50 protein-coding genes and 1 tRNA gene are annotated in these 56,018 nt (G+C 70.9%); 25 read left to right on the top strand and 26 right to left on the bottom strand.

Annotation, left to right across the window (positions count from 1 at the left end; genetic code table 11):
• The first annotated feature begins 30 nt into the window (after positions 1-30).
• Positions 31-1,194, top strand: a complete 1,164-nt coding sequence (locus ACIBAE_RS20165) for an acyltransferase family protein (protein WP_399287137.1) — start codon at positions 31-33, stop codon at positions 1,192-1,194.
• A 74-nt stretch (positions 1,195-1,268) separates the two neighbouring features.
• On the opposite strand, the gene ACIBAE_RS20160 is transcribed toward ACIBAE_RS20165, so the two are convergent.
• Positions 1,269-1,661 carry a GtrA family protein gene (locus ACIBAE_RS20160; RefSeq protein WP_399287134.1) on the bottom strand — a complete coding sequence of 131 codons (393 nt, stop codon included), beginning with the start codon at positions 1,659-1,661 and terminating at the stop codon, positions 1,269-1,271.
• Positions 1,662-1,913: 252 nt separating this feature from the next.
• On the opposite strand from ACIBAE_RS20160, the gene ACIBAE_RS20155 reads away from it, so the two are divergent.
• A complete protein-coding gene (locus ACIBAE_RS20155; protein ID WP_399287131.1) occupies positions 1,914-2,903 on the top strand; it encodes a class I SAM-dependent methyltransferase in 990 nt (329 codons plus the stop codon).
• An 84-nt stretch (positions 2,904-2,987) separates the two neighbouring features.
• Here ACIBAE_RS20155 and ACIBAE_RS20150 read toward each other — a convergent pair whose 3' ends face one another.
• The 3 genes from ACIBAE_RS20150 to ACIBAE_RS20140 form a co-directional block, all read right to left on the bottom strand.
• The gene (locus ACIBAE_RS20150; RefSeq protein ID WP_399287129.1) at positions 2,988-4,523 is read right to left on the bottom strand and encodes a protein kinase; all 1,536 of its coding nucleotides are present in this window, start codon (positions 4,521-4,523) and stop codon (positions 2,988-2,990) included.
• Complete coding sequence (locus ACIBAE_RS20145; RefSeq protein ID WP_399287404.1) at positions 4,520-5,095, bottom strand: hypothetical protein; 576 nt, start codon at positions 5,093-5,095, stop codon at positions 4,520-4,522. Before ACIBAE_RS20145 ends, ACIBAE_RS20150 begins: the two co-directional genes overlap by 4 nt.
• A gap of 178 nt (positions 5,096-5,273) precedes the next feature.
• Positions 5,274-7,349, bottom strand: a complete 2,076-nt coding sequence (locus ACIBAE_RS20140; RefSeq protein ID WP_399287126.1) for an N-6 DNA methylase — start codon at positions 7,347-7,349, stop codon at positions 5,274-5,276.
• A 219-nt stretch (positions 7,350-7,568) separates the two neighbouring features.
• Between ACIBAE_RS20140 and ACIBAE_RS20135 the strand changes: the two genes are divergently transcribed.
• The gene (locus ACIBAE_RS20135; RefSeq protein WP_399287123.1) at positions 7,569-8,369 is read left to right on the top strand and encodes a hypothetical protein; all 801 of its coding nucleotides are present in this window, start codon (positions 7,569-7,571) and stop codon (positions 8,367-8,369) included.
• A gap of 101 nt (positions 8,370-8,470) precedes the next feature.
• Here the strand turns inward: ACIBAE_RS20135 and ACIBAE_RS20130 are convergent, their stop codons facing one another.
• The 3 genes from ACIBAE_RS20130 to ACIBAE_RS20120 form a co-directional block, all read right to left on the bottom strand.
• On the bottom strand, positions 8,471-9,244 hold the full coding sequence (locus ACIBAE_RS20130) for an HNH endonuclease family protein (RefSeq protein ID WP_399287120.1): 774 nt from the start codon (positions 9,242-9,244) through the stop codon (positions 8,471-8,473).
• 53 nt (positions 9,245-9,297) lie between these two features.
• The gene (gene mfd / locus ACIBAE_RS20125; protein WP_399287117.1) at positions 9,298-12,858 is read right to left on the bottom strand and encodes a transcription-repair coupling factor; all 3,561 of its coding nucleotides are present in this window, start codon (positions 12,856-12,858) and stop codon (positions 9,298-9,300) included.
• 222 nt (positions 12,859-13,080) lie between these two features.
• Positions 13,081-13,263, bottom strand: coding sequence for a hypothetical protein (locus ACIBAE_RS20120; RefSeq protein WP_399287114.1), 183 nt, complete (start codon positions 13,261-13,263; stop codon positions 13,081-13,083).
• A gap of 382 nt (positions 13,264-13,645) precedes the next feature.
• On the opposite strand from ACIBAE_RS20120, the gene ACIBAE_RS20115 reads away from it, so the two are divergent.
• Positions 13,646-14,500 carry a helix-turn-helix domain-containing protein gene (locus ACIBAE_RS20115; RefSeq protein WP_399287112.1) on the top strand — a complete coding sequence of 285 codons (855 nt, stop codon included), beginning with the start codon at positions 13,646-13,648 and terminating at the stop codon, positions 14,498-14,500.
• Positions 14,501-14,513: 13 nt separating this feature from the next.
• Entirely contained in the window at positions 14,514-14,720 is a 207-nt protein-coding gene (locus ACIBAE_RS20110; protein ID WP_399287109.1) for a DUF397 domain-containing protein, read from the top strand.
• 71 nt (positions 14,721-14,791) lie between these two features.
• Here ACIBAE_RS20110 and ACIBAE_RS20105 read toward each other — a convergent pair whose 3' ends face one another.
• Entirely contained in the window at positions 14,792-15,244 is a 453-nt protein-coding gene (locus ACIBAE_RS20105) for a hypothetical protein (protein ID WP_399287106.1), read from the bottom strand.
• A gap of 424 nt (positions 15,245-15,668) precedes the next feature.
• Between ACIBAE_RS20105 and ACIBAE_RS20100 the strand changes: the two genes are divergently transcribed.
• The 8 genes from ACIBAE_RS20100 to ACIBAE_RS20065 all read left to right on the top strand — a co-directional run bounded on the left by ACIBAE_RS20100 (position 15,669) and on the right by ACIBAE_RS20065 (position 22,624).
• The gene (locus tag ACIBAE_RS20100; protein WP_399287103.1) at positions 15,669-15,980 is read left to right on the top strand and encodes a hypothetical protein; all 312 of its coding nucleotides are present in this window, start codon (positions 15,669-15,671) and stop codon (positions 15,978-15,980) included.
• Entirely contained in the window at positions 15,901-16,434 is a 534-nt protein-coding gene (locus ACIBAE_RS20095) for a DUF6879 family protein (protein ID WP_399287100.1), read from the top strand. Before ACIBAE_RS20100 ends, ACIBAE_RS20095 begins: the two co-directional genes overlap by 80 nt.
• A gap of 24 nt (positions 16,435-16,458) precedes the next feature.
• Positions 16,459-17,307, top strand: coding sequence for a helix-turn-helix domain-containing protein (locus ACIBAE_RS20090; RefSeq protein WP_399287098.1), 849 nt, complete (start codon positions 16,459-16,461; stop codon positions 17,305-17,307).
• A gap of 138 nt (positions 17,308-17,445) precedes the next feature.
• A complete protein-coding gene (locus ACIBAE_RS20085; RefSeq protein WP_399287095.1) occupies positions 17,446-17,928 on the top strand; it encodes a hypothetical protein in 483 nt (160 codons plus the stop codon).
• A gap of 77 nt (positions 17,929-18,005) precedes the next feature.
• Positions 18,006-18,668: a class I SAM-dependent DNA methyltransferase gene (locus tag ACIBAE_RS20080; protein WP_399287092.1), complete on the top strand. Its 663-nt coding sequence runs from the start codon at positions 18,006-18,008 to the stop codon at positions 18,666-18,668.
• A 33-nt stretch (positions 18,669-18,701) separates the two neighbouring features.
• On the top strand, positions 18,702-18,821 hold the full coding sequence (locus tag ACIBAE_RS20075) for a DUF6879 family protein (protein WP_399287089.1): 120 nt from the start codon (positions 18,702-18,704) through the stop codon (positions 18,819-18,821).
• A gap of 740 nt (positions 18,822-19,561) precedes the next feature.
• Positions 19,562-20,950, top strand: a complete 1,389-nt coding sequence (locus ACIBAE_RS20070) for an NAD(P)/FAD-dependent oxidoreductase (RefSeq protein ID WP_399287086.1) — start codon at positions 19,562-19,564, stop codon at positions 20,948-20,950.
• Between the two features lie 360 nt (positions 20,951-21,310).
• Complete coding sequence (locus ACIBAE_RS20065) at positions 21,311-22,624, top strand: class I SAM-dependent methyltransferase (protein WP_399287084.1); 1,314 nt, start codon at positions 21,311-21,313, stop codon at positions 22,622-22,624.
• 189 nt (positions 22,625-22,813) lie between these two features.
• On the opposite strand, the gene ACIBAE_RS20060 is transcribed toward ACIBAE_RS20065, so the two are convergent.
• Both ACIBAE_RS20060 and ACIBAE_RS20055 read right to left on the bottom strand, forming a co-directional pair.
• Positions 22,814-25,357 (bottom strand): ABC transporter permease, encoded by a 2,544-nt coding sequence (locus ACIBAE_RS20060; RefSeq protein WP_399287082.1) that lies wholly within the window; start codon positions 25,355-25,357, stop codon positions 22,814-22,816.
• Positions 25,358-25,411: 54 nt separating this feature from the next.
• A complete protein-coding gene (locus ACIBAE_RS20055) occupies positions 25,412-26,182 on the bottom strand; it encodes an ABC transporter ATP-binding protein (protein WP_399287079.1) in 771 nt (256 codons plus the stop codon).
• 499 nt (positions 26,183-26,681) lie between these two features.
• Between ACIBAE_RS20055 and ACIBAE_RS20050 the strand changes: the two genes are divergently transcribed.
• Positions 26,682-26,767 (top strand) — tRNA-Leu (locus tag ACIBAE_RS20050).
• Positions 26,768-26,773: 6 nt separating this feature from the next.
• On the opposite strand, the gene ACIBAE_RS20045 is transcribed toward ACIBAE_RS20050, so the two are convergent.
• Positions 26,774-27,130, bottom strand: coding sequence for a hypothetical protein (locus ACIBAE_RS20045; RefSeq protein WP_399287076.1), 357 nt, complete (start codon positions 27,128-27,130; stop codon positions 26,774-26,776).
• A gap of 179 nt (positions 27,131-27,309) precedes the next feature.
• Here ACIBAE_RS20045 and ACIBAE_RS20040 point away from each other — a divergent pair, with 179 nt between their 5' ends.
• Both ACIBAE_RS20040 and ACIBAE_RS20035 read left to right on the top strand, forming a co-directional pair.
• Positions 27,310-28,194 carry a Bax inhibitor-1/YccA family protein gene (locus tag ACIBAE_RS20040; RefSeq protein WP_399287073.1) on the top strand — a complete coding sequence of 295 codons (885 nt, stop codon included), beginning with the start codon at positions 27,310-27,312 and terminating at the stop codon, positions 28,192-28,194.
• 230 nt (positions 28,195-28,424) lie between these two features.
• A complete protein-coding gene (locus ACIBAE_RS20035) occupies positions 28,425-28,745 on the top strand; it encodes a hypothetical protein (RefSeq protein WP_399287070.1) in 321 nt (106 codons plus the stop codon).
• Here the strand turns inward: ACIBAE_RS20035 and ACIBAE_RS20030 are convergent.
• The 3 genes from ACIBAE_RS20030 to ACIBAE_RS20020 form a co-directional block, all read right to left on the bottom strand.
• The gene (locus ACIBAE_RS20030) at positions 28,729-29,724 is read right to left on the bottom strand and encodes a hypothetical protein (protein ID WP_399287402.1); all 996 of its coding nucleotides are present in this window, start codon (positions 29,722-29,724) and stop codon (positions 28,729-28,731) included. The genes ACIBAE_RS20035 and ACIBAE_RS20030 overlap by 17 nt on opposite strands.
• Before the next feature lie 264 nt (positions 29,725-29,988).
• On the bottom strand, positions 29,989-31,209 hold the full coding sequence (locus ACIBAE_RS20025; protein ID WP_399287067.1) for an acetyl-CoA C-acetyltransferase: 1,221 nt from the start codon (positions 31,207-31,209) through the stop codon (positions 29,989-29,991).
• Positions 31,210-31,510: 301 nt separating this feature from the next.
• Positions 31,511-32,494 (bottom strand): SGNH/GDSL hydrolase family protein, encoded by a 984-nt coding sequence (locus ACIBAE_RS20020; protein ID WP_399287399.1) that lies wholly within the window; start codon positions 32,492-32,494, stop codon positions 31,511-31,513.
• Between the two features lie 148 nt (positions 32,495-32,642).
• Here ACIBAE_RS20020 and ACIBAE_RS20015 point away from each other — a divergent pair, with 148 nt between their 5' ends.
• The gene (locus tag ACIBAE_RS20015; protein ID WP_399287064.1) at positions 32,643-34,037 is read left to right on the top strand and encodes a cystathionine beta-synthase; all 1,395 of its coding nucleotides are present in this window, start codon (positions 32,643-32,645) and stop codon (positions 34,035-34,037) included.
• Positions 34,038-34,436: 399 nt separating this feature from the next.
• On the opposite strand, the gene ACIBAE_RS20010 is transcribed toward ACIBAE_RS20015, so the two are convergent.
• Genes ACIBAE_RS20010 through ACIBAE_RS19995 form a run of 4 tightly spaced genes read right to left on the bottom strand, consistent with a single transcriptional unit; the run spans position 34,437 to position 37,916 of the window.
• Positions 34,437-35,387: an ABC transporter substrate-binding protein gene (locus tag ACIBAE_RS20010; RefSeq protein ID WP_399287062.1), complete on the bottom strand. Its 951-nt coding sequence runs from the start codon at positions 35,385-35,387 to the stop codon at positions 34,437-34,439.
• Between the two features lie 13 nt (positions 35,388-35,400).
• On the bottom strand, positions 35,401-36,066 hold the full coding sequence (locus ACIBAE_RS20005) for an ABC transporter permease (RefSeq protein ID WP_399287059.1): 666 nt from the start codon (positions 36,064-36,066) through the stop codon (positions 35,401-35,403).
• Positions 36,067-36,072: 6 nt separating this feature from the next.
• Positions 36,073-36,732 (bottom strand): ABC transporter permease, encoded by a 660-nt coding sequence (locus tag ACIBAE_RS20000; protein ID WP_399287056.1) that lies wholly within the window; start codon positions 36,730-36,732, stop codon positions 36,073-36,075.
• Positions 36,729-37,916: an ABC transporter ATP-binding protein gene (locus ACIBAE_RS19995; RefSeq protein WP_399287053.1), complete on the bottom strand. Its 1,188-nt coding sequence runs from the start codon at positions 37,914-37,916 to the stop codon at positions 36,729-36,731. The genes ACIBAE_RS20000 and ACIBAE_RS19995 overlap by 4 nt, the downstream gene beginning before the upstream one ends.
• Positions 37,917-38,094: 178 nt before the next feature.
• Between ACIBAE_RS19995 and ACIBAE_RS19990 the strand changes: the two genes are divergently transcribed.
• Positions 38,095-39,636 (top strand): aromatic amino acid ammonia-lyase, encoded by a 1,542-nt coding sequence (locus ACIBAE_RS19990; protein WP_399287396.1) that lies wholly within the window; start codon positions 38,095-38,097, stop codon positions 39,634-39,636.
• Positions 39,633-40,469: a MurR/RpiR family transcriptional regulator gene (locus tag ACIBAE_RS19985; protein ID WP_399287050.1), complete on the top strand. Its 837-nt coding sequence runs from the start codon at positions 39,633-39,635 to the stop codon at positions 40,467-40,469. Before ACIBAE_RS19990 ends, ACIBAE_RS19985 begins: the two co-directional genes overlap by 4 nt.
• Before the next feature lie 94 nt (positions 40,470-40,563).
• On the opposite strand, the gene ACIBAE_RS19980 is transcribed toward ACIBAE_RS19985, so the two are convergent.
• From ACIBAE_RS19980 to ACIBAE_RS19955, 6 genes are all read right to left on the bottom strand, one after another.
• Complete coding sequence (locus tag ACIBAE_RS19980; protein WP_399287046.1) at positions 40,564-41,121, bottom strand: GNAT family N-acetyltransferase; 558 nt, start codon at positions 41,119-41,121, stop codon at positions 40,564-40,566.
• 252 nt (positions 41,122-41,373) lie between these two features.
• A complete protein-coding gene (locus ACIBAE_RS19975; RefSeq protein ID WP_399287043.1) occupies positions 41,374-41,748 on the bottom strand; it encodes a hypothetical protein in 375 nt (124 codons plus the stop codon).
• A gap of 81 nt (positions 41,749-41,829) precedes the next feature.
• Positions 41,830-42,264, bottom strand: a complete 435-nt coding sequence (locus ACIBAE_RS19970; protein WP_399287040.1) for a roadblock/LC7 domain-containing protein — start codon at positions 42,262-42,264, stop codon at positions 41,830-41,832.
• 37 nt (positions 42,265-42,301) lie between these two features.
• Complete coding sequence (locus ACIBAE_RS19965) at positions 42,302-43,126, bottom strand: transcriptional regulator (RefSeq protein WP_399287037.1); 825 nt, start codon at positions 43,124-43,126, stop codon at positions 42,302-42,304.
• A complete protein-coding gene (locus ACIBAE_RS19960) occupies positions 43,123-43,626 on the bottom strand; it encodes a hypothetical protein (protein WP_399287034.1) in 504 nt (167 codons plus the stop codon). Before ACIBAE_RS19960 ends, ACIBAE_RS19965 begins: the two co-directional genes overlap by 4 nt.
• 250 nt (positions 43,627-43,876) lie before the next feature.
• Positions 43,877-45,403 (bottom strand): diaminopimelate decarboxylase, encoded by a 1,527-nt coding sequence (locus ACIBAE_RS19955; protein WP_399287031.1) that lies wholly within the window; start codon positions 45,401-45,403, stop codon positions 43,877-43,879.
• Between the two features lie 124 nt (positions 45,404-45,527).
• On the opposite strand from ACIBAE_RS19955, the gene hutU reads away from it, so the two are divergent.
• The 4 genes from hutU (at position 45,528) to hutI (ending at position 51,182) form a co-directional block, all read left to right on the top strand.
• Positions 45,528-47,186, top strand: coding sequence for a urocanate hydratase (hutU, locus tag ACIBAE_RS19950; RefSeq protein WP_399287028.1), 1,659 nt, complete (start codon positions 45,528-45,530; stop codon positions 47,184-47,186).
• Between the two features lie 104 nt (positions 47,187-47,290).
• Positions 47,291-48,547, top strand: a complete 1,257-nt coding sequence (locus ACIBAE_RS19945) for an allantoate amidohydrolase (RefSeq protein ID WP_399287025.1) — start codon at positions 47,291-47,293, stop codon at positions 48,545-48,547.
• The gene (locus tag ACIBAE_RS19940) at positions 48,544-49,935 is read left to right on the top strand and encodes a formimidoylglutamate deiminase (RefSeq protein WP_399287022.1); all 1,392 of its coding nucleotides are present in this window, start codon (positions 48,544-48,546) and stop codon (positions 49,933-49,935) included. Before ACIBAE_RS19945 ends, ACIBAE_RS19940 begins: the two co-directional genes overlap by 4 nt.
• Before the next feature lie 26 nt (positions 49,936-49,961).
• Complete coding sequence (gene hutI / locus ACIBAE_RS19935; RefSeq protein ID WP_399287019.1) at positions 49,962-51,182, top strand: imidazolonepropionase; 1,221 nt, start codon at positions 49,962-49,964, stop codon at positions 51,180-51,182.
• A 295-nt stretch (positions 51,183-51,477) separates the two neighbouring features.
• Here hutI and ACIBAE_RS19930 read toward each other — a convergent pair whose 3' ends face one another.
• Positions 51,478-52,419 carry an RNA polymerase sigma factor SigF gene (locus ACIBAE_RS19930; protein ID WP_399287016.1) on the bottom strand — a complete coding sequence of 314 codons (942 nt, stop codon included), beginning with the start codon at positions 52,417-52,419 and terminating at the stop codon, positions 51,478-51,480.
• A 318-nt stretch (positions 52,420-52,737) separates the two neighbouring features.
• Here ACIBAE_RS19930 and ACIBAE_RS19925 point away from each other — a divergent pair, with 318 nt between their 5' ends.
• On the top strand, positions 52,738-53,106 hold the full coding sequence (locus ACIBAE_RS19925) for an STAS domain-containing protein (RefSeq protein WP_399287013.1): 369 nt from the start codon (positions 52,738-52,740) through the stop codon (positions 53,104-53,106).
• A gap of 183 nt (positions 53,107-53,289) precedes the next feature.
• Positions 53,290-53,778, top strand: coding sequence for an ATP-binding protein (locus ACIBAE_RS19920; protein ID WP_399287010.1), 489 nt, complete (start codon positions 53,290-53,292; stop codon positions 53,776-53,778).
• A gap of 181 nt (positions 53,779-53,959) precedes the next feature.
• Here ACIBAE_RS19920 and ACIBAE_RS19915 read toward each other — a convergent pair whose 3' ends face one another.
• On the bottom strand, positions 53,960-55,483 hold the full coding sequence (locus ACIBAE_RS19915; protein WP_399287007.1) for a peptide MFS transporter: 1,524 nt from the start codon (positions 55,481-55,483) through the stop codon (positions 53,960-53,962).
• Positions 55,484-56,018 lie beyond the last annotated feature (535 nt).

The raw sequence follows: 56,018 nt of genomic DNA, 5'->3' as shown, positions 1-56,018 counted from the left end.
GCTCCGGAACCGACGAACGGAACGAACGGAATGACTCACGCGACCCTGGCCCGAACGCCGGAACCGGCACCCGGGCCGGAGAGCCTCCCGACACCCTCGGCGGCACCGGCCCCCCAGCACAACCGGATGCGCGCCCTCGACGGGCTGCGCATCCTGGCGGCGCTCATGGTCTGTGTCTTCCACTACGCGGGCAAGGGCCAGGCGAGCGAGGTCTGGAACGGGTCTCCGAAGGAGCTGTTCCCCGACCTGTCCGCCTTCGCCACCTACGGTTCCCTGGGTGTGCAGCTCTTCTTCGTCATCAGCGGCTTCGTCATCTGCATGAGCAGCTGGGGCCGTTCGCTCGGGGACTTCTTCCGCTCCCGTGTCTCGCGGCTCTACCCCGCCTACTGGGTGGCCATCGTGCTGACCACCGCCGCGTGCGTCGCGCTTCCCTGGGTCTCCAAGCCGCTGCGCCTCGACGAGGTGCTGGTCAACCTGACGATGCTCCAGCAGCCCGTGGGCGTGGGCCGGGTGCTGGGCGTGTGCTGGACCCTGTGGGTCGAGGCGCGTTTCTATCTGCTCTTCGCGCTCTTCGTGGTGTGGAAGGGCGTCACCTACCGCCGCGTCGTGATCTTCTGCTGTCTGTGGACCGTGGCCGGCGGACTGGCCCGGGTCGCCGACACCCCGCTCACCGACGAGATCGTGATGCGCGACCACGCGCCCTTCTTCATCGGTGGTCTGGCGCTGTACCTGATCCACCGGTACGGCAGCGACCTGTTGCTCTGGGGCATCGTCGCCACCAGCTGGCTCCTCGGCCAGCGCTACGCCACCACCGCCCTGTGGGACCCCAACGCGACCAACGTCTACCTGGAGCGTTCCCCGTACGTGATCCTGCTGATCGTCACCTTCGCGTTCGCGTCCGTGGCGGCGGTGGCCCTGGGCTGGCTGCGCTGGGCGAACTGGCGCTGGCTGTCGGTCGCCGGAGCGCTCACCTATCCGTTCTATCTCGTCCACGAACATCTCGGCTGGTTCACGATCGCCATCCTGCGCAGGTACTTCGGCCTGGAACCGAGGCTGACCTTCGTCACCACGATCGTCGCGATGCTGGTGCTGGCGTGGCTGATCCACCGGCTGGTGGAGAAGCCGTTCGGTCCGCGCCTCAAGCGCACGATGAAGCGGCAGGCGGAACGACTGGCGGTACGGCTGCGCACGTGAGGACGGGCCGGAGACGATCCGGTGACGGCCCCGACAGCCGCCGCGTGGTCCTGACGACCGCGCGGCGGCGGGGGTCAGCGTCCGGCTTCCGGCGCGTGGTCCGGGCGGAGCAGAATCGTCCGGGAGACGGCGAAGGTGATCGGGACGGCCGCCGCCGCGGTGATCAGCGGCGCGTAGCGGCTGCCCAGGTGCAGGACGTCCACCAGCAGGTACACGCCGCTCGTGGTGATGACGAAATTCGCGGCGTTGGTGAGCGGGAAGAGCAGGAACTTCCGCCACGTCGGGCGGCTCCGATAGGTGAACCGGCTGTTCAGGAAGAACGAGCCGGTCATGCTCAGCACGAACGCGACAACGTGCGCCGCGACATACGGCAGCAGGTGGAGCAGCAGGAGATAACAGCAGTAGTACGTGCCGGTGTTGACCACGCCGACCAGGGCGAACCTGATGATCTGCTCCCGGACCGTCATCTGCGTACGCGCTCTTCCCGGCTCCGCGGTGGCCCCGCCCGGTGCGGAAGCCCGTGCCGGGAGTGTGGCACAGGCCGGTGCCCCGCCCTCCCCACCTTCCCTCCTCCTCGCTTCGCCTCCCCACCCGCCCTCCCCACCCGCTCTCCCCACCTCCGCCCTTCCACCGGGCCGTTGATCTCCGAGCATCAACGGTTCATCTGTTCACCATCCGCTGGTGGTCCCCGGCCCGGTAGTGCGGCGTACGTTCCGCACATGTCATTCCTCCTCAGAAACCGGCTGACCAAGCGGATCGTGCGGCCCGCCGCCACCCATGTCGACAGGCGCGTGGACAAGCGGGTGGACAAGCGCATGGAGCAGCGCGTCGACCGGCGCGTGGACCAGCGCGTCGACCAGCGGGCGAAGCCCGCCGTGGACGCGCTGCGCACCGACCTCGAAACCCTGCGCCGCGAGGTGGCCGAGCTGCGCCGTCACCAGTACGCGACCAGCCTGCTGTTCGACCGTACGGGCCGCGTCAACGACCGGGTGCCGAACGCCGCCGAGGTCGACACCCTGGTGCGTGAGATCGCCGAGTTGACCGGGGAGGACAGTGCGTACGCCCGCCGCGATGTCACTGTCGCCTTCCGCAACGTGGTCGCGCTGGAGGCGCTCGGGGTCGGCCGGCTGGCCGGTACGACCTACAACGTGTGCGGCAAGCTCGCCGCCGTCCCGCTGCTCGCCCCGCCCAACGAGGACGTGCTGGAGATCGGCACCCTGCACGGGCTCTTCGCGGCGACGCTGACCCGGATGCTGCACCGCGCGGGCCTGGAGGCGCGGCTGACGATCGTCGATCCGCTGGCGGGCAGTCAGCTGCAGCCGGGCGCGAAGCAGGGGGCCGAGCCGACCGGTACGCCGGTACGGATGGATGTCGTCCGCGCCAACCTGGCTCTGGCCGGCCGCGCCGGCGCCGAGGCACGGATCCAGCGGGGGCTCTCGGGCGATCCTGAGGTGCGGGCCGCGGTCTCCGACCGCCGCTACGGCGTGATCGTGGTGGACGGCGACCACTCGAAGGAGGGCGTGCTGGCCGACCTGGAGTGGGTCGAGGAGATCATCGCGCCCGGCGGGATCGTCGTCGTCGACGACTACGGGGACAAGAGCTGGCCGGGTGTCCAGCAGGCCGCCGACCAGCATCTCGCCGGTGGCGCTTCGCGCCTGGAGATGCTGGGGCGGGCGGCCACCTCCGCCTTCCTGCGGGCCCGCGCCTGAGCACGGCCCCCCAGGGCCGGGCGATCCGGGACCGGCCTCTCCAGCACCGGCCTCTCCAGCACCGGTCTCTCCGGGACCGGTCCCTCAGCGGTCGCGGAACTGCTGCTGGCGGTCGAGGGCGCGGCGCAGCTCGGCGGGCAGGGCGTGGTGCGGGCCGTACGCGCGCTCCGTGTCCCACAGCAGGGACTGGAACTGCTGCCGCGCCGCCGTGTGATCGCCGACCGCGAGCAGCAGATGTCCGATGCGGTGCCGGATGTCGAAGGCACGGCCCGGGTCGTCGCCGGGCCGCTGCCCGCTCTGGTGGTACGGGAGCACCGCGCGGTACTCGGCCAGAGCGGCGGCCGCGTCGCCGAGTTGCTCCAGGCACTGCGCCGCGTCGTAGCGGTACTGGAGCGTCCCCGCGTCGCCGGGCCCGGCCTCCGCGGCCCGGTCGTCGGCGAGCCGGCGCAGCTCGGGCAGGGCCCGGCGGTACTGGCCGTCGTCCATCAGCGTCGCCGCGTACTGCTTGCGCAGGATGCGGACGACGGGGGAGCGCTCGCCGTGCTCGGCGGCGGCCGCCGGGAGGATGGCGCCGAGGATGTCCACGGCCTGCGTGATGCTGCCCTCGCCGAGGAGGCGCTTGACCTCGTCGACGGCGGCGGCGACGTCGGGGCGGTCCGCCGCGACAGGCGTGTGCCGCGGGGGTGCGGGCACGGACGGCGGGGTGGCGGCCCGGTCGGGCCAGGGGGCGTACGGGCGGCTGAAGGGGCGCGTCGGATCGAGCGGGCCGGCCCCGTGGCCGCCACGCGGGGGCAGGAGCGGGGCGAGCTGCTCGTACACCTCCTGGGCGCCGGCGGGGCGGTGCTGCGGGTCCTTGGCGAGCAGCCGCAGGACGAGCGCTTCCAGCGCCTCGGGGACTTCCGGCCGGAGGCCGCGGATCGGCCGTGGCGGTTCGTACAGGTGGCGGTGGAGCACGCCGAGCGCCGTGGAACCGGCGAACGGGACTTCGCCGCTGAGCAGTTCGTGCAGGAGCACGCCGACGGCGTACAGGTCGGTGTACGGGCCGACCGCGCCGCCCATCGCCTGCTCGGGAGCCATATAGGCGGGGCTGCCGATGGGGGAGCCGGTGTGGGTGAGGCGGGTGGTGTCGGTGTCGATGACGGAGGCGACGCCGAGGTCGAGGACGGTGACCGTGCCGTCGGGCCTGACCATCACGTTCCTCGGCTTGAGGTCGCGGTGGACGATGGGCACGGCGTGCACGGCGGCGAGGACCGCGCACAGCTGGGCGGCGATCGCGACGGCCCACGGCCACGGGTACGGGTCGTGTTCGGCGAGGTGGTCGGCGAGGTCCGCGCCCTCGACGTACTGCATGACGAGGTAGAGGTCCTCCTCGTCACCGCCCGCGTCGTGGACGGTGACCAGGCCGGGGTGGTCGACCTGGGCGGTGACCCGGCACTCGCGGACGAAGCGCCGGCGCATCTCGTCGGCGCCCGTGGCGGCCGCCATCCGGTCCGGGCGGAGCAGCTTCACGGCGACGCGGCGGTCGAGCCGCTGGTCGTACGCCGTCCAGACCTGGCCCATGCCGCCCTGGCCGATGACGGTGGACAGCTCGTAGCGCCCCCCGATGACACGCCCGTTCACCTGCCTTCCCGCTCCTTGTCTTCCCGGCCCTTGCGCAGGAGGTCACTGAGCTCGTCGAGCTCGGCGCGCACCTGGTCGATACGGGGCGCGCGCGGGTGCGGCGGCTGCGCGGGCGGCGGCTGCTGTGCGGGCGGGGGCGGGGTCGGCTGCATGGGCGGGAGCGGCTGCGCGCCCGGGGGTGGCTGCACGGGCGGGAGCGGCTGAAGGGGCCGCGTCGCCCCGGCGGCATACGACGGGTAGCCGTATCCGTACCCGGGTGACGGCGCGTACACGCCCCCCGGCCCCGGGCCGGCCGGGGAGAAGTGCTTGATGTCGGCGACGAGGAAGTGGGCCGTGACCCCGGCCGACATCAGGAAGAGGAGAGCCACCGCGACGACGTCCGGCCCGGTCGGCTCCTCGGAGGCGTCACCCTGGCCCATGAATATCAGCGCGGTCACGCACAGCAGGAGCACGACGCAGAACATCACCCAGTCGCCCGGGCGACGGCGCACGATCGCGATCCGCAGCATGGCCGCCCAGCCGAGGAATCCGATACTTCCCAGCGTCATGGCCACGAACAGCACCCGGAGCATGACGAGCACGGCGGAGCGCGGTCGCCGTGCCGGCGGTGGGGTGTGGCCGTGGCCCTGCAATGCTGCTCCTGGGAAGCGTGTACGGACGTATCGAGTGCGGATCCGAGCGTATACACCGACACCGACAACAGCCTCCGGGTTGTACCGAACTGTTGTCGGGCCGATCACATCGTGCTGATCACATCGTGACGCTGCCGTCCGTCAGACCGTCGTACATGCCCCGCACCAGCTGTTCGCCCAGCCGCCCCGCGAGCCGCAGCGCGTCCTCGAACGCGGCCAGTTCGCGGAAGCGCTGCCCGTACCGCCGTTGGTCGTCGAGCGGCAGCCGGGGCAGCTGGAGGCGGCGGACATCGAGCCGGGTCGCGGTGGAGGCGTAGCTGCTGGCCTGCCGGTTGTTGGCGGTTCCGCGCAGGAAACCGGCGAGGAACCACGGGTCGAGGGCGGCCGGATCGGCCCGCAGCAGCTGGAGGTTGCGACCGAGCGCGGCGCCTGCGGTGGCCGCGTCGACGACCCGGGCGACGGCCCCGCCGCCGAGGACGGGGACGACGACATCGCCCTCCGCGATCCGTACGGGTTGCTCCGCCATGCCCTCGGTCCCTCCTTCGGGCAGGGTGCCCGAGGGGGCTCGTCCCGCGAGCACGTCCTGTTCGGTGAGGACGGGAACGGGCTCCATCCCGGCGGTGCTGCCCGCGCCGCCGGTGTGCAGCACCAGCGCCCCGGCGCGGGCGAGTTCACCGACGGTGGTGGCGGGCCGGCGGGCCGGTTCCGGGTGCCCTTCGCGGGTGGCCGGAACGGCCGGCGGGGTGAGCTCGCCCGTCAGCCGCAGCGTGTCGGTCAGCCGCTCGCGTACGTGGGCGAGTTCGGCCGCTCCGCCGCCGCCGGCGGCGGGCGGGAGATGGCGGCCCGGGGCCAGATCCACGTCGTCGTCGAGGAGTTCGATGACGGGCACGGCGCGGCTGACGCCCGGCCGCTCCTCGACCGTGCCCTGCCGGTCGAAGGGCTCCCAGGCGTCGAGCACGGTGGTGTGGACGCTGCCCCAGTCGAGGTTCTCGCGGCCGCCGCCCGTGGAGAGTTCGGCGGTGTCCACGAGCAGCAGCTCGGCCGGGGGCCGGGCGCCCGCCGTGGGCTTGCGCAGGACCCAGAGGTGGAGCGGGATGCCGTACGGAGGGGCGGCTCCGGCGGGCAGGCCGACGACGGCGCGCAGGGCGCCCCGGCGCAGCAGGTCGGCGCGGATCCGGCGGCCCGAGCGGCGGGACGCGGCGGCGGGCGGCATCAGCAGGACGGCGGTGCCGCCGGGGCGCAGCCGGGCCAGCGCGTGCTGGACCCAGGCCAGTTCGGACTCCGTACGGGCCGGGAAGCCGTACTCCCAGCGCGGGTCGTACGCCAGCTCGTCGTGGCCCCAGTTGCGTTCGTTGAAGGGCGGGTGGCAGAGCACGGCGTCGGCCGCGAGCCCCGGGAAGGCGTCGGCGCGCAGGGTGTCGGCCGCCCGCGTCCGGACCTGGGCGTCGGTGTGCAGGGCGAGCCGCAGCCCGGTGAGTGCGGCCAGTTCCGGGGCGGCCTCCTGGGCGTACAGGGCCGCCGGGAAGGGGACGGCGCGCAGCAGGGTGCCGGTGCCGGAGGCGGGGTCGAGGACGGTCGCGTCCTGGGCGGCGGCGCCGGCCAGCGCCGCCATCAGCGCGGCGGCCTCGGGCGGGGTGAGGGTGTACTGCCGGGGGTTGGCGTTCAGATAGCGGCCGAGCAGGAACTCGAAGGTCTGGCAGGCGCCGAGCCCGGCGGCCAGCTCGGCGACGCCGCGCAGGAGTGGGACGGCGGGCAGCAGTTCGTGGGCCGGCGGGGTGTGAACGGCCCGCTCGCCCGCCGGGCCGAAGCGTGGGGCCAGCACCTGGTCGAGGGCGGCGGGCAGCCGTTCGGCGAGGAGCGCGTCCGGGGCGGCGGCCAGCTCCAGCCAGTCCGTCGGGCGTTCCCGTACGAGCAGCAGGGCGCAGCCCGCCCGGACCAGCGCGGCGGCGGCACCGGCGGGGTCGCCGGACAGCTCCTGCCAGACCCGCTCGCGCAGGGGTACCTCGGCGAGTTTCCCCTGGTCGCGGAGCCACTGCTCGATCTCGGTGAGCGCGAACGCCGGGCTCGTCTCGGTGCCGCCGACGGGCTTGGGGAAATCGGCGTGCCGGCGCCGCCAGTTGGAGACGGCGGCGCGGCCCACCCCCGCGAGCCTGGCGATACCGGCGGCTGTGACCTCTGCTGCGTTCTCGGGCATCTGGCTGCTGCCTCCCTCACCGCAGGGCCTGCCGTGCGACGTGTGTGTGACGCGGGGTGACGCGGGTGTGTGGCGCCGAGCATACCGGGTCGAGTATGCGACATCGATTCACGCCGTGGACTGATGCTAGTCGCCAATGCCATGTTGACTCGGTTCACAAGCTCTGATGTGATGGTCACGTCATCACTCAGCCCGCACTTCCGCCCGGAGGGCCCTCCCATGTCCCGTGTCACCGTCTCCCCCCGTATCCGTCGCGGAACGCTCGCCGGCGCTCTCTGCGCGGCCGTCCTGCTGACCCTCCCGGCCTGCGGAGCGGGGACCGACGAGGCGGTCAGGAACACCGGCGCCGAGGAGACCGTCGCCGCCAAGAAGCCCGCGCCGTTCGCGGACCTGTCGGGTCCCGAGATCGCCGAAAAGGCCCTGGCGGCCCTGCACGGCGCCTCCTCGGTCACCGTCCAGGCCGATGTGCACACCGCCGACGAGGGACATGTCGTCTTCGACCTGACCTTCGGCGGAAAGGGCGACTGCGCGGGCACGCTGTCGATGAACGACGAGGGCGCCATGGCCCTCACCAAGGTCGGCCGGACCGTCTACATGAAGTACGACGAGGAGTTCCTGCGGGCGCAGAACAAGGGCGAGCCGGCGGACGAGACCGACGCCATGGTGGAGATGATCGCCGACCGCTGGGTCAAGACCGACGTGTCCGCCCCGGACTCCAAGGATCTCGTCGCTTTCTGTGACCTCGACGAGGTCCTGGCCGACTTCAAGGACGTCGGCCACGCCGCCCGCCGGGGAGAGCTCGGCGAGGTGAACGGCCTGCCGTCGCTGATCCTCACCGAGGCCACCGTGGGCGGCAAGTACACCCTGCACGTCGCCACGGAGGGCGAGCCGTACCTCCTGAGCCTCACCGAGACGGGCAAGGAACCCGGCACGATGACCTTCAAGGACTTCGGCAAGCCGTTCGCCGCGAAGGCCCCCGCCACCAAGGACATCGTGGACCTGGACAAGCTCGGCGAATGACGCCGTCCCCCACATGAGCGGGTCAGGCCATCGGAGGGGGATGGCCCGACCCGCTCAGTCGTGTCCGGAGCCCCCGGCCGGAGCGGCTCACCGACGGGCGGTCAGCCGCCGCACTGGGCCAGCATCATCTTCTTGTCCGGCGCCGTCACCGGCAGGTCGTACTTCAGGGACACCTGCGCGAACCGCACCGAGTACGAGCAGCGGATCCGCTTGTCCGGCGGCAGCCAGGACGCCGGGCCGGAGTCACTCTTGGAGCTGTTGGCCGGGCCGTCCACCGGGAGGAGGTTGAGCGGATCGTTGGCGATCTGCTTCCGCTTGGACTCGTTCCAGCGCGCGGCGCCCATCTGCCAGTCGTACGACAGCGGCATCACATGGTCTATCTGCACCTTCGTGGCCGCCTCCTTGCGCCACTCGATCGCCTTGCCCGTGTACGGATCCCGCAAGGTCATCGAGATGACGACACAGTCGGACCCGGAGCGGTACTTCACCTGCCGGCCGTCCCGGGCGAGGACGTCGTTCCGCGTGTCACAACCGTTCCTCGCCAGCGGCACCCCGTCCGCCGAGTCCATCCAGGCGTAGCCGAACTTGTCCCGCGCGTAACCGGTCTTCGGGCCCCGGCCGGCGGTGCGCACCTTCCCGATGAGCTGCCGCGCGGCCTTCCTGTCGGCCTCGGAGCTGATCACCGCGAGCCCCGGCTTCGTCCCGTCCGGGTTGCCCAGCGGCCCGGCCCCGCTTCCGGCCCCCTGAGCGGCCGGCGCCGACTCGCCCGGGGCCGCGCCGAGTTGCTCCTTGCAGCCCGCGAGCAGGAGCAGGGAGAGGACCAAGGCCCCTCCCCGCAGACACGTTTCCGCTATCTGTTCCTCACGTATGCGCACGTCCGCACCTTACGTCTCCTGCCGGTGGCCCCGGCAGGAGACGTCTACCCGGACTACGAGCCGAGAATCGTCGTCAGGAATTCGCCCGTCCACGCCAGCAGTTCGCGGCCCACCACCGGCTTGCCGCCGATCTTCCCCGCAGTCGGGCGCGGGACCATGATCTGGTGCGCGGCCGGCTTGATGACCGTACGGGGGTGCAGCCGCTTCAGCCGCAGCTCCTGCGACTCCCGCAACTCCACCGGCGCGAAACGGATGTTGGAGCCCTGCAGCACGATCTCGCCCACACCGCACGCCCGGGCCAGCATCCGCAGGCCCGCCACCAGCAGCAGGTTCTCGACGGGCTCGGGGAGCTTGCCGTAGCGGTCGGTCAGTTCCTCGCGGACCGCCTTGATGTCCGCCTCCGTGTTCGCGGAGGCGATCGCGCGGTACGCCTGGAGGCGCAGCCGCTCGCCGGGCGCGTAGTCGTGCGGGACGTGCGCGTCGACGGGCAGCTCGATCTTGACCTCCAGCGGGGGTTCCTCCTCCACCCCGCCGTCGATCGCGGCGCGGTAGTCGGCGACCGCCTCGCCCACCATGCGGATGTACAGGTCGAAGCCGACGCCCGCGATGTGACCGGACTGCTCGCCGCCGAGCAGGTTGCCCGCGCCACGGATCTCCAGGTCCTTCATCGCCACGTACATGCCCGCGCCCATCTCCGTGTGCTGGGCGATCGTCGCGAGCCGCTCGTGCGCGGTCTCGGTCAGCGGCTTCTCCGGCGGGTACAGGAAGTACGCGTACCCCCGGTCCCGCCCCCGGCCGACCCGGCCGCGCAGCTGGTGCAGCTGCGAGAGGCCGAAATTGTCGCCGCGCTCCACGATCAGGGTGTTGGCGTTCGAGATGTCGATGCCGGACTCGACGATCGTCGTGGAGACCAGCACGTCGAACCGCTTCTCCCAGAAGTCGACGACGACCTGTTCCAGGGCGCCCTCCGACATCTGGCCGTGCGCCGTGGCGATCCGCGCCTCGGGGACGATCTCGCGGAGCCGGGCGGCGGCCCGGTCGATCGACTCGACGCGGTTGTGGATGTAGAAGACCTGGCCCTCGCGCAGCAGTTCACGGCGGACGGCCGCGCCGATCTGCTTCTCCTCGTAGGGGCCGACGAAGGTGAGCACCGGGTGGCGCTCCTCCGGCGGGGTGGTGATCGTCGACATCTCCCGGATGCCGGTGACCGCCATTTCGAGCGTACGGGGGATGGGCGTCGCGGACATGGTGAGGACGTCGACGTTGGCGCGGAGCTTCTTCAGCTGCTCCTTGTGCTCCACACCGAAGCGCTGCTCCTCGTCGACGATGACCAGGCCCAGGTCCTTGAACTTCGTCTCGGACGAGAACAGCCGGTGCGTACCGATGACGATGTCGACCGCGCCCTCCTTCAGCCCCTGGAGCGTCGCCTTCGCCTCGGTGTCCGACTGGAAGCGGGAGAGCGCCTTCACGGACACCGGGAACTGCGCGTACCGCTCGGAGAACGTGCCGAAGTGCTGCTGCACCAGCAGCGTCGTGGGGACGAGGACCGCGACCTGCTTGCCGTCCTGGACCGCCTTGAAGGCCGCCCGCACCGCGATCTCGGTCTTGCCGTAGCCGACGTCGCCGCAGACCAGCCGGTCCATCGGGACCGTCTTCTCCATGTCCTCCTTGACCTCGGCGATCGTCGAGAGCTGGTCGGGCGTCTCCACGTACGGGAAGGCGTCCTCCAGCTCCCGCTGCCACGGTGTGTCCGGGCCGAAGGCGTGGCCGGGCGCCGCCATGCGCGCCGAGTACAGCTTGATCAGGTCGGCGGCGATCTCCTTGACGGCCTTCTTGGCGCGCTGCTTGGTCTTCGTCCAGTCCGCGCCGCCGAGCCGGTGCAGCGTCGGGGCCTCGCCGCCCACGTATTTGGTGACCTGCTCCAGCTGGTCGGTGGGGATGTACAGCCGGTCGCCGGGCTGGCCGCGCTTGGCGGGGGCGTACTCGACGAGCAGGTACTCGCGGGTCGCGCCCTGCACGGTGCGCTGCACCATCTCGACGTAGCGGCCCACGCCGTGCTGCTCGTGGACGACGAAGTCGCCCGCCTCCAGCGTCAGCGGGTCGATGGTCTTGCGGCGCTTGGCCGGCATCCGGACGCCGTCCTTGCCGGCCGCCTTCTGGCCGGACAGGTCGGTCTCGGTCAGGACGGCCAGTTGCAGCGCCGGGTCGACGAACCCGTGGTCGATCGAGCCGCAGGCGACATGGACGACGGACGGGTCGATGTCGGCGAGCCCGCCGAGACCGGCCGCGCTGCGCGCGCCAGGGATGTCGAGCCGGGCCGCGATGCCCTCGCCGCCGAGCACCTCGACCGTACGGGAGGCGGTGCCCTGGCCCTCCGTGACGTAGACGGTGCGCCAGCCCTCGGCGAGCCAGCCCTTCGTGTCGGCGAGCGCGCGGGCGGTGTCGCCCCGGTACGCCTGCGGGGCGGTCATCCCGAGCGTGATGGACTCCGGTGAGATCTCCTCGTCCACGGCGAACGGGGACAGCGACCACCACAGCATGCCCAGCTCACGCGCCCGCTCCCGGATGTCCGCGATCGAGCGCAGCGAGGCCGCGCCCACGTCGATGGGTGCTTCACCGCCGGTCGCGCTCGCCGCCCAGGACGCCTGCAGGAACTCCTGGCTCGTCGCCACCAGGTCCGCCGCCCGGGTGCGTACCCGCTCCGGCTCGCAGACCAGGGCCATCGATCCCTTCGGCAGGACGTCCAGCAGCAGCTCCATGTCGTCGACGAGTACCGGAGCGAGCGACTCCATGCCCTCGACGGCGATCCCCTCGGCGATCTTGCCGAGCAGTTCGCCCAGCTCCGGATGGAGCTCGGCGAGCGCGGCGGCCCGCTCCCGTACCTGGTCCGTGAGCAGCAGCTCACGGCAGGGCGGCGCCCACAGACCGTGTTCGGCGACCTCCAGCGAGCGCTGGTCGGCGACCTTGAAGTACCGGATCTCCTCGACGTCGTCGCCCCAGAACTCCACCCGCAGGGGGTGTTCCTCGGTGGGCGGGAAGACGTCCAGGATGCCGCCGCGTACGGCGAACTCACCGCGCTTCTCGACCAGCTCGACCCGGGCGTACGCGGCTGCCGCCAGCGCCTCCGTGACCTCGTTCAGGTCGGCGCTCTGCCCGGAGCGCAACGCCACGGGCACCAGCTCGCCGAGGCCCTTGACCTGCGGCTGGAGTACGGAACGTACGGGTGCGACCACGACGCTGACGGGCCCGGCCGCCGGGTCGTCCGGCGAGGGGTGCGTGAGGCGGCGCAGCACGGCGAGGCGGCGGCCGACGGTGTCGGAACGGGGTGAGAGCCGCTCGTGCGGCAGGGTCTCCCACGACGGGTACTCGGCGACGGTCTCCGGGTCCAGCAGCGACCGCAGGGCCGCCGCCAGGTCCTCGGCCTCCCGGCCGGTCGCGGTCACCGCCAGCACCGGACGCCCGGACTCGCGCGCCAGCGCGGCCACGGCGAAGGGCCGCGCGGCCGGCGGTCCGACCAGGTCGACATGCGTGCGGTGACCGTCGGCGGCGGCCTTCACCGCTTCGGCGAGCGCCGGGTCACGTACAACGGCGTCCAGCAGACCGTGCAGGCTCATGAAGGGGTTCCGTCCGGGTCCGAAAGGCCACGGGGCCGGTGGGGCCGCAGGGCCGGTGGGGGTGGGCAACACCAAGGGCCCGACACGTCTCACGGGCCGGGGGTTCCCAGAGTACGACGCCGGGCCGGACGGCGGGGCGGGCCGCCGCCGGAGCCCGCCCCACGGGGGTGGTGCCTTACGGGGGGTGTGTCTTACGGGGGGTGCCTTACGGGTACGGGAGAGTCAGGCGGCCCGCGCGCCTACATCGGACGGAGCGACCCACACCAGCCGGGGGGAGCACTCCTCCGACCGCCCGATGTACCGCATGACCTGATCCGCCGCCGCGAGCTGCCACCGATGCCCGCTGTCGAGCCGGGTGACCTCGGCCCTGCCGTCCTCGTACGCGAGGCCCCACGCGATGACCATGGCGTCGGCGTCCTCCGTACCGGCGCGTACTCCGCGACGACGGCGAACAGCCGGGGCGCGGTATCGCGCACGAGTTCGTACAGCTCCTTCTCGTAGTCCTTCTCGTGGTCGAACGGCTCCGGGGCGGGGTGCTGCGGCGATACGGTCATCCTGGAATCTCCCTTGTCGGAAGCAAGGTTGCCGGCGTGCCTGGTGCGACAGGGCACGACGGCAAACGAGCGCCTTCGCGGCGCGGCCAACCCGTGTGGCCTGCTTCACGCCGTAGCGACGGCGGTAGGATCCAGTCCACCACATCGGTGGAAATAAGATCTCCCTCATTCGTGAGGATGAGGGAGCGTACGCATGCGCGAGCATGGCGCGCACACAAGAAAGGACGGAACCGGTGCCCCCGAGCAAGCTCCCGCCGACGATCCGGCAACGACGCCTGGGGGCCGAGCTCCGCCGCTTGCGTGAACACGCTCAGTTGACGGCGACGGAAGCGGCTCGGCGGCATGGCGCCACCCAGTCGCGGATCAGCAGCATCGAATCCGGTGGCTACCCCGTGAGCGCGGACCGCGTCCGAAACCTCGCGCGGCTGTACGACTGTGTCGACGAGCCACTCATCACCGCACTCGCCGGCATGACCGGGGGACGAACCCACGGCTGGTGGGAGGAGTACCGCGAAACACTTCCTTCAGGCGCTCTCGACCTGGCCGAGACGGAGCACCACGCCCGCTCTATGCGCCTCGCCATGGCGGTGCACATTCCAGGGCTTCTCCAGACCGCTGAGCATGCCCGGGCCCTCGTCAGAGATGTGGTACCGCCTTTCGACCCGCCTGCGGTGGAACACCGAGTTTCTTTTCGGATCAAGCGTCAGGCCGTGCTGTACCGGGAGCGTCCTACCCGACTGACCGCAGTCGTTCACGAGGCCGCTCTTCGCATAGGCTTCGGCGGCCCCGATGTCACTCGTGCGCAACTGGCGCATCTGCTCGCGATGAGCGAACGCGAGCACATCACCCTGCGTATCATCCCGTTCGGTACCGGTAGTTACCCCGGCTCCGGTGCCGGGATCGCCTACTTCCAGCATCAGATCCAGCATCTTGACACCGTGCAGCTCGACATGGAAACAGACGCCGGTTTCGTAGAGAGCCCACCGGCGCTCGCCAGATATCGGGCCGTGCTGGACCGGCTGGAGGAGTCGGCTCTCGACCCGATCAAGTCGCGTGACCTTATCCATCACATCGCGAAGAGCATCTGAGAGGCACCGTCGTATGTCCAGCTACGAGTGGCAGAAGTCTTCCTACTGCGGAAACGCGGGCAACTGCATCCAGATCGCCGCAGCCGATGACGGCTCCATCAAGATCCAGGAGGCTGACGACGTGGACACGATCGTCACCACCACTCCGGAGAAGCTGCGTGCCTTCATCCTGGGCGTCAAGGCAGGCGAGTTCGACCACTTCACCGTTGACCCTGACTGAGCGCCCTGCTCGGCATGGCTGAGCGTTCTCATCTCACGTCCCCCGAGGGCCACTGAACACAATGGATCGCTTCACCGCAGGGGAGAAGGGGAGAGGCGTCGGCGCGCTCCTGCGAGGGTTCCCGTCATGAGGGCGAGCGCGAACAGTGTGAGCCCCATGAAGATCACGGGATTCACCCAGCCGGGCACCAGCTCGGTTCCCACACCGTCCGACGTGACGCACTGCGCACTGACCGGCAGCGTCCCCCGCGTCACGACGTGATCCCCCTGTGCGCCCCGCGCCGCACACATCTGGTCCGGGTCCAAGAGGTAGAACCCCGACATCACACCCCACATGTACGCGCTGAACGCCGCCGAGCCGGCCATGACCGCGACCAGCGCGCACGTCGTGACGCTCGGCAGGCGCCACCCGCTGCCCGGTAACCGCTGGTAGGCCCGTCGGGCGAGCGCCGCGGCGGCGATCAGGAACGCGCAGGGCGCCAGGATCGGCGCGAGGGCCAGGGCCAGGAACAGAAGTCTTGCCATGCCCGCCCAGACATCGCGGGGGAAAGATTGGTTCCGCCGCCCGCGCCCCTCCTGATCCGAACCGTCTGAGCGCTGTACCCGGCGATCTCCGCCAACCTGGGCGCTCGGTCACGTGAACCCGATACCCGCGCGGGAGACTCCCGGCGGTCCGCCCCAGTCAACCGCGCCTCCGGTCGCGAGGCCGGCGCCACGCCATCCCGGGGCCGATGCGTTGGTCACAACGGCAGCCGCCAGTTCGGGCCGTCCAGCCCGGGTCTCCCGAGCCAGACGGTCTGCCCGTCGTCGCAGGCCGGTATCCAGCGGGCTTCCAAAGGCCTCTCATGACGACCATGGCTCATACTCGCCGCTCTCTTGCACGAGGAGTGGACCGCCACTCCAACATGCTGTGCAATGCCTCGCAATCAGCTCGACTGAGGAGGACGCCATGCAATTACGGTTCGTCGGGATCGATCCGGAGACGGGCACTTCCAACTCGCCAACCGTGTGGCTGCGTGAGAAGGCCGAGGAGTTGGTCCTACAGGGATGGACGGCTGACGCCGAACTGGAAGGGGAGTGCGCGGCGTTCCACGTTCCTGGCCATGCCCAGGGCATCCCCTCGGATGAGACTGTGGTCCGGATTCCGTTCCGGATGATTCCGATCTTGAGGGAGGCATGTGATGCAGCAGAGCGAGCAGCCCAGCTTCGAGGAGCTGATGACGGCGGCGACACGGTCGGCCGTGCATCTGGAGATGCGTGATGCCTACGGGGTGAGCGACGAGGCCGAGGACTTCCAGCACTGGAAGCGAACGGGCGAACGGGACACCGACCCGGCGTCGGTGTACTGGGGGCCATGGGTGTCGCTGGTCCAGGAGGCGGTCGGTCGTGGCGTCGAGGTCCGCCGCCTTCGCATCGTCTCCGAACCGGTCTCCGACTACATCAAGTACGAACACGCCGGCACCGTGGTCAACATCAAGGCCGGGGAGAACGTGCGGTGGCTGCCGCGACGGCAGGCATCTGGTCTGGCGCTGCCGGGCAACGATTTCTGGCTCTTCGACGGGGCGACGGTCCTCTTCAATCACTTCACCGGTGACGGAGACGTATCCCCTGACGGGCGAGAGGTCCGTACGGATCAGGGAGTGGCGGACCTCGCGACACGCGCCTTCGACGCCGCCTGGGCCCTTGCGACGGCGCACGACCACTACACGATCTGAGAACGACCTCCGGACTGACGACTCATGTCTCACCCCGAATCGCTCAACGCCGTCGAAGAAGCCCGCAAGGCTGTAGCCCGCCAACTGGGAGACATCCGAAAGGATGCGGGGATCAACGGACTTGAGCTGGCAGCCCGGTGTGGCTGGCACCCCTCCAAGAGATCGCGGATCGAGAACGCCCGCACGCGTCCATCGGAGGACGACATCCGTGCCTGGTGTCACGCCTGCGACGCCGAGACGCAGATCGCCGACCTCATCGCGTCCTCCCGTGACGTCGACTCCATGTACCGCGAGTGGAAACGGATTCACAGGGGCGGGCTGAGAGGGGCACAGGTCTCTGTTATCCCCCTGTATCAGCGCACCCAGCACATGCGAGTGTATTGCTCGAACGTTATTCCCGGCTTGCTCCAGACGGTTGGGTACGCCACCGCCCTCCTCAACTCCATCGCCGAGTTCGAGAACGTCATCAACGACGCGAAGGAGGCCGCGGTCGCGCGTGTCGCGCGCTCAGAGGTCATCTACGGGAGTGGGCGCTTCGCCCTGCTCGTCGAGGAAGACGTTCTGTACTTCCGGTTCGGGGACGCCGAGGTCATGTCCAGGCAACTCGCCTACCTGCTGTCGATCACGGCGTTGCCCAATGTCTCCTTCGGCATTATTCCGAGAGCCGCAGTTCGAAAGATGTGGACACTCGAAGGTTTCGTCATCTACGACAATGCGAAGGTACAGGTCGAGACTCTGTCGGCCGACATGAACATCACACGGCCTGGCGAGATCACCGTGTACCAGCGTGCGTTCCGCCTGCTGTCGGAGATGGCCGTCTACGGTGGTGCCGCGCGGGCCCTGATCAAGGAAGCGATGGACACCCTGGACTGAAATTCTGCAATCCCGCGCAATCTCATTGCTCGCACAGCACGCGGCTTCCTACCTTCAAGCCATGCCCTCGAAGAAAGGCAAGCGCCGACCGGCGTGGGCATGCCAGTGCACGTCCATGGAGACCGCACGGAGGTATGCATGAGCACAGCAGTCAAGTTGAGGACCCGTGACCCGCGAGTCATCCTCAACGCCTTACATGAGCGCGTTCCGCATCTCGTCACCGATGTCGGTGTCGACGACCTCTGGGAGCGCGAGGTCCAGCTGCTCCTCCGCGACAGCGTGGCCGTCCGTAGCCTGGCCGAGCGCATCCTCGGCCAGGGAATCGCCTATCTCGTGACGGCCATGGAGAACCCCGGGGTGGACATGGGAGTCGGCCACACCGTCGACATCGGAGTTCACCAGCTCATCCTCGACACGCCTCTCTACTTCGCGTTCTGCGAGGAGTACAACCAGGGGCGGTACAAGCACCATGCTCCCCTCATCGAACGCCGCCGCGACGGCACCGTGATGCGCACCGCCGAACTGCTGCGCGAATGTGGGTTCGGGGTCGATGAGGAACTGTGGTCGAACGACGCGTCCGACTGCTCCCCGTGCGACAACAAGGTGCCGGACAGTCACTGACGCAGTAAGGGGGGCGATCTCCACCTCGCAGGAGGGCGGCGATCGGCCCCCACTCCCACGCACGCAGAGGAATCACGTTGCCCGCACACCACAACATCGACCACGAGCGCGAGGTCTGGGACGCCTATGCGCGGAGTACCAAGGACAAGGTGTTCGACTCCGAACCCGCCCTCGATTGGACGCAGTACGCCGGCCACGGGCCGGGCCCGGAGCTCCTCGGGGCTCCCGGAACAGCTCTGGAGATCGGCTGCGGCACCGGACGGGCGTTGGCTTATCTCGCTCAGCAAGGCGTCAAGACGACCGGCGTTGATCTGTCGCCTGTCATGGTCGAGAACGCTGAACAACGATGGGGCCCTGGAGGCTGCCGGTTCGTCTGTGCGGAGGTGCTGGAGTATCTACGGGACAATACGGAGACGTATGACGCCGTCTACTCCGTCTTCGGGGCCGTCTGGTTCACGGAACCGGAGGAGCTGCTTCCGCTGATCGCCCGGCGACTGAATCCGGGCGGTGTCCTGGTCTTCTCCCACCCCCCGGCCATCCCCGGTACGACGGGCGCTCAGGGCATGTACAAAGGTGGCTTCGCGGGCAAGGCCATGTACACATACCGCTACAGCTACACACCCTCCGCATGGGAAGCGCGGCTGCTCCGCGCAGGTTTCGCCGAGGCCGACGCCCAGGTTCTGGACGCGCCGACGCCCGGCCACATCGGCACACTGATCGTCCGTGCCCTCGTCTCGTGATCCTTGAGGTGCGCATGGCCAAGGGAGGTGCGCGTGCACCACTTCTCGGGCGACGGTACGGTGGTGGAGGACGAGATCACGGAGGACCCGGCCGTCGTGCGGCTGCGTGTCTCGGCCCTCGACGGCGTGTGGGAGCGCGCCGGTCCCGCATGAGGGCCACCGGATCTGACGGAGGCGGCCGCGCGGTGCGCCCGACCGGCTTCCCGTGCGGGGCGCGGCTTCGGGGGACGCGGAGGGCGGCTGCGAAGGGCTCGGGGGTAGCTGCGGAGGGCGCCTTCGGGGGTGGCATCGGAGGGGTGGCTTCAAGAGGGATCGGGCTCCTCTCTTTGTCCCTCTTTCGGTGCTTCTGCCCGGCGGTCGGGGTGCTGCCTTGATGCCCGAATGTCCTTTATCACCCGCCGATTCCCCGGCTGGAAGCGCCCCCCATCCGTCCCACCCCACCCCGCGAGTGCCCTTCCTTCGCTCCATCGCCCCGCTGACGTGCGGTTATGCCTGAGGTCCTGGGTGCTTGGTGGGGCATCCGGGACGGTCTCCGGGAGGTGCCCCGGGGTGGGGTCGCGAAAAGCTTCGTGAATTACTTCACAAGGAAAATGGCCTTCGTGGGTGCCGAGGGGGCCTCGTGGGGCCGTTCGGGTGCTCGGTGGAGGCTCGGCGTCTTTATAACGGGTGGTTCCGGGCGCGTTGCGAGCGGATGAATCGCGTCGGTGGTTTACCCCGAGGAATAGGGACGAGGGCCAGTTCAGAAGGGGTGAGGAACGACTCGCATCCCGGTCTGGTTCCCTCTGCGGAGCATGACCTCGGTCACATGAGCCGCGCAGTTTAACACAGGGGGGCCAGTACCTTGTGAAGACCCTCACGAGCACCCCCCTGGGGAGGGGTGGATACTCGATGGCATGAGCACCACGGAGCGTCCCAGGATCCTCGTTGTAGGCGGTGGGTACGTAGGACTGTACGCAGCTCGTCGCATTCTGAAGAAGATGCGCTACGGGGAGGCAACCGTCACGGTTGTCGACCCTCGCTCGTACATGACGTACCAGCCCTTCCTCCCCGAAGCTGCTGCAGGCAGCATCTCGCCTCGGCATGTCGTTGTCCCGCTGCGACGCGTGCTGCCCAAGGCCGAGGTGCTCACCGGTCGGGTCACGACCATCGACCAGGACCGCAAGGTCGCCACGGTCGCGCCGCTCGTCGGCGAGGCCTACGAGCTGCCCTTCGACTACCTGGTCGTCGCGCTCGGCGCGGTCTCCCGTACCTTCCCGATCCCCGGCCTCGCCGAGCAGGGCATCGGTATGAAGGGCATCGAGGAGTCCATCGGGCTGCGCAACCACGTTCTGGAGCAGCTGGACAAGGCTGACTCGACGACCGACGAAGAGGTCCGCCGCAAGGCGCTGACCTTCGTCTTCGTGGGCGGCGGCTTCGCGGGTGCGGAGACCGTCGGTGAGGTCGAGGACATGGCGCGCGACGCCGCGAAGTACTACACGAACGTGAAGCGCGAGGACATGCGCTTCCTGCTCGTCGACGTCGCCGACAAGATCCTTCCCGAGGTCGGCCCGAAGCTGGGCACCTGGGGCAAGGAGCACCTGGAGAGCCGCGGTATCGAGGTCTACCTCAAGACCGGCATGGACTCCGCCGTCGGCGGGCACATCGTGCTCAACAACGGCCTTGAGGTCGACTCCAACACCCTCGTGTGGACGGCCGGCGTCAAGCCGAACCCGGCGCTCGCCCGCTACGGTCTCCCGCTCGGCCCCCGCGGCCACGTGGACACCAGCGAGAAGCTCCAGGTGCAGGGCACCGACTACATCTGGGCCGCCGGCGACAACGCCCAGGTCCCGGACGTCGCCGCCCGCAAGGCCGGTATCGAGAACGCCTGGTGCCCGCCGAACGCCCAGCACGCGCTGCGCCAGGCGAAGGTCCTCGGCGACAACGTGATCTCCGGGATGCGCGGATTCCCGCAGCGGCCCTACAGCCACTCCAACAAGGGCGCTGTCGCCGGTCTCGGCCTGCACAAGGGCGTCGCGATGATCGTCGTCGGCAAGACGAAGATCAAGCTCAAGGGCCGGCTGGCCTGGTACATGCACCGTGGCTACCACGGTCTGGCCATGCCGACCTGGAACCGCAAGATCCGGATCTTCGCCGACTGGACGCTCGCGATGTTCCTCAAGCGCGAGGTCGTCTCCCTCGGCGCCATGGAGACCCCGCGCGAGGAGTTCTACGAAGCCGCCAAGCCCGCCCCGGCCGCTGCCGCCGCGCAGCAGCCCGCGCCGGTGAACGCCAAGGCTTCCTGACCCCGCACAGCGGCTTCTCGCCGTACTGATCGACCCGAAGGGGCCGCCCGCCATCCGTGGTGCGGGCGGCCCCTTCGTATGCCCGGACGCGCTCCGTCCGCGCGCCCCGGCGGGGCCCATCGCTCCGACGGCCCAGCATCCGGCGCCCGCTGTACGGTCCCGCCGGCTCTCCGGGGCGACGCGCGGGCTTCCGGAGCGGGCCGTCGCTCCCCGGAAGAAAGGCGCACATCGCACAAAATTGCGTGGTGAGTGCAGGTGTTTTGCCGTCCCATTGCGTTCCGCAGGGACTGCATCCGTACCCGTCCGGTGTTTACGTGGTGTTGAGCATGTCTCGTATCCACCACCACGGAGGTGTACGCCATGGCCGACGCCGCGCTGCGGCTGACCACTCTTGCCGAAGAGTTGCTGGGGTCCCCGCTCCCGGTCCGTATCCGGGCCTGGGACGGCAGTGAGTCCGGCCCCCCGGACGCCCCCACCCTGGTCATCCGGAACCGACGTGCCCTGCGACGCCTCCTCTGGAAGCCCGGCGAACTCGGTCTCGCGCGCGCCTGGGTCGCCGGGGAGATCGATGTGGACGGCGACCTGTACGCCCTGCTCGCCCAGCTCGCCGGGCTCATCTGGGAGCGCGGCGCCGATGCCAAGGACGCCGTCCATCCGGTACGCGACCCCCGCATGCGGGCGGCCGCGCGCGGTCTCGTGAAGATCGCCGGAGCCTGGCCGCCGCCCCCGCCGCCCGGCGAGGAAATCCGGCGGCGCATCGGCGCGCTGCACACCAAGCGCCGGGACAAGGAGGCGATCAGCCACCACTACGACGTCGGCAATGACTTCTACGCACTGGTTCTCGGCCCTTCCATGGTCTATTCGTGCGCTTACTGGGACACCGGTGCCGGTTTCGCCCCCGGCCCGGGAGACAACCTTGAGGACGCGCAGCGCGACAAGCTCGACCTGATCTCCCGCAAGCTCGCCCTCAAGGAGGGCGACCGGCTCCTCGACGTGGGCTGCGGCTGGGGCTCGATGGCCATACACGCGGCCCGGGAGTACGGCGCCCGGGTCACCGGCATCACGCTCTCGCGCGAGCAGGCCGCCTTCGCGCGCAAGCGCATCGCGGAGGAAGGGCTCACCGACCGGATCGAGATCCGCGTCCAGGACTACCGGGACGTCAGGGACGGCCCGTACGACGCGATTTCGTCGATCGGCATGGCCGAGCACGTGGGCTCGGTCCAGTACCGCTCGTACGCCGACAGCCTCTACGCCCTCCTCAAGCCGGGCGGCCGGCTGCTCAACCACCAGATCGCCCGGCGCCCCGAGAAGAACGAAGCCGAGTACCGGATAGACGACTTCATCGACGCCTACGTCTTCCCGGACGGTGAGCTGGCCCCGCTCGGCCAGACCCTCTCCACCCTGGAGGAGGCGGGCTTCGAGGCCCGGGACGTCGAGTCGATCCGCGAGCACTACGCCCTGACCCTGCGCCGCTGGGTGGCCAACCTGGAGGAACGCTGGGACGAGGCGGTACGCGCTACGTCGCCCGGCCGCGCCCGCGTCTGGCGGCTCTACATGGCCGCGTCCGCGCTCTCCTTCGAGCGCAACCGGATCGGGGTCAACCAGATCCTGGCCGTGAAGACCCCGGAGAACGGCGAGTCCGGGATGCCGGCGCGGGCCCGCGACTGGCGCTGACCGGCCGGCCCGTACCAGCTGTACCGCCCGTGCCACCTGCACTGCCCGTACCGCCTGTACCGCCTGTACCGCCTGTACTGCCCGCATCACCCGTATCGCCGGTATCAACCGGACACGTGAGGGCCCCGCGGCCGACTTCCGGCTGCGGGGCCCTCAGGCGGTCGTACGGGCCTCCCGTACGGCCGCCCGCTACTCCGTCTTGATCGCCGTCAGCATGTTGAGCTTCGCGGCACTGCGCGCCGGCCACAGCGCCGCCAGTACCCCCACCAGCCCGGCCAGTACGAGGAAGAGCCCGATCCGGTCCCACGGGACGACCAGCGCGTAGCCGGGGACGGATCCCTTGATCGTCTCGCCGACAGCCCAGGCCAGGAAGGTCCCGAGCGCGACTCCGATCACCGCGCCGAACACCGAGATGACCACGGCCTCCAGCCGGATCATCCGCTTGACCTTGGTGCGGTCCAGGCCGATCGCGCGCAGCATGCCGATCTCCTGCCGGCGCTCGAAGACGGACATCGCGAGGGTGTTGACGACTCCGAGGACAGCGATGAGCAGGGCCATCGCGAGCAGGCCGTACATGATGTTGAGCAGGGTGTTGATGATGCCGCCCGCGCTGTTCCTGATGTCCTGCTGATCCTCGATGCTGATCGCCGGGTTGTGGCCCAGCGCGTTTACGAGGGCCTGTGCACGGGCCGCGCTCGCGCCGCCGTCCGTCTTCACCCAGATCTGCTGGATGCGCGACGCGGACGCGTGCTCGGCGATCAGTTCCTCGGAGATCAGGGCCGACCCGAGGAAGTTGTTCTCCTCGAAGACCGCTCCGACCTTCAGCGGGACGGTCGTCCCGTCCGCGTACGTCACCGGAACGGTGTCACCGGCCCGCCAGCCGTTGGACTCGGCGGCCTTCGCGTCGACCGCGATCGCGCCCTCGCCGAGCGTGTCGAGCGAGCCGGAGACCGTCGTCAGACGGAGGACCTTCTCGATGTCTCCCGGCGTGACCGCCGAGGCGTACTGGAACGTGCCCTTCACCCGCAGCGGAGCGTCCTGGTCGGGGGAGAGCGCGCTCACGCCCGGTGCCTTCCTCAGCGCGTCCACCGCCGACGCGTCGAGCGCGCCGCCACCGGCCATCGTCACCCGGTAGTCGGCCCTGATGTTGTCCGTCGTCGCCCGGTCCACGGCCCGGCCGACCGTGACGCCCAGCACCGAGAGGCCGGTGACCAGGGTGAGGCCGATGGCGAGCGCGGAGGCGGTCGCTCCGGTACGGCGCGGATTGCGCACCGCGTTCTGGCCCGCCAGCGTGCCGGCGACCCCGAAGGCCCGCCGCAGCAGCGGCCGGGCCAGCGCGACGGCCGGACGCGACAGCAGCGGGATCAGCACGATGACGCCGATCATCGTCAGGAACGCGCCCGCCCCGATGATCAGCCGGCCGTCGGATCCGATCGCGGCTCCCGCCAGGATCGCGGCGGCGCCGAGCAGGGCCAGCCCGCCGCCGAGGGAGTTCCGTACGACCAGCGACCTGGTGGTGGCCCCGGCGTGCACGCTGCTCATCGCCGCCACCGGCGGGATCTTCGCGGCCCGGCGGGCGGGCAGCCAGGCGGCGAGCAGGGTGATCAGCACACCGACACCGAAGGCGGCGGCGACGGCGGTCGGTGAGATCACCAGTGGGCCCGCGGGCACCTTCGCGCCGAACGTGCCCAGCGCGGACCGCAGTCCCGCCGCGAGACCGACGCCGAGCGCGAAGCCGATCGCCGAGGCGATGGCGCCCACGAGACCGGCCTCGACCAGCACCGAGCGCTTGACCTGACGGCGGGAGGCGCCGACCGCGCGCAGCAGGGCCAGTTCCCTGGTGCGCTGGGCGACCAGCATGGTGAAGGTGTTGGAGATCAGGAAGACGCCGACGAACAGGGCGATCGCGGCGAAGGCCAGCAGCATCTGGTTGAGGGCCGAGAGGCCCTCCTCGATCCCGGCCGCCTGGTCCTCCGCGAGCTGGGCGCCGGTCTGCGCCCGCGCGTTGGCCGGCAGCAGGCCCTTCACCTCGTCCAGGATCGCCCGGTCGGAGGCGCCGGGGGCGGCGGTGACCGTGACGTCCTGGAAGAAACCGGGCTCCAGATAGAGCTTCTGGGCCACGGCGGTGTCGAAGAGGACCAGGCTGCCGCCCGCGTTGACCTGGCCGTCCTCGGTGCTGAAGACACCGGTGAGGGTGTAGTCCTCGACCGGGCCGTTCGTGGCGACGCGCACCTGGTCGCCGACCCGGTAACCGCCCTTGGCCGCCGACGCCTTGTCGAGGGCGATCTCCCCGTCCCGCGCCGGCCCGGCGCCGTCGGTGAAGGTGTACGCGGGGTCCTCGCCGTCCTTGCCCGGCGCGAAGTTGCCGCCGGCGTTGGACCAGCCGTTGCCGATGAGCTTGCCGTCCTGGTCGCCGACCCCGGCGAAGCCGCCGACGCGGCCGGTGGCGGAGGCCACGCCGTCGGCCGCGCCGATCGCGGAAAGCGTCTGCCGGCTGACGCCGGGGCTCTTCTCGTTCGCGGCGGCGTCGCCGTCGTCGCGGTTGTCGCGCGAACTCACAGCGACGGCGACGTCCTTGTAGCTCTTCGCCGACTGGTGACGGAAGGCGTTGCCGAGGGTGTCGGTGAAGACCAGGGTGCCGGAGACGAACGCCACGCCGAGCAGTACGGCGAGGACGGTCATCAGCAGCCTGGCCTTGTGCGCGAGCACCGTGCGCAGGGCGGTACGGAACATGGGGGAATTCCTGGGGATAGACCGGGTGTGGTGAACAGCTGGTGGGGCGGAGCGTCAGCTCGTACGGCCCCTGGCGTCGAAGGCCTTCATCCGGTCGAGGACACCGTCCGCGGTGGGGTCGGGCATCTCGTCGACGATCCGCCCGTCGGCGAGGAAGATCACGCGGTCCGCGTAGGCGGCGGCGACCGGGTCGTGCGTCACCATGACGACGGTCTGCCCCAGCTCCCGCACGGAGTTGCGCAGGAAGCCCAGCACCTCGGCGCCCGAGCGCGAGTCCAGATTCCCGGTCGGCTCGTCACCGAAGATGATCTCGGGCCGCGAGGCCAGGGCACGGGCGACGGCGACGCGCTGCTGCTGACCGCCGGAGAGCTGCGTCGGCCGGTGGCCGAGCCGGTCCGACAGGCCGATCATGGCGATGACCTGCTCCAGCCACCGCTGATCGGGCTCGCGGCCGGCGATGTCCATGGGGAGCGTGATGTTCTCCAGGGCCGTCAGCGTCGGCAGCAGGTTGAACGCCTGGAAGATGAAGCCGATCTTGTCCCGGCGCAACCGCGTCAGCTGCTTGTCCTTGAGTGAGCCGAGTTCGGTCTCGCCTATCCGTACGGACCCGCCGCTGAAACTGTCCAGCCCGGCCACGCAGTGCATCAGCGTGGACTTGCCGGAGCCGGACGGCCCCATGATCGCGGTGAACTCGCCCTGGCGGAAGTCCACCGAGACGTTGTCGAGGGCGACCACCTGGGTCTCACCCACTCCGTAGACCTTCGACAGCTCGGAGGCGCGGGCGGCCACAGCGGTGGCACGGTGGGCGAGGGGGGTGGTGGTCACGGGAGAACACTCCTGTCGGACGGATCGCGGTGCTGCGGTACCTCTCCATCGTCTTCCCGGCCGGGCCGGCAATCGTCAGACCGCGAGACCGTTCCTGGGGCCCCCTCGGGACGGACCGCCGGTGCGCGCCCTCCTCCTCGGGGATGACGGCACCCCTGAGGCGCGGGCCGGGAGGAGCGCGGGGCCCAAGGGCCGGTGCACGGGCCGGAGCGGGGCTGACGCGGGCACCGGAAGGGGCCGATTACGGGTGCCGGGAGGGTGCTGAGGCGCGTCCAGCACGCGCCGACGGTGCCGAATGAGTGACCGGGCGGCGACTTTTCGTCATTCCTTGGCGCGTCAGGAAGGAAGAGTCACACCCACCGGGCATGTGCCGATGGCGTGCGACCTGCACTGACGCACCCTCAGACGTCAATAAAATAAGACAACATCGGGTAGCCGCTCGGCTGTTCGGGTGGCGCGTCCCGATAGGCTCGTGTGCCAACGCGGAGGCGCGCGCACCGCCCGGATGGTGGAATGCAGACACGGCGAGCTTAAACCTCGCTGCCCCTCGGGGGCGTGCCGGTTCAAGTCCGGCTCCGGGCACCACACTCGTCAGTCGCGGGTGGCGCCGTCCGGCCAGATCACCAGGATGGGAACGCCGGTCCGTTCCGCGTACGCCACGACGTTCGCCGTCTCCCCGTACTCGGGGGCGGGCCGGCCGTCCCAGACGGCGAGCAGTCGGTCCACGGCGCCCACGAGGGCTTCGCCGCCGCCCTCGTGCACCGCCTCGACGCGGCCGCCGTGATCCAGGACGGCCTCGGCGAACCAGGTGTCCGGACCCTCGGCGAGGCAGCGGACGCCCACCAGACTGCCGGCGTCGTACCGCTCGACGACCGCCCCGAGCGCGGCCCGGACCAGCTTCTCACTGGCCTCCGGCAGTCCACGGTGTCCGGAGATGCCCAGGCGCATGATCGCTTCCTTCTGTCGGGGGTGTCCTTACGGGTACCCCCGATTCGCCAAGGTGTGACCTGCGGCACGGGGAGTTACGTCACGATCCTGGAAAGATCCTCCCCGAGCACTAGGGTGTTCGCTTTGCTTGCCCATTACTGTTATGGCAAGGCCGCGCAAGGTGGCCATGGAGGAGTGAAATGAGGAGCAGCAACCCGGTCTTCTCGCGACGGGGCTTCAGCCGCGACAACGGCCACGCGGGCTTCGACGCGGCGCCGCAGGCCGGGGGCCCCGCCGTGGGCACCAACCCGTACGCGACCAATCCGTACGCGGCCACCAACCCCTACGCCCCTCAGCAGGACGGCCAGTACGGCGCGGGCCCGCAGGCGCCCGCGCGGGCCGACGTCATGACGATCGACGACGTCGTGGCCCGTACCGCCATGACGCTGGGCACGGTCGTGCTCACCGCCGTCCTCTCGTGGTTCCTGCTGCCGGTGGATCAGGCGAACATCAGCACGTCGTACGGCGTCGCGATCGGTGCCGCGCTGATCGCGTTCGTGTTCTCGATGATCCAGGCGTTCAAGCGCACGCCGGTTCCGGCGCTGATCTTCGCGTACGCCGCCTTCGAGGGCGTCTTCCTCGGAGTGTTCAGCAACGTCCTGAGCACCTACGTCGCGCCCGGTGTGGTGTCGCAGGCGGTGCTGGGCACGATGGCTGTCTTCGCCGGTGTGCTCATCGCGTACAAGATGCGCTGGATCCGCGTCACCCGCCGCTTCTACGGCTTCGTGACGGCGGCGGCCCTGGGCTTCGTCATCCTGATGGCGGCCAACCTCCTCTTCGGCCTGATCGGCGGCGGTGACGGCCTCGGCTTCCGCAGCGGAGCGCTCGGCGTCATCTTCGGCGTCGTCGGGATCATCCTCGGCGCGTGCTTCCTGGCGCTCGACTTCAAGCAGGTCGAGGACGGCATCAGGTACGGCGCTCCGCGCCGGGAGGCGTGGTTCGCGGCCTTCGGTCTCACCGTCACGCTGGTGTGGATCTACAAGGAGATGCTGCGGCTGCTCGCGATCCTCCAGGGCGACGATTAATCAGGGCTGATCAGGCGGCTGATCAGATGCCTGACCAGGTGACTGACCGGTCGGCCGTCCCAGGCGACGACTGACCGGGCCGACCGACAGGCATGACGCGCGCGAGCGCGCACGAAGGGGTCCGCGGGCTGATGCCCGTGGACCCCTTCCGCGTGCGCCGGACCTTTATCCCACCGCGCCTGGCACCGGCCTGTTGGCGGCACTCCCGGGCGGGCACGTAAGGTCGCGGCGTGCTCGATACAACGCCGCTGACGGCCGCCGTGGACCGATTCGCCGACCGGCTGCGGGCGGCGCCGCAGAGCCGGCTGCAACGGGGCGCCGCGGCGCAGGCGCTGGCTCTGGCCAGGGAGCTGTCCGTACGGGCCCAGCGGCTCGAAGCCCCCGGCGAGGAGCCGTTGCTCATGCCCGACGCCGGGGTCTTCGTGGTGGCGGACCAATTGACCGTCGCCGCCGGAGATCTGGCCGAGGCACTGCGAACGGCCCCGTCCGCGGCAGAGCTGGACGAGGCCGTGAGGTCGGTCGAGCGGGCGGTCGTCAGAGCGACGCTATGACGCGGTCCGCGAGGATGTAGATGTGCTCCACGGCATCGGAGCCGTCGGCGGAGCCGGAGCCGGAGCCGGAGCCGTCGCCGGCACGGGCGCCCGCCGCCGTGGGACCGCTGTCGCCGCCGCAGGTGAAGGTCAGGGCGTACGCGCCGGAGACGCCCGAGCCGCCCAGCAGATACGGGGCGTGGCCCTCGCGCAGCGCTGCGGCGAGCCGCTCGGCGGTCTCGCGCTGGCCCGGCGTCATGCAGAGTGTCGTCCCGTCGGCGAAGACGTACACGTCGAGCGTGCCCAGCGGGCCCGGGCGGACGTCGGCGAGTGCCGTACGGGTCTCCGCCAGTTCTTCGAGCCGCGCCACGGTGCGGTCGTGGTCGGTGACCACCGGCGTCTGCACCGGCACGAAGTCGGGGTGCGAGGGGTGCCGGCGGCGTGCCGCGGCCAGCTCGGGCGAGTCGTCGGCGAACTCGGTGGCCTCACCGGCTCCGTCGGCGCCGCCCGCACCGCCGATCTCACCGACCTCGCTCACCTCGGAGAGGTCCGGGTAGTCACCGAGGTCGTCGAGGCCGGCGAGTCCCTCGGTGGCGTCGAGATCGAGCGACTCCAGCGATCCCAGGGATTCCAGGCCGACGAAGTCCGCCTGGCGGGGGATGTAGAAGGGGCCGTCCTCGATACCGAAACCGGCGAGACCTCCCAGCAGCGACGGGGTGTCGGCGGCGTCGCGTGCCTCCTGGGCGGCCCAGAAGGCGCGCGCCTCGGCCAGTTCGCGTTCACGCTCCTCGGCGAGCGCCTCGGCGACGGCGGTACGGATCTCCTCGGTCGGCGTGGCCGTTCTGGCCTGCGGTACGGAGGCGGTGAGGCCGTCCGGGTTCGCGGCGGCCAGTTCGCCGCGCAGCGCGGTGACCTGCCGGCGCAGCCCGTGAGCGGCGTGCAGAGCAGCGACGCCCACGGCCGTGGCGGTAGCCGTGGTCAGCAGCAGGGCAAGAGACATGGCGCTCACTGACTACTCCCGATTTCAATCGATACCCCCGACTTCCTACCTCAGCTTGTCGTGGGTGCGCGCCGGTCGTCAGTGCATTACGTCACGAAATGGACGGGTCTTTCGGCCCGCCGTTTCTTCCGAATGTGGCCCTGAGCTGGGCAAACGAATCTCCCCCGGGCATAGATCACATCCTGGGGGAGATTCAGTCACGACTGGGGATCGACGGGGTCGAGTGCGCTCTTCTCAGATCACCTGATTACTCTCCGCCACAAATCAGCTCAAGCGTTCGATAACCATGGCCATCCCCTGCCCCCCGCCGACGCACATGGTCTCCAGGCCGAACTGCTTGTCGTGGAACTGCAGACTGTTGATCAGCGTGCCGGTGATCCGGGCGCCGGTCATGCCGAAGGGGTGGCCGACGGCGATGGCGCCGCCGTTGACGTTCAGCTTGTCCAGCGGGACGCCCAGGTCCCGGTAGGACGGGATGACCTGCGCGGCGAACGCCTCGTTGATCTCGACGAGGTCGATGTCGCCGATGGTCAGCCCGGCGCGGGAGAGCGCCTGCCGGGACGCCTCGACCGGGCCGTACCCCATGATCTCCGGCGACAGGCCGGTGACGCCGGTGGAGACGATCCGGGCCAGCGGGGTCAGGCCCAGCTCGCGCGCCTTCGTGTCGGACATGATCACGAGCGCGGCGGCGCCGTCGTTGAGCGGACAGCAGTTGCCCGCCGTGATCAGGCCGTCGCGGCGGAAGACCGGCTTGAGGCCCTCGACGCCCTCCATCGTGACGCCGGCGCGCGGCCCGTCGTCCTTGGCGACCACCGTGCCGTCCGGGGTCGTGACCGGGGTGATCTCGCGCTCCCAGAAGCCGTTCTTGATGGCTTCCTCGGCCAGATTCTGGGACCGTACGCCGAACTCGTCCATGTCCTGGCGCGTGACGCCCTTGAGGCGGGCCAGGTTCTCGGCGGTCTGCCCCATGGCGATGTACGCGTCCGGGACCAGGCCGTCCTCGCGCGGGTCGTGCCACCGCGCGCCCTCGCTCGCCGCGACGGCGGCGGTGCGGGCCTCGGCGTCCCCGAAGAGCGGGTTGTGGGTGCCGGGCAGGCCGTCCGAGGAGCCGTTCACCGACCGCGACACCATCTCGACACCGGCCGAGATGAAGACGTCTCCCTCGCCGGCCTTGATGGCGTGCAGTGCCATCCGGGACGTCTGGAGGGAGGACGAGCAGTAGCGGGTGATGGTGCAGCCGGGGAGGTGGTCCATCCCCATCTGCACGGCGACGATACGGCCGAGGTTGTGCCCCTGCTCCCCGCCGGGCAGGCCGCAGCCGAGCATCAGGTCGTCGATGTCGCGGGGGTCGAGCCCGGGGACCTTCGCCAGCGCGGCCTGGATGATCGTGGCGGTCAGGTCGTCGGGCCGCAGCTCCTTGAGGGAGCCCTTGAAGGCCCGGCCGATGGGGGAACGGGCGGCAGAGACGATCACGGCTTCGGGCATCGCAGCTCCATAGGGACGGGAAGACGAACGGGCGGGCTGTTGGACCGGACTCGCGGGAGGGCCCTCGGACGGGTGGAAGGCAGGGCCCTGTGGGAAGTTACCCGTACGTAGTGGCTGGGTCACCGGGCCGGACGTGTGATGCGGGCCTCTTTTCTAAGCGCTTGCTCAGGAGGGGGCGTCCGTACGGCCGCCCACCCCTCCTGCAACCGCCCTCCTGCAACCGCCCGCGCGCAACCGCCCTCCTGCAACCGCCCGCGCGCGACCGCCCGCGCCGAAACCGCGCCGCGTCGCATGTGGCGCGTCACATGTGCCGCGCCTCCGTCGGTGTCGCCTCCGACGTGGTCGGCAGGTGACGGCGCCGGCGGTGCTTGAGCAGCGCCCAGGGCGCGCGGGCCGCCGTGACCTCCGTACCCGCCTGGGACGCGGCCGCCGAGGCCGCCTTCGCCACCGGGAGCATGTCCTCGTCGCGCGAGGCGTCGAGCTGGTCCGTCTCCGGCCAGAGGCCGAGCACCGCGCAGAGCGTCGGCAGGACCGCCATCGCGGCGGTCGCGTACCCCTCCGCCGAGGGGTGGTAGTTGTCCGGGCCGAACAGCTCCCGGGGGTTCGCCGCGAATTCCGGGCCCAGCAGGTCGCCCAGCGAGACCGTGCGGCCGCCCTGCTCGACCGCCACGATCGTCTGCGCCGCCGCCAGCTGCCTGCTCACCCGGCGGGCCAGGTAGCGCAGCGGCTGGTGGACCGGTTCGATCGTGCCGAGATCCGGGCACGTTCCGACGACCACCTCCGCCCCGGCCGTGCGCAGCCGCCGTACCGCCGCCGACAGATACCGCACCGAGCGCGTCGCCGGCATGCGGTGGGTCACGTCGTTCGCACCGATCATGATCACGGCGACGTCCGGGATCCGGCCCGGATCCGAGAGCGTCAGCGTCACCTGGCGGTCCAGATCGTCCGAGCCGGCCCCCGGCAGCGCCACATTCCGCAGATCCACCGGCCGCTCGGCGACCGCCGCGAGCCCCGAGGCGAGCAGCGCTCCCGGTGTCTGCCCCGCCCGCCGCACACCCTGCCCGGCGGCCGTGGAATCGCCGAGCATCCCCATCCGCAGGGGTTCGGTGTGTCCGAAGGCCAGTCCGTACCACCCGTCCCCACTGGGCGGTACGGGTGCGACCCCACCGCCCACCGACCGCTTCGCCAGCTGGGCCTCGGCCAGCAGCACCCCGATGCCGGCCGCCCCGATCAGACCGATGCTGCCGCCGCCGTACGCCGCGCCGGCCGCGATCCGCCGTGCCACCCTCGCCCTCGACACAGTCCGCGCCTCCTCCTCCTGGCCGTACGCACGAGTACGTACACCAGCTAACTGCCCCGGAAGGACTGTCGCCCAATCTCACGCGCGTACGCATACGCTGGCCGGACCATCACGGAGACCCCGGAGACATACGGTGCAATTCCACGACTCGATGATCAGCCTCGTTGGCAACACCCCGCTGCTGAAGCTGAGCAGCGTGACCGAAGGCATTCAGGCGACAGTCCTGGCCAAGGTCGAGTACTTCAACCCCGGCGGTTCGGTGAAGGACCGCATCGCCCTGCGCATGATCGAGGCGGCCGAGGAGAGCGGTGAGCTCCGGCCCGGCGGCACGATCGTCGAGCCGACGAGCGGCAACACCGGCGTCGGCCTGGCCATCGTGGCCCAGCAGAAGGGGTACAAGTGCGTTTTCGTGTGCCCCGACAAGGTGTCCATGGACAAGATCAATGTCATGCGGGCGTACGGCGCCGAGGTCGTCGTCTGCCCCACGGCGGTCGACCCCGAGCACCCCGACTCGTACTACAACGTCTCCGACCGGCTGGTGCGTGAGACGCCGGGCGCCTGGAAGCCCGACCAGTACAGCAACCCGAACAACCCGCGCTCGCACTACGAGACGACCGGCCCCGAGCTCTGGGAGCAGACGGACGGGAAGATCACCCATTTCGTCGCGGGCGTCGGTACGGGCGGCACCATCTCCGGCACCGGCCGCTTCCTCAAGGAGGCCAGCGAGGGCCGCGTGCGGGTCGTGGGCGCGGACCCCGAGGGGTCGGTCTACTCCGGCGGCTCCGGGCGGCCGTACCTGGTCGAGGGCGTCGGCGAGGACTTCTGGCCGTCGGCGTACGACCGTACGGTGACGGACGAGATCGTCGCCGTGTCCGACAAGGACTCCTTCCAGATGACCCGCCGCCTCGCCAAGGAGGAGGGCCTGCTCGTCGGCGGCTCCTGCGGGATGGCGGTCGTGGCCGCGCTGAAGGTCGCGGAAGGGCTCGGCCCGGACGACGTCGTGGTCGTCCTGCTGCCGGACAGCGGCCGCGGCTACCTCAGCAAGATCTTCAACGACGAGTGGATGAACGACTACGGCTTCCTGGACCACGGCGGCGAGGAGCCGCGCGTCGGCGACGTGCTCCGCCACAAGGAAGGCCCCATCCCGACGCTCGTCCACATGCACCCGGAGGAGACCGTCGGCGAGGCCATCGAGGTCCTGCGCGAGTACGGCGTCTCCCAGATGCCGATCGTGAAGCCGGGCGCGGGACACCCCGACGTGATGGCGGCGGAGATCATCGGCTCGGTCGTGGAGCGGGAGCTGCTCGACGCGCTCTTCACCCAGCGCGCCTCGCTCGGCGACGCGCTGGACAAGCACATGTCCACGCCGCTGCCGCAGGTCGGCTCGGGTGAGCCGGTGGCCGACCTGATGGCCGCGCTGAGCGGCTCCGACGGCTCCGACGCGGCGATCGTGCTGGTGGAGGGCAAGCCCACCGGGGTCGTGAGCAGGCAGGACGTGCTGGCGTTCCTGTCCAAGGGCGTGAAGTAGTCACGGAGTGACAGGCCCCCGGGCGAGGCCGCCGACGAGGTGCCCGTGAGCGGCCGGCCGAGGTGCCCGTGAGCGGCCGGCCGAGGTGACGGGCGGTTGCCGGTGCGAAGGCGCGCATTCGCGAAAGTGGTACGAGCGTGACACGTGCCCGCAGCACCGGCTTAACACGCGTCCGGCACATTGGTGGTTGTCGGCGTCATGGACTACGGAGCGGCTCCCGGACCTCCACAGACGCCCAGGACACGTAGACCGGCCCTGACCCGGACCGTGTCCCTCGCGGGGACCGCCGTCGTCCCGCCCCCCGGAAACGGGGGTGCGGCGGTCCCCGCGATTATCTTTTGCGCGGTTGCGGCGTTGCGCGGTTGCGCGGTTGCGCCGTTACCCGGTCGCAATCGCGCCCTATCGCCCGTCCTTGCCGGGGGCACGCCGCAGCCCGTGCGCGGCGGCCCAGGCCGCCGCCACATCCTCCGGATCCTTCTTGTCCTTGTCGACCTGGCGGTTCAGTTCGGTCAGGTCCTCCGTCGTCAGGGCATTGCCCAGGCGGGCCAGGGCCTTGCGGACGGTGGAGTCCGCCGAGCGGTCGGCGATCAGGGGGACGACGCGCTGGCCCGGGATGAGGTTCTTCGGGTCGGAGAGGACCACCCAGTGCTCGGCGGCGATGTCGACGTCCGTGGTGAAGAGGTTGGCCACGTCCACATCGCCCTTCTTCAGCGCGCCCTTGACCAGGGGGCCCGACGCGTCCAGGGACGCGAACTCCTTGAACTCCACGCCGTACACGTCCTTGAGGCCGACGAGGCCGACGACCCGGTTCTTCACCTCCGGCGGGGCGCCGAGGACCAGCTTGCCGTTGTGCCCGGCGAGGTCGGCGAGCGTCTTGAGGCCGTACTTCTCGGCGGTCTCGCGGGTGACGGCGAAGGCGTCGGAGTCCTCGGCCTTGCCGTACGGGAGGATCTGGAGGCCCCGGGGGAGCGCGACGGCGAGGGCGTTCTGCATCTCGCCCTCCTCGGTGGCGGTCGCTTTCGGGTCGACGTAGTGGAGCAGGGCGCCCTGGTATTCGGGGAGCAGATCGATGTCGCCGCCCTGGAGCGCGGGGATGAGGATCTCGCGGGTGCCGAGGTTGGGGCGGACGGTCGTCTTCACCCCGGCGGCGCCCAGCACGACCGCGTACAGGTGGCCGAGGATCTGGTTCTCGGTGAAGTTGGCGGTACCGATGGTGACGCCGTCGGAGCTGGAGCCGCCGCCCGCGCCGCCGCCCTCCCCTTCCAGGGAGGTGATGCCGCCACCGCACGCGGCGAGGGCGGGCACGGCGGCCCCGGCGAGCAGACCGCCGAGCAAGGTCCTTCGATGCATGGGTGAGTTCTCCTCAGACGGCGGTGCGGTGGCGGAAGATGACGCGCTGAAGCCCGGCCAGTGCCAGATCGAGGACGACGGCGACGGCCGCGACGAGCACCGCTCCGCCCAGCACCTGGACGAGGTCGCGCTGGGCCAGGCCGTCGAAGACGTACCGGCCGAGCCCGCCGAAGCTGACGTACGCGGCGACGGTCGCCGTCGCCACCACCTGGATCAGCGCGAGTCGCAGCCCGGTCATGATCAGCGGCAGCGCGAGCGGGACCTCGATCCGGAGCAGGACCTGATGGCCGCGCATGCCCTGGCCGCGCGCCGCGTCCCGCACTTCCGGGTCGACGGCGGTCATCCCGGCGTACGTATTGGTCACGATGGACGGGACGGCGAGCGCGACGAGCGCCACGTACACCGGGATCATGGACAGGCCGCCGGCCAGGAAGACCAGCACCACCAGGCCGACGGTGGGCAGTGCCCGGCCGAAGGACGCCAGGTTGACGGCGACGAACGCGCCCCGGCCGGTGTGCCCGATGAGCAGGCCGACGGGCAGCGCGATCACGGCGGCGATCAGGGTCGCGAGCAGGGAGTACTGGAGGTGTTCGGCGAGCCGGTGGCCGATGCCGTCGGGGCCGGTCCACTGTTCGCCGGAGACCAGCCAGGAGCCGAGGCCCGTGAAGAGTTCGAACATGTCGGGTCAGGCCCTCCCGCGCGACGAGTGCCGCCGCCTCGTCCACGGTGTCAGTACGTACTGCAAACCCACCAGCACCGCGTCCGCGACCAGCGCGAGGAGCAGGGTCAGCACGACACCGGCGATCACCGGGGTGGGGAAGTTCCGCTGGAAGCCGTCGGTGAAGAGCTGGCCGAGGCCGCCGTCCCCGATGTACGTGGCGACGCTGACCAGGGAGATCGACATGACCGTGGCGATCCGTACGCCCGCCATGATCACGGGCAGCGCGAGCGGCAGTTCGACGGTGAGCAGGGTGCGCAGCGGGCGGGTGCCCATGGCGACGGCGGCCTCGCGGGCCTTGGCCGGTACGGAGTCGAGTCCTTCGACGGTGTTCCGCAGCAGGACCACGAGGGTGTAGATCGTCAGGCCGATGACGGTGGTGGTCCTGGTCAGCCCCGAGACGGGGAGCAGGAGGATGAAGACCGCGATGGACGGGATCGTGAAGAGGACGTTCGAGATCCCGAGGAGGAAGCCGCGCAGGGCGCGGACGCGGTGGGCGAGGACCGCCAGGGGGAGCGAGATGAGCAGCCCGAGGAGGACGGCGGTGAGGGCGGCCTGGAGGTGGGAGAGGGTGAGGGTGGTGAGGTCGCCCGCGTGATCGGCGATCCACGCCCACTGGACGGTCATACGGCTCCGCTCCGGGTGGCGGTGGTGCTGGTGGGGGCGGTGTTGCCGATGTTGCCGGTGTCGCCGGTGGTGGCTGCGGTGGCCGTCGCCGTCGCCGCTTCGTGGTGGCGGCGGCCCGCGTGCTCGTGGACCGTCTCGCGCGGGGTGACCCCGGTCAGGACACCGTTCGCGTCGACCCGGGCGACCAGGCCGGCCGGTGCGGCGATCGATTCGTCGACCGCCGCGAGCAGCGAGTCCGTGTCGCGCAAGGGGCGTACGGGCAGCAGCTGTACGTCCCCGGAGCGGCGGCCGGCCGTGTGGCGCGCGGTGTCCGGATCGAGCCAGCCGAGGGGTTCGTCCCGGGCGGACACCACCAGGTGCGGCCCGGCGCCGGGCGCCGGGACCGGCTCGTCCGACCGTACGGTCGCGGCCCGCAGGACCGGTACGCCGGCCAGCGTCGTCAGCGACAGCAGCTTCAGCCCGCGCTCCGCGCCGAGGAAGTCCGCGACGAAGCCGTCCGCCGGGCGGGCCAGCAGCTCGGCGGGCGCGGCGCACTGCACCAGGTCACCGCCGGTGCGGAAGACCGCGATCCGGTCGCCCAGCCGTACCGCTTCGTCGATGTCGTGCGTGACGAAGACGATGGTCTTGTTCAGCTCCTGCTGGAGCCGCAGCAGCTCGTCCTGGAGCTGGGTCCGTACGACCGGGTCGACCGCGCCGAACGGCTCGTCCATCAGCAGCACCGGCGGGTCGGCGGCGAGCGCCCTGGCCACCCCTACCCGCTGCTGCTGCCCGCCGGAGAGCTGGTGCGGGTAGCGCTTCCCGGAATCCGCCCCCAGCCCGACCGTCTCCAGCAGGTCCGCCGCGCGCGCCCGCGCCTTCTTGCGGCCCCAGCCCAGCAGCAGGGGGACGGTCGCGATGTTGTCGAGGACCGTGCGGTGCGGAAAGAGGCCCGACTGCTGGATGACATAGCCGATGCCGCGCCGCAGCTCGGCGGCGTCCTGTGCCAGGACGTCCCGGCCGCCCAGCCGGATGGTGCCGGAAGTCGGCTCGACCATGCGGTTGATCATGCGGAGGGTGGTGGTCTTGCCGCAGCCCGAGGAGCCCACCAGGACGGTGATACCGCCCTCCGGCATCTCCAGGGTGAGGTCGCGGACCGCCGTGGTGCCGTTCGGGAAGCGTTTGTGCACCGCGTCGAATGTGATCATCAATCGTCCCTTGCCCGGCTTGCATACGGTCATGCAGAGTTCGTGGTGACTGAATAGAATGACAATGCCCTGAGGTGGTGCGCCGGATGATGCGCCGGGGTGGCGCGCCGGGGTGATGCGCTCGTCGCGGATGGTCACAGGGCAGGACGTAGCGTCCGACAGGAGGCGTTCACGCATGATGTCGTCCCACATGACGGACTCGTCGGCCGTGAGTACGGCCATCGTCGTCCTGGACGGACAGAGCCTCCCGGTCGCCGATGTCGTCCGGATGGCCGACGGTGCAGCCCGTCCCGTACCCGGTACCGACGCGATGAAGCGTGTCGAGCAGACCTGGCATGTCGCACGCGAACTGGCGGGCTCCGGACGGGTCTACGGCCGCTCCACCGGCGTCGGCGCCAACCGCACCGAAGCCGTGCCCACCGAGGCCGCCGCCGACCACGGCCTGCGGCTGCTGCGCAGCCATGCCGGAGCCGTCGGCGAACCGCTGCCCGCCCGCGAGGTCCGCGCCATGCTCGCGGTCCGCGCCAACCAACTCCTCGCCGGAGGCGCGGGACTGCGGCCGACCGTCGTGGGCGCCCTCTGCGACGCGGTGGAATCAGGCGCGCACCCCGTCGTCAACGAATTCGGCTCGGTCGGTACGGGCGACATCGCGGCCCTCGCCCAGCTGGGCCTCGCCCTCGCCGGTGAACACCCCTGGCAGGGCGGCCCCGCACCCGAACCGCAGCCCCTCGACAACAACGACGCTCTCGCCCTGATCAGCAGCAACGCCCTCACCCTCGGACAATCCGCGCTCGCCCTCGACGAACTGCGCCGGCTCATCGCCGCCACCGAGCTGGTCGCCGCGCTCTCCCTGCTCGCCGTCGACGGTTCGTACGAGGCGTACGCCGAGCCCGTCCACGCGGCCCGCCGGCACCCCGGCTCGTACGCCGTCGCCGCCGACATGCGGCGCATCCTCGGCGCGCCCGACCGGCCGGCGCCGCCGCTCGGACGGATCCAGGACCCGTACGGCTTCCGGTGCGTCCCGCAGATACACGGCCCGGCGCGCGACGCCGCCGACGCGCTGGAGAACACCCTCGCCGTCGAGATCAACGCCGCCGCCGAGAACCCGCTGATCTGCGCCGGCACCGAAGCGGAGCCGGCCCCCGCCGCCTACCACCACGGCGGCTTCTACCTCGCCCAACTGGCCCTCGCGCTCGACCACTTCCGGCTCTCCCTCGTCCAGACCGCGCGCCTGTCCACCTCCCGGCTCTCCGCCCTGAACGAACCCGCCTTCACCCGGCTGCGGCCCTTCCTCGCCGACGCCGAGCCCGCCAGTTCCGGCGTGATGATCCTGGAGTACGCGGCCGGAGCGGCCCTCGGCGACCTGCGGGCCTATTCCGCACCCGCCTCGCTCGGCCACGCGGTACTGTCCCGGGGCGTGGAGGAGCAGGCGAGTTTCGCCTCGCTGGCCGCACGCCAGACCCTGCGCGCGGCGAACGCGTACCGCCTGGTCGTCGGCTGCGAACTCGTCGCCGCCGTACGGGCCCTGCGCCAGCGCGACCTGCGCCCGGAGCCCGGCCTCCCGGTGGGCCGGGCCTTCGAACTGGCCGAATCCGTACTCGACGACGCGGTCACCGACCGGCCGTTGACCGATGATGTGACGGCAGCCGCCGCGCTGCTCGACCGCTTCGCCGAGCTGACGGCCCACCCGACCACCGACCCCATGAGGGGAAGCGCATGAGCGAGGGCCCTGCCGCCCGGCTGCAACAGCTCTTCGAGGGCCACCGGCTCACCCCCACGCAGCGGCGCATCGCCCACAGCATGGTGCGCCGGGCCGGGGACGCGCCGTTCCTGTCGAGCGTCGAGCTGGCGGAGCTGGCCGGGGTCAGCCAGCCGTCCGTCACCCGCTTCGCCGTCGCGCTCGGCTTCGACGGCTACCCGGCGCTGCGCAAGCACCTGCGGGAGGTCGCCCCGGCCGGGCCGGTGCCGGGGGAGTCCTCGTACAACGCGTACCAACAGGCCGTGCTCGGCGAGATCGAGAACCTCCGGCACCTGGCCGAACTGCTCGCCGACCCCGCCCCGGTGGAACGGGCGGGACGGCTGCTCGCCGCCTCCCGCCCCCTGCCGGTCCTCGGGCTGCGCGCCGCCTCCTCACAGGCACGGGGCTTCGCCTACTTCGCGGCCAAGGTCCACCCGGACGTACGCCTCCTCGACGAGGGCGGCACGATGCTCGCCGACCGGATCGACGCGGCGCGGCACGCGGGCGCGAGCGCGCTGCTCTGCTTCGCACTGCCGCGCCACCCGAAGGAGGTCGTGGACACGCTGGCGTACGCGCGGTCCACCGGACTGACGGTGGTGACCGTCGCCGATTCCGCCTTCGCACCGGTCGCCCGGCACAGCGATCTGCTGATCCCGGCGGCGGTGGGCACGGGCCTGGCCTTCGACACGGCGTGCGCGCCGATGCTGCTGGGGCGGGTGTTGCTGGAGGCGATGTGCGACGACCTGCCGAGCGCGCAGGCGCGGCTGGAGGAGTTCGACGCGCGGGCGGCTGCCCGGGGGCTCTTCACCGAGTAGTTGCCGTAGTTGCTGTAGCTGCCGTAGCTGCCGTAGCTGCCCTGAAGAAGCCCGCACGTCCGATCGCGTTCGACACCGGCCCCGGATGACCTGCTCACCGTCCGCTCAGCGAGTGCAGTTGGGCGAATTCGCCGGCGAGCATGCCCATCAGGACGAGATCGCGGTGCCGCCCGGTGAGAAACACGTGATCACGGAGGCGGCCCTCCTCGACGAAGCCGAGCCGGCGATGAAGTGCCAGCGATGCCTCGTTGTGTACGAAGATCCGTGCTTCGCACTTGTGATAGCGCCGCTCGGCGAACATGTAGCGCAGCAACAGCACGACGGCTTCTGCCGCGTAGCCCTCGCGCCGGTGATCAGCGCCGATCGTGACGCCGTACTCGAACCAGCCCGCACGTGGGTCGGCGTGGTGCGAGCCGACAGCACCGACCATCTCCCCCGTGTCGACGGCTTCGATCGCCAAGTGGAAGCAGTCTCCGTCGGACGCGGCAGCGGCCTGCTCTTTCGCCCGGGCGCGGTAGCCCTCGGCGGAACGGGGCGGGTGCAGCACGTCTCCCAACCGCTCCTCGTCCCCGGCGAAGCGCATGAGCGCGGTCCAGTCGTCGGGTTCGATACCGCGCAGGCGTACCCGCTCGCCCGTCCAGAAGGATGTCATCGGGCCATCGGATCACGCCGCCGGTTTCGGCGTCCAGGGCTCGCGCCGCCCCAAGTCCCGCCTGTGGAAGGGCACTTCGGACCGCAGGCGTCGCGGCCGGTGACGCCGTGCCCGGCGGGGCACGGCGCCGCCGCTGAACCGGCTGAACCGGCTGAACCGGCTGAACCGGCTGAACCGGCTGAACCGGCTGAACCGGCTGGGCCGATCGAGTTCGGCCGCACGGGCTGACCGCTGAACCGGCCGAGCCGCCGCTCAGATCTCCAGGTCGGCTTCGATCTTCTTCAGCTGATGGCGGGCCATCGCGAGGTTCGCGCGGGACTTGTCCAGCGCCAGGTAGAGGAAGAGCCCGTTGTTTCCACGCCCCTTGAGCAGCCGGATGAGGTGGTACTGGTTGCCGAGGGTGATGAGGATGTCCTCGATCTCGTCCTGGAGGCCGAGCATCTCCATGGTGCGGACCTTGGCCCGGACCACATCGGTGTTGCCGGCCGCGGCGACCGTCAGATCCAGGTCCTTGCTGCCGCCGATGGTGCCGAGGGCCATACCGCTGGAGTAGTCGACCAGCGCGGCCCCCAGCGCGCCTTCGATGACGGTGGTTGCTTCCTTGAGGGCGGCTTCGGTACTGGCCATGAATGTCGCACTTCCTTTCCGTCCGGTGGCGGTCCGGGGATTTCCGGGCGCCCTGGGTGTCCTGGTGGGGGGTGTCATGGGTCAGGCGTTCTCCAGCCGGTCCAGGGCGCCGTCGACCAGCTCGCCGATCCGGGCGCTGGAGCGGCGGGCCTCCAGATGGAGGCGGCCCACATTGATCCGGGGCTCCGCGAGGAGCGTCAGTACGGCTGAGGAGCCCGCGGCGTACGTCGCCACGTAACCCAGCTCGCCGCGGATCAGCAGCTCCCGGAAGCCGCCCTGGCCCGTGCTGTCCGTCAGACGCAGGGCGACGCCCAGCGCGGCGGCGGTCAGCGCGGCCACCCCCTCCGCCTCCACGCCGGTCGTGTCCTGCGCCAGCACCAGACCGTCGGCACTGGCCGTGAGCGCGCCGGTGAGCTGCGGGAGGCGGGCCCGCAGCCGTCGTAGTTCGCCGAGCACATCGGCTTCCGCCGTCATCAGCTGTCTCCTCTCGGCGCGCTGCCGCAGAGCCCGTCTCATGACGGCGCGGCGAGGGCCCGGTGGATGGAACGGGGAGTCACAGGCTTGCCTCCAGGGCGTCGCGGAGTCGGCGTAACAGGGCGATGTCCGGGTCGGCCGAGACCGTCGCGACCCAGGAGGGAACCTTCGCGGGCCCGGCCGGGGCCGGTTCGTCGGGCGTCTCGACCAGCCCGGCGGCGGCCAGCCGCCGGACGTCGAGCAGTGTGTGGAACGCGGGCCGGCCCAGCGCCCAGGCGATGGCCACCGGGGTCCGGACCCCGTCGGCCAGCTCCAGCAGGGCGCGCTGGCGGCGGGTGACCGTCTGGCCGGGCGCGGGAGCGCGGGCCACCACGGGGGCGGTGTCCACGGCCGCGTACGGCCAGACCTGATCGAGGAGTTCGCGCCGGCGCAGGGTCTCGCGCTCGACGGCCGCCGCCGGGACGGGCCGTATCGGGCCGAGCCAGTGCGCGACGCCGTAGCGGAAACGGGTGGGGCCGCTGCCCGGTGCGAGGGCGAAGAAGGCGGCGTCGAACAGGGCGCCCAGGTGGCAGATCTCCAGCTCGCCGTCGCCGAGCCCCCCGCTGTCGACGAGGTACCGGCCGACCTCCCGGCGGGCGCCGGCCCGGTCGACCGCTTCCTCCCAGCCGGTGCGCGGCAGCCGGCCGCCCGCTGTCAGCAGGACGTCGATGCCGGGCGCGGCAGGGCTCTCCGCGTGCACGATGCGGCCGTCGGCGAGATAGAGCGTGCCGTGGTCGCGCAGGAGCGCGCCGGTGGCGCGTTCGCCGGCCAGCCGGACGAGCATCGGGGAGACGGTGGCCGGTGCCGGTGCCGGTGCCGGTGCCGGTGCGGGCGGCGGGGCAGGTATCGCGGCTTTCGCGGTCATCCGAGCACCAGCCGTTCGGCCAGCTGCCGCAGACGCAGGCGGGCCAGGGCGAGATTGCCGGTGGTGCGGTCGAGCCACAGGTGCAGGAAGACGCTGCTGTCGAACGTCGTCTCGACGAAGCAGAGGAGGTGGTAGCCGGTGCGGGTGGTGACGATGAGGTCCTCGACGGGTGGCCCCTTGTCGGAGCGTCCGCTGTCGGGCCGTCCGCTGTCGGAGCGTCTTCGGTCGGAGGATCGCGGGTCGGTCCGCGGCTCGGTCCCGGTCCCGGTCCCGGTCCCGGTCCCGGATTCGGTCACGGGTTCGGCGTCCGGGGCGAACGCCGTGTACTCGGCTGCCGCTCTCGCCAGGTCGGCCGTCTCGGCGGCGGTGGCCTCGTGGTCGCCGCCCGGCGAAGCGCCCGCCGTGCCGAGCGCGAGCCCGCTCGTCCAGTCGACAATCGCCGCTCCGCGCGCCCCTGGGAGGCTCATCGCCTCCTCCAGGCATGCGTCGATTCCGGGCACGCGATTCCCCTCACAGCCAGGCGCGCAGGCGTACTGTCGTGCGGCAGTAATCGTGAGATTACGCAACGCTCGTGCGACAGGGGGGAGTTCTGGCATTTTCCATCGGAACATGCGTGCGTTGTCAGCCACATCCCCGGCGCGGCGCGCGCGAACGCCCGGCCGCGTCAGGGCTCGCGGACGGGAAACGCCCGGCCGTGACCGTTCACGACCGGGCGCGCCCGTTCCTCATCCCCGCTCTCGGTCCCCGCTCTCAGCTGTCCAGCAGCGCGTCCCGGTACGCCTCGCCCGCCTCGGCGACGATCTCCGCGACCGTCTGCGGAGCCCGTACGGTCGCGAACCGCACCGTCCCCGGCGTCCCCGGCGTCCCCGGCGTCTGCGCCGTCCCCGGCGTCTGCGGCGCCACCGTGAAGCCGTGAATGCCCGGCCTGGCCAGGCTGTTGTAGGCGTAGTGGTTGGAGAAGTAGTACGCGCCGGTGTCGAGGGCGGCCACGAGATCGCCCTGCTCCAGCAGCGGGAGCGGCCGGTCGGCGGCGAGCAGGTCGCCGGCGAAGCAGGCCGGGCCCGCCACGTCCTGAGCGACGTCGGGGCCCGTCTTGGGGCGCCCCTCGGGGTCGTACGCGGCGATGCGCAGCGGCCAGGAGACCGGGTCGTAGACGGTACGGGTGGCGATCTGGGCGCCCGCGTGGGTCACCGCGATGGGGCGGCCCCCGGCGGACTTGGTGTACTCGACGCGGGCGAGGACCGTGCCGTGCTTGGCGAGCAGCGAACGGCCGAATTCCGTCACCAGCCCGTAGCGTCCGTCCAGCAGTCCGGGGACGGTGTCCTTGAGCAGCCGCGCGTACGCGGCGTAGCTGGGGGTCTCCTCCTCGGAGGAGAAGTTGACCGGGAGCCCGCCGCCGATGTCGAGGGTGTCGATCTGGGGGCGCCCGGCCGCCGCGTTGATCTCCTCGGCCAGCTCGTACGCCGTCCGTACGCCCTGTGCCATCAGCTCCAGCGGGACGCCCTGCGAGCCGGAGTGGGTGTGCAGCCTGGTCAGCCAGGGGCGGTCCAGGTAGGCCCGGACGACCCAGGCGCGGGCGCCTTCGTCGCGCAGCGCGACGCCGAATTTGGAGGTCGCGGTCGCGGTGGACAGCGCCCCGATGGAACCGGCGCCGATCTGCGGATTGACCCGCAGCCCCAGCGGCGAGCGCACCCGGTCCGGGCCGGGCTGCCGAGAGCCGGGCTGCCGGTGGTCGACGTGCCCGGAGCCGACCAGGGCGTCGATCCGGGCCAGCTCCTGCGGATTGTCGGCGTTGACGGCGATGCCCAGGGCGAGGGCCTCGCTCAGCTCGGCGGCGGTCTTGGCGGGGGAGTCGAGGACGGTACGGGCGGCCGGTACGCCGGCCGCGCGGGCCAGGGCCAGCTCGCCCGGGCTGGCGACCTCGGCGCCGATGCCCTGCTCGTGCAGGAGGCGCAGCACGGGCACGAGCGGTGCGGCCTTCACGGCGAAGGCGTGCAGGACGGGGGTGCCCGGCGCGGTGACCTCGTCGAAGGCGGTACGGAGCGCGGCGGCGGAGGCCCGTATGCCGGCCACGTCGAGCAGGGCGACGACGGGCTCCTCGCCGGTGATCAGTCCCTGTGCCACGGCGGCCCGTACGGCCTGGTCGCGGCGGGCCGCCGGATCGGTGCCGCTGCCGCTCACGCGGGTGGCACCGCGAGGGCCGCCGCCGCTGCCGCCGTTGGTGTCGTGTCGCGTGCCGTCATCCGTGTTCTGGCCGTTGTGCAGTTCCGAAACCATGTCCGCCAGCCAATCATCCCGACGCGCCCCCGGCGACGGCCGGCCACCTGTTGACTACAACTATTCATCCGTCCAGGATGTGAATGGATAAGCCAACAGGCTCACCATGGAGGAGGCATTCGCCATGTCAGGACCCCGCCCCGTACGGGCACCGCGCGGTACGGAACTGAGCGCCCTGGGATGGCAGCAGGAAGCCGCCCTCCGCATGCTCCAGAACAACCTCGACCCGGAGGTCGCCGAGCACCCCGACAAACTCGTCGTCTACGGCGGCACCGGCAAGGCCGCGCGGGACTGGCGCTCCTACGACGCCATGGTCCGCACCCTGCGCACGCTCAAGCAGGACGAGACGATGCTCGTCCAGTCCGGCCGCCCGGTGGGTGTCATGCAGACCCACGAGTGGGCGCCGCGCGTCCTGCTCGCCAATTCCAACCTGGTCGGTGACTGGGCGAACTGGGAGGAATTCCGGCGGCTGGAGTCCCTCGGGCTCACCATGTACGGGCAGATGACGGCCGGTTCATGGATCTACATCGGCACGCAGGGCATCCTCCAGGGCACGTACGAGACGTTCTCGGCCGTCGCGGCCAAGCAGTTCGGCGGCACACTCGCCGGGACGATCACCCTCACCGCGGGCCTGGGCGGCATGGGCGGCGCGCAGCCGCTCGCCGTGACCATGAACGACGGTGTCGCGATCTGTATCGACTGCGACCCGCGCGCCATCGACCGCCGCATCGAGCACCGCTACCTCGATGTGAAGGCCGACAGCCTGGAACACGCCCTCCAGCTCGCCACCGAGGCCCGGGACGCGCGCCGCCCGCTCTCCATCGGCCTGCTCGGCAACGCGGCGGAGCTGCTCCCCCGGATGCTCGCCGAGGGCGCCCCCGTCGACATCGTCACGGACCAGACCTCCGCGCACGACCCGCTGGCCTACCTGCCGGTCGGCGTCGACTTCGACGACATGGCCTCGTACGCGGCCGAGAAGCCCGCCGAATTCACCCAGCGGGCCCGCGAGTCGATGGCCCGGCACGTGGAGGCGATGGTCGGCTTCATGGACGCGGGCGCCGAGGTCTTCGACTACGGAAACTCCATCCGTGGCGAAGCCCAACTCGCCGGATACGAACGCGCCTTCGCCTTCCCCGGCTTCGTGCCCGCCTACGTCCGGCCGCTCTTCTGCGAGGGGAAGGGCCCCTTCCGCTGGGCCGCCCTCTCCGGCGAGGCATCCGACATCCACAAGACGGACAAGGCGATCCTCGACCTCTTCCCGGAGAACGAATCCCTGCACCGCTGGATCAAGATGGCCGGCGAACGCGTCCAGTTCCAGGGGCTGCCCGCCCGGATCTGCTGGCTCGGCTACGGCGAGCGCGACCTGGCGGGGACACGCTTCAACGACATGGTCGCCTCCGGTGAACTCGCCGCCCCCCTGGTCATCGGCCGTGACCACCTGGACGCCGGGTCCGTCGCCTCCCCGTACCGCGAGACCGAGGCCATGCTCGACGGCTCCGACGCCATCGCGGACTGGCCACTGCTCAACGCCATGGTCAACGTCGCCTCCGGCGCCTCCTGGGTCTCCATCCACCACGGCGGCGGCGTCGGCATGGGCCGCTCCATCCACGCGGGCCAGGTCTGCGTCGCCGACGGCACGGAACTCGCCGGCGAGAAGATCCGCCGCGTCCTCACGAACGACCCGGGCATGGGCGTCATCCGGCACGTCGACGCGGGCTACGACGCCGCCGAAGAAGTCGCCGCCGAACGCGGCGTCCGCGTCCCGATGCGGGAGGAAGCGTGACGGGTGCCCCCCGGCCCGCGCCCGCCGGCCCCGCGCCCGCCGGCCCCGCGCCGGCCCTTCCCGCGCCCGCCGGGCCTGGCGCGAGTTCGCCCTCCTTTCACGAGATGTGGCGCGACCTCGCGGCCCTCGGGCGCGACTCGGGCAGCGGCGGCTACCGCCGCTACGCCTGGACCGCCGCCGACGCCGACTGCCGTGCCTGGTTCCGCTCGCAGGCCGAGACACGCGGGCTGACCTACGAACTCGACCGCAACGGAAACCAGTGGGCCTGGCTCGGCGACCCCTTCGCCGGGGACGCCGTCGTCACCGGGTCCCATCTGGACTCGGTCCCTGACGGTGGCGCCTTCGACGGGCCGCTCGGTGTCGTCTCCTCCTTCGCCGCACTCGACGAACTCCGCCGCCGGGGAGCACGGTTCACCAGGCCCCTCGCCATCACCAACTTCGGCGACGAGGAGGGCGCCCGGTTCGGGCTCGCCTGCGTCGGCTCCCGCCTCACGGCCGGACAGCTCACCGTCGAGAAGGCCCACGAGCTGCGCGACGGGGACGGCGTCCCGCTGCCCCGGGCGATGGAGGCCGCCGGACACGACCCGGCCACCATCGGACCCGACCCCGAACGCCTCGCGCGGATCGGCGCGTTCATCGAGCTGCACGTCGAGCAGGGCCGCTCCCTCGACCTGTCCGGCGACCCCGTCGGCATCGCGTCCGCGATCTGGCCGCACGGCCGCTGGCGGTTCGATTTCCGGGGCGAGGCCAACCACGCCGGCACCACCCGCCTCGCCGACCGCCGCGACCCGATGCTGACCTACGCCGAGACGGTCCTCGCGGCCCGCCGCGAGGCGGAACTGGCCGGCGCCCTCGCCACCTTCGGCAAGGTCTCCGTCGAGCCCAACGGCGTCAACGCCATCCCCTCCCTCGTCCGTGGCTGGCTGGACTCCCGCGCCGCCGACCAGTCCGCCCTGGACACCGTCGTCGCCGGGGTCGAGGCCGCCGCCCGCGCGTGCGCGGACCGCGCCGGTATCGAGCTGCGGGTCGTACGGGAGTCCTTCACTCCCGTCGTCGAGTTCGAGCACGCCCTCCGGGACGAACTCGCCAAGATCCTCACCAACCGGCCTCCTTCCGCAGCTACCGCAGCTACCGCAGCGACCGCAACGGCCACCGCCGGGGCTGCCGCGACCGTCCCCGTGCTCGGCACCGGCGCCGGACACGACGCGGGCATTTTGTCCGGATCCATTCCTACCGCCATGCTGTTCGTGAGGAACCCCACCGGGATCTCGCACTCCCCGGCCGAATTCGCCGCCGAGGACGACTGCGTGGCCGGGATCCTGGCACTCGCCGACGTACTGGAAGGACTCGCGTGCCGATGACGCGGCCGGCAGCGGCCACCCAAGGGCCCTCGCGAGCACCCGGCACCACGTACTGGCTGGAGCATGCCTGGCTCGACAACCATGTCGAGCCGGGCGTGGCCGTCGATGTCGCCGACGGGCGGATCACCGATGTCCGCACCGGCGCCGAGAGCCCACCGCCCGGGGCCACGGCCCTGCGCGGACTGACGCTCCCCGGTCTGGCCAACGCCCACTCCCACGCCTTCCACCGCGCCCTGCGCTCCACCGTCCAGGTCGGCTCCGGCACCTTCTGGACCTGGCGCGAGATCATGTACGGGGTCGCCGCCCGGCTCACCCCGGACTCGTACCACGCACTCGCCCGCGCCGTGTACGCCGAGATGGCGCTGGCCGGCATCACCTCCGTCGGTGAATTCCACTACCTCCACCACGCACCGGGCGGCACGCCCTACGACAACCCGAACGCCATGGGCGAGGCCCTGATCGCCGCCGCCGCCGAAGCCGGCATCCGGATCACCCTCCTCGACACCGCCTATCTCGCCTCCGGCATCTCCGAGCGGCCCGGCGGGGCGCCCCCCGACCGCCACCAGCTCCGCTTCTCCGACGGCACCGCCGACGCCTGGGCCGAGCGCGCCTCGGATCTCCAGGACAGCGACCACGCCCGCGTCGGCGCGGCGATCCACTCCGTACGCGCCGTACCCGCCGAGCAGCTCGCGACCGTCGCCGCCTGGGCCGAGACCCGCCGCGCCCCCCTCCATGTCCATCTCTCCGAACAGACCGCCGAGAACGACGCCTGCCTCGCCGTCCACGGCCGCACCCCCGCCCGACTCCTCGCCGACCACGGCGTCCTGGGCGCCCGCACCACCGGCGTGCACAACACGCACCTCACCGACGAGGACATCGCCCTGCTGGGCACCACCCGCACCGGCACCTGCATGTGCCCCACCACCGAACGCGATCTCGCCGACGGGATCGGCCCCGCGACCCGCCTGCGGCACGCGGGCTCGCCGCTCTCGCTCGGCAGCGACAGCCACGCCGTGATCGACCTCCTCGAAGAGGCCCGCGCGATGGAGCTCGACGAACGGCTGCGCTCCCGCAGCCGTGGCCACTGGACGGCCGCCGCGCTGCTCCAGGCCGCCACCGCGGACGGCCACGCGGCGATCGGCTGGCCCGAAGCGGGCCGGATCGAACAAGGAGCGCTCGCCGACCTCGTGACGATCGCCCTGGACTCGGTCAGAACGGCAGGCCCGCCGCCACGGCTCGGCGCGGAGACCGCCGTATTCGCCGCCTCCGCGGCGGATGTACGCCACACCGTCGTGGGCGGTCGCCATGTCGTACGGGACGGGATCCACGCCCTGGTCCCCGACGTCCCGGCAGCCCTCGCCGCGTCCATCGCGGCCCTGCACGGCTGACCCCGCCGAAAGAGGACACCTCAGCGATGAGCATTCCGAACAACAGCCCCAGCGCCGCCACCCGTACCGGCACCGCCGGCACCACCGTCATCACCAACATCGCGAGCCTGGTCACCAACGACCCCTCCCTCGGTGACGGATCCCCCATCGGTCTGATCCAGGACGCGGCCGTCGTCATCGACGGCGACCGCGTCGTCTGGGTCGGTGAATCAAGCAAAGCACCCGCCACTGACAACGCGGTCGACGCGGGCGGCCGGGCCGTCGTCCCCGGCTTCGTCGACTCCCACTCCCACCTGGTCTTCGCGGGCGACCGCACCCGCGAGTTCAACGCCCGGATGTCCGGCCGCGCCTACTCGGCGGGCGGCATCCGCACCACCGTCGCCGCGACCCGCGCCGCGACCGACGCCGAGCTGAGCGCCAACGTCGCGCGGTATCTCGCCGAGGCGCTCGGCCAGGGCACGACCACCCTGGAGACCAAGTCGGGCTACGGCCTGACCGTCGAGGACGAGGCCCGTGCCCTGCGCATCGCGCGGGACCACACCGACGAGGTCACCTACCTCGGTGCGCACATCGTCCCGCCCGACCACGCCGACGACCCGGCCGGGTACGTCGCCCTCGTCACCGGCGGGATGCTCGACGCCTGTGCCCCGTACGCCCGTTGGATCGACGTCTTCTGCGAGAAGGGCGCCTTCGACGGAGACCAGGCCCGCGCGATCCTCACCGCCGGACGGGCGAAGGGACTGCACCCGCGTATCCACGCCAACCAGCTGACGTACGGCCCCGGTGTGCAGCTCGCCGTCGAGCTCGACGCCGCCTCCGCCGACCACTGCACGCACCTGACCGACGCGGACGTCGACGCTCTCGCGCACAGCGACACGGTGGCCACGCTGCTCCCCGGCGCCGAGTTCTCCACCCGCGCGGAGTGGCCGGACGCCCGCCGCCTGCTCGACGCGGGCGCCACCGTCGCGCTCTCCACGGACTGCAACCCGGGGTCTTCCTTCACCTCGTCGGTGCCGTTCTGCATCGCTCTCGCCGTACGGGACATGGGCATGACCCCGGACGAGGCCGTCTGGTCGGCGACGGCGGGTGGCGCGAAGGCCCTGCGCCGTACGGACATCGGCCGCCTCACCCCCGGCGCCCGCGCCGACCTCGCCCTCCTCGACGCCCCCAGCCACGTCCACCTGGCCTACCGCCCGGGGGTCCCGCTGGTCTCGTCGGTCTGGCAGCGCGGCGAGCGCGTGCGGTAGCGGGCGCGTGCCGTAGGACGGAGAGATCGCGACGGACGGAGAGATCGCGACGGACGGAGAGATCGCGTAGGACGGAGAGCCTGGGCGGCGATCACCGTGGCGAGCGACCACCGCGGCCGTACCGGCGGTTCCCGCGGACATCGGCGTCGGCGGCGACGGGCGCGGCCCGTACCGCTCACCCGCCGTGCGAAGCCCCCGCGAAGCCCCCCGCGACCCCTCCCCGCGACCCCTCCCCGCGAAACCCACCGGCCCGAGCGCCCGGACAAGCCGGGCCGGACCGGTGGGGGCGGTCGCCTCACTCCTCCAGCGTCAGGCCCTTTCTGAGCCTGCTGAGCGTGCGCGAGAGCAGACGGGAGACGTGCATCTGCGAGATGCCCAGCTCCTCGCCGATCTCCAACTGGGTCATGTTGGCCACGAAGCGCAGCGAGAGGATCTTGCGGTCCCGGGGCGGCAGGACCGCGATCAGGGGCTTCAGGGACTCGACGTACTCGATGCCCTCCAGTCCGTGGTCCTCGTAGCCGATCCGGTCCGCGAGCGCGCCCTCGGTGTCGTCCTCCTCGGGCTGCGCGTCCAGCGAGCTCGCGGTGTACGCGTTGCTCGCGGTCATGCCCTCGACCACTTCCTCGTGGGTGATACCGAGGCGGCCGGCGAGCTCGGCGACGGTCGGCGCGCGGTCGAGCTGCTGGGACAGCTCGTCGCCGGCCTTGGCGAGGTCGAGGCGGAGTTCCTGGAGTCTGCGGGGTACGCGCACCGACCACGAGGTGTCGCGGAAGAAGCGTTTGATCTCGCCGATGATGGTGGGCATCGCGAAGGTGGGGAATTCGACGCCACGGCTCAGGTCGAAGCGGTCGATGGCCTTGATCAGGCCGATCGTGCCGACCTGGACGATGTCCTCCATCGGTTCGCTGCGGGTGCGGAAGCGGGAGGCCGCGAACTTCACCAGCGCGAGGTTCAGCTCGACCAGGGTGTTGCGGACGTACGCGTGCTCGTGCGTGCCCTCTTCCAGGGTGTCCATCCGGGCGAAGAGGGTCTTCGACAGGGCCCGGGCGTCCAGAGCTCCCACCGTGTCGAAGGGCGGAATCTCCGGTAGATCCTCCAGGTCCTCCGGGCGCTCGATGCCGGGCCGGTGAGTGATGCCGGGCCGGTGAGCCGTGAGTGTGACACCGGTCTCGAAAATCGCGGGCGGAGTTGTCGACGGCGTGTGGGGGGTACGCGGTTCGTCGGGCCGGGGTGACATGGTCTCCTCCATCGTTCTCGGCATGTGGCTGCCGAAGCCGGTACGCGTTGCTGCGGTTTGCGGCGCCTCCAAAGCCGGTCGTGGTGGCTGTGTCCTACAAGCCCTACCGGGTCGTCGGGGCCATTTGCAAGTGCGAATTGCCTTGTATGTCCGTATTGTTGGGGAGATCGGCTACCGGTCGGCGGGTGAAAGGCGTAATGTTCGACCGGCGTCGCCGGTGCTTGCCGAGATTCATCGGGTCGGTATCCGACGGCGGGAGCGCGAGCGCACGACGACACCATCTGACAACGGCGTACGACACGGCGAAGAGGGACGGGCATGGACCGCCAGACGGTCGGCAGCACGAACCGGGGCCGGCTTCGGGTCGAGGTTCGGACCGAGGGCCGGAGCGAGGTTGTGACGGTGGCCGGTGAGTTGGACCATCACACGGCCGATCTGTTGCGCACGCCTCTGGACGAAGCGCTCGACCAGGGCCGCGCGCGGCTGGTGGTCGACTGTTCGCAGCTGGAGTTCTGTGATTCGACCGGACTCAATGTGCTGCTGGGCGCGCGTCTCAAGGCCGACGCCGCCGGAGGCGGGGTCCACCTGGCCGGGATGCTGCCCGTCGTGGCGCGAGTCTTCGAGATCACGGGGGCGGACGCGGTTTTCACCCTCCATGACTCACTCGAAGATGCCCTGACCGGGTGAGCGCGCGACCTCCTTTTCCCGACCTCGGCGAGCCGTCGGCCGCCCGCGTCACGAGATCCGCTTCGGTGAAGTGGGTGTTGTCACGATTCGGACGGGCAGAAGACCCCCCGCAGGCCGCTCAGGACCCTGCACTCTCTGTATTGATGAACTCGCAATTCGGTGAATCGGTGAGGTGAAGCGCTGATGAGCACCACCCGGCAGCCTCAGCCGGGCGACATCGGCCCCGAGCCGGACGGTGCGGGACCTCCCTCCCCGACGTCCGACAAGCGGGTACGGACGCTCGCGTTGTCCGGCGCCAGCGGTGTCGTCCCGCTCGCGCGTGACTTCACCCGCCAGGCTCTCTACGACTGGGGATGGCTCCCCGCCGAGACCGCCGACCGGCGGGCCGCGGCGGAGGACGTGCTGCTGGTCGTCTCCGAGCTGGTGACCAACGCCTGTCTGCACGCGGAAGGCCCCGAGGCGCTGCTGGTCTCGTGCGACAGCAAAGTGCTGCGGCTCGAAGTCACCGACCGGGGTACGGGACAGCCGGCGCCGCGCACCCCGCACCGCGCGGGGCGCCCCGGCGGGCACGGCATGTTCATCGTCCAGCGGCTCTGCCTCGACTGGGGTGTCGTCAGGACGCCCGGCGCGGCCGGAAAGACCGTCTGGGCGGAGCTGGCCGCGCCCGCGTGACGCCCGCTCCGCGCTGACCGTACGACCCGAGCGGCACCCCTGAGTACACCCCGAGCACGCCGATGCGGCGTGCTCCTTCTTCTGGCCTGCCCCGCCCGGCCCCCGCATCGGCCCTGCCCGCCCGGCCCCGCGCAAGGGAAGGCCGCCGCACCGCCGGACGGTACGGCGGCCTTCCGCGGGCTCAGTGGATGTCGCCCATCAGCGCCCGGACCTTCTTGCGGTACATGAAGACCGCGAAGCCGGCGAGGACGGCGAGGACCGCTTCCAGCGTCACCACCCCGGTACCGCCCAGGTCGACCCCTCCGATGGAGAGCAGACCCGTGACGGAGTCGCCCGCCGTGACGGCCAGGAACCAGACACCCATCATCTGACTCGCGTACTTCGCCGGGGCCATCTTCGTCGTGACCGACAGGCCGACCGGGGAGACGCACAGTTCGGCGACGGTCTGGATCAGGTAGATGCCCACCAGCCACATCGGGCTGACCCGGGTGCCGTCGCCGGCCATGAAGAGCGGGATCAGGAAGAAGAAGAACGAGACACCGATGAAGAACAGGCCCGCGGCGAACTTCGCCACGGTGGTCGGCTCCTTGCGCTTCCGGTTCAGCCACAGCCAGAACCAGGCGAAGACAGGGGCCAGCGCCATGATGAAGAGAGGATTCAGCGACTGGTACCAGGAGGTCGGGAAGGAGAATCCCCAGAGATCCCCGGCGGCCTTCGTCGTGCCGAACGCCTGGACCGTGGAGCCGCCCTGGTCGTAGATCATCCAGAAGATGGCCGCGGCCACGAAGAACCAGATGTACCCGGACATCTTGTTCTGCTCGCTCGCCGACAGATCCTTGTCGCGCTTGATCTTGATCAGCACGGCGGCCGGGATCAGGACGCCCGCGACCGTCAGCGGGATCATCGCCCAGTTCAGCGTGAAGTGACCGGTGCCGCCGACTATCCCGTAGAAGAGGGCGGCTATCAGCAGCCAGATCATGCCCTTGCGCAGCCAGGCGTTGCGCTCCTTGCGGGACAGCGGGGAGGGGACGCGGCTGCTCTGCGGGCTGAGGTTCCTCGAACCGATCAGGAACACGATCAGACCGATGGCCATGCCGACCGCCGCGAGCGCGAAGCCGAGGTGCCAGCTGTACTTCTCGCCGACGGTACCGATGGCCAGCGGGGCGAAGAAAGCACCCGCGTTGATGCCCATGTAGAAGATGGTGAAGCCACCGTCGCGGCGCGGGTCGTCGGCGCCCTTGTAGAGGTGGCCGACCATCGTGGAGATGTTGGCCTTCAGCAGGCCCGAGCCGATCGCCACCAGTGCCAGGCCGATGAAGAACGTGCCGGTACCCGGCAGCGCCAGGACGATGTGCCCGGCCATGATCGTGACGCCCGCGATCGTGACGGTCTTGCGCGGACCCCACACCCGGTCGCCGAGCCAGCCGCCCGGCAGCGCCAGCAGATAGACCATGGCGACGTAGACGGAGTAGATGGCGATGGCCGTCGACTCGTTCATCGCCAGGCCGCCGGACTGGAGTCCCTTGGTCGCGCCAGGGCCGCCGGAGATCATGTAGATGAGGAGCAGCGCCTTCATGCCGTAGTAGCTGAAGCGCTCCCACATCTCCGTCATGAAGAGGGTGGCCAGGCCGCGGGGCTGGCCGAGGAAGGTCTTCTCCGGCCCGGCGGGAGAGCCGGGGGAGTCCGTCGTCAGGCTGGACGCCATGAGTCGATCCTTGCTTGCTCTGGACGCGCCGCCGCTGCTTGAGCTGGACGCGCCCGGTGGGGGGTTGCCGGCACCGGTGGAGAGCCGCCCCGCTCACCCATGCCTGGGGGCTCGTTCCGTTGCACGGAGGGGGAGGAGGCGGTTCGCATCGGGATCCACGCCCGTACGCGTCATCGCGTACGGCCCGGCCTCCAGGTCATTCACTTCGGGGTCTCCGGCGTGGAGACGATCGCCCCGGCGCAGGAGAAGAGACCTTCGGCGCTCAGCAGGCCAAAGGTCTCCGATGCGTACGACAGGCGTTTCCACACCATACGACACGACACGGGTGGATATGGAAGGAGTTGAGAGATGGATCACAGGATGTGCGGAAGTGTCTGCTTGTATTCGAAGGTGATTCATCAGATCTCCCCTCAGACCTGCGGGCATTGCTGAGCACCGCCCTAGGTCGTGTCTGACAAATGATCATCGCTCGATGATTCGGGGGTTGCCGTGGCGGTGTGGCCCAGCGATGCTGGGCCGGTGTCAGGACAGCAGA

Source organism: Streptomyces sp. NPDC051569 (genome assembly GCF_044454085.1).
Classification (GTDB): domain Bacteria; phylum Actinomycetota; class Actinomycetes; order Streptomycetales; family Streptomycetaceae; genus Streptomyces.
This window is presented reverse-complemented; position numbering and strand designations above follow the sequence as displayed.

Coding starts and splice junctions, on each gene's coding strand:
- ACIBAE_RS19995 (WP_399287053.1), bottom strand. CDS start 37,916: ATGATCACATTCGACGCGGTGCACAAACGCTTCCCGAACGGCACCACG.
- ACIBAE_RS20085 (WP_399287095.1), top strand. CDS start 17,446: ATGAGCACAGCAGTCAAGTTGAGGACCCGTGACCCGCGAGTCATCCTC.
- hutI (WP_399287019.1), top strand. CDS start 49,962: ATGAGCATTCCGAACAACAGCCCCAGCGCCGCCACCCGTACCGGCACC.
- ACIBAE_RS19990 (WP_399287396.1), top strand. CDS start 38,095: ATGTCGTCCCACATGACGGACTCGTCGGCCGTGAGTACGGCCATCGTC.
- ACIBAE_RS20120 (WP_399287114.1), bottom strand. CDS start 13,263: ATGGTCATCGCGTGGGGCCTCGCGTACGAGGACGGCAGGGCCGAGGTC.
- ACIBAE_RS20000 (WP_399287056.1), bottom strand. CDS start 36,732: ATGACCGTCCAGTGGGCGTGGATCGCCGATCACGCGGGCGACCTCACC.
- ACIBAE_RS19940 (WP_399287022.1), top strand. CDS start 48,544: ATGACGCGGCCGGCAGCGGCCACCCAAGGGCCCTCGCGAGCACCCGGC.
- ACIBAE_RS20100 (WP_399287103.1), top strand. CDS start 15,669: ATGCAATTACGGTTCGTCGGGATCGATCCGGAGACGGGCACTTCCAAC.
- ACIBAE_RS20045 (WP_399287076.1), bottom strand. CDS start 27,130: ATGCGCCTGGGCATCTCCGGACACCGTGGACTGCCGGAGGCCAGTGAG.
- ACIBAE_RS19915 (WP_399287007.1), bottom strand. CDS start 55,483: ATGGCGTCCAGCCTGACGACGGACTCCCCCGGCTCTCCCGCCGGGCCG.
- ACIBAE_RS19985 (WP_399287050.1), top strand. CDS start 39,633: ATGAGCGAGGGCCCTGCCGCCCGGCTGCAACAGCTCTTCGAGGGCCAC.
- ACIBAE_RS20030 (WP_399287402.1), bottom strand. CDS start 29,724: ATGTCTCTTGCCCTGCTGCTGACCACGGCTACCGCCACGGCCGTGGGC.
- ACIBAE_RS19980 (WP_399287046.1), bottom strand. CDS start 41,121: ATGACATCCTTCTGGACGGGCGAGCGGGTACGCCTGCGCGGTATCGAA.
- ACIBAE_RS20145 (WP_399287404.1), bottom strand. CDS start 5,095: ATGCTCCGGGTGCTGTTCGTGGCCATGACGCTGGGAAGTATCGGATTC.
- ACIBAE_RS20070 (WP_399287086.1), top strand. CDS start 19,562: ATGAGCACCACGGAGCGTCCCAGGATCCTCGTTGTAGGCGGTGGGTAC.
- ACIBAE_RS20165 (WP_399287137.1), top strand. CDS start 31: ATGACTCACGCGACCCTGGCCCGAACGCCGGAACCGGCACCCGGGCCG.
- ACIBAE_RS20135 (WP_399287123.1), top strand. CDS start 7,569: ATGTCCCGTGTCACCGTCTCCCCCCGTATCCGTCGCGGAACGCTCGCC.
- ACIBAE_RS19925 (WP_399287013.1), top strand. CDS start 52,738: ATGGACCGCCAGACGGTCGGCAGCACGAACCGGGGCCGGCTTCGGGTC.
- ACIBAE_RS20095 (WP_399287100.1), top strand. CDS start 15,901: ATGCAGCAGAGCGAGCAGCCCAGCTTCGAGGAGCTGATGACGGCGGCG.
- ACIBAE_RS20160 (WP_399287134.1), bottom strand. CDS start 1,661: ATGACGGTCCGGGAGCAGATCATCAGGTTCGCCCTGGTCGGCGTGGTC.
- ACIBAE_RS19930 (WP_399287016.1), bottom strand. CDS start 52,419: ATGTCACCCCGGCCCGACGAACCGCGTACCCCCCACACGCCGTCGACA.
- ACIBAE_RS19975 (WP_399287043.1), bottom strand. CDS start 41,748: ATGGCCAGTACCGAAGCCGCCCTCAAGGAAGCAACCACCGTCATCGAA.
- ACIBAE_RS19920 (WP_399287010.1), top strand. CDS start 53,290: ATGAGCACCACCCGGCAGCCTCAGCCGGGCGACATCGGCCCCGAGCCG.
- ACIBAE_RS19945 (WP_399287025.1), top strand. CDS start 47,291: ATGTGGCGCGACCTCGCGGCCCTCGGGCGCGACTCGGGCAGCGGCGGC.
- mfd (WP_399287117.1), bottom strand. CDS start 12,858: ATGAGCCTGCACGGTCTGCTGGACGCCGTTGTACGTGACCCGGCGCTC.
- ACIBAE_RS19970 (WP_399287040.1), bottom strand. CDS start 42,264: ATGAGACGGGCTCTGCGGCAGCGCGCCGAGAGGAGACAGCTGATGACG.
- ACIBAE_RS20155 (WP_399287131.1), top strand. CDS start 1,914: ATGTCATTCCTCCTCAGAAACCGGCTGACCAAGCGGATCGTGCGGCCC.
- ACIBAE_RS20025 (WP_399287067.1), bottom strand. CDS start 31,209: ATGCCCGAAGCCGTGATCGTCTCTGCCGCCCGTTCCCCCATCGGCCGG.
- ACIBAE_RS20110 (WP_399287109.1), top strand. CDS start 14,514: ATGTCCAGCTACGAGTGGCAGAAGTCTTCCTACTGCGGAAACGCGGGC.
- ACIBAE_RS20105 (WP_399287106.1), bottom strand. CDS start 15,244: ATGGCAAGACTTCTGTTCCTGGCCCTGGCCCTCGCGCCGATCCTGGCG.
- ACIBAE_RS20090 (WP_399287098.1), top strand. CDS start 16,459: ATGTCTCACCCCGAATCGCTCAACGCCGTCGAAGAAGCCCGCAAGGCT.
- ACIBAE_RS20065 (WP_399287084.1), top strand. CDS start 21,311: ATGGCCGACGCCGCGCTGCGGCTGACCACTCTTGCCGAAGAGTTGCTG.
- ACIBAE_RS20040 (WP_399287073.1), top strand. CDS start 27,310: ATGAGGAGCAGCAACCCGGTCTTCTCGCGACGGGGCTTCAGCCGCGAC.
- hutU (WP_399287028.1), top strand. CDS start 45,528: ATGTCAGGACCCCGCCCCGTACGGGCACCGCGCGGTACGGAACTGAGC.
- ACIBAE_RS20005 (WP_399287059.1), bottom strand. CDS start 36,066: ATGTTCGAACTCTTCACGGGCCTCGGCTCCTGGCTGGTCTCCGGCGAA.
- ACIBAE_RS19965 (WP_399287037.1), bottom strand. CDS start 43,126: ATGACCGCGAAAGCCGCGATACCTGCCCCGCCGCCCGCACCGGCACCG.
- ACIBAE_RS20140 (WP_399287126.1), bottom strand. CDS start 7,349: ATGCCCGAGAACGCAGCAGAGGTCACAGCCGCCGGTATCGCCAGGCTC.
- ACIBAE_RS20060 (WP_399287082.1), bottom strand. CDS start 25,357: ATGTTCCGTACCGCCCTGCGCACGGTGCTCGCGCACAAGGCCAGGCTG.
- ACIBAE_RS19955 (WP_399287031.1), bottom strand. CDS start 45,403: ATGGTTTCGGAACTGCACAACGGCCAGAACACGGATGACGGCACGCGA.
- ACIBAE_RS20010 (WP_399287062.1), bottom strand. CDS start 35,387: ATGCATCGAAGGACCTTGCTCGGCGGTCTGCTCGCCGGGGCCGCCGTG.